Annotated in this window: 50 protein-coding genes (2 of these 50 running past the window's edge); 22 read left to right on the top strand and 28 right to left on the bottom strand. The window is 60.2% G+C overall.

What is annotated here, in order from left to right; genetic code table 11:
- The 4 genes from ACN9MX_RS20345 to ACN9MX_RS20330 all read left to right on the top strand — a co-directional run.
- Positions 1-13 carry the 3' end of an MFS transporter gene (locus ACN9MX_RS20345; protein ID WP_363828626.1) on the top strand. Its footprint begins 1,325 nt before the window's first position, so the window shows 13 of its 1,338 coding nt (coding positions 1,326-1,338); its start codon lies off the left edge, out of view; the stop codon is at positions 11-13.
- Between the two features lie 72 nt (positions 14-85).
- Positions 86-1,099, top strand: coding sequence for a zinc-dependent alcohol dehydrogenase family protein (locus tag ACN9MX_RS20340; protein WP_363828624.1), 1,014 nt, complete (start codon positions 86-88; stop codon positions 1,097-1,099).
- On the top strand, positions 1,084-2,235 hold the full coding sequence (locus ACN9MX_RS20335; RefSeq protein WP_363828621.1) for a DUF2889 domain-containing protein: 1,152 nt from the start codon (positions 1,084-1,086) through the stop codon (positions 2,233-2,235). Before ACN9MX_RS20340 ends, ACN9MX_RS20335 begins: the two co-directional genes overlap by 16 nt.
- On the top strand, positions 2,232-2,981 hold the full coding sequence (locus ACN9MX_RS20330; RefSeq protein WP_363828619.1) for an SDR family NAD(P)-dependent oxidoreductase: 750 nt from the start codon (positions 2,232-2,234) through the stop codon (positions 2,979-2,981). The genes ACN9MX_RS20335 and ACN9MX_RS20330 overlap by 4 nt, the downstream gene beginning before the upstream one ends.
- Positions 2,982-3,065: 84 nt before the next feature.
- On the opposite strand, the gene ACN9MX_RS20325 is transcribed toward ACN9MX_RS20330, so the two are convergent.
- A complete protein-coding gene (locus ACN9MX_RS20325) occupies positions 3,066-3,539 on the bottom strand; it encodes a MaoC family dehydratase (RefSeq protein ID WP_363828616.1) in 474 nt (157 codons plus the stop codon).
- A gap of 209 nt (positions 3,540-3,748) precedes the next feature.
- Positions 3,749-4,528 (bottom strand): SDR family NAD(P)-dependent oxidoreductase, encoded by a 780-nt coding sequence (locus tag ACN9MX_RS20320; protein ID WP_363828614.1) that lies wholly within the window; start codon positions 4,526-4,528, stop codon positions 3,749-3,751.
- Positions 4,529-4,933: 405 nt separating this feature from the next.
- Between ACN9MX_RS20320 and ACN9MX_RS20315 the strand changes: the two genes are divergently transcribed.
- Positions 4,934-6,349, top strand: a complete 1,416-nt coding sequence (locus ACN9MX_RS20315; RefSeq protein ID WP_426387469.1) for an ISNCY family transposase — start codon at positions 4,934-4,936, stop codon at positions 6,347-6,349.
- Between the two features lie 293 nt (positions 6,350-6,642).
- Positions 6,643-8,058 (top strand): ISNCY family transposase, encoded by a 1,416-nt coding sequence (locus ACN9MX_RS20310; protein WP_426387469.1) that lies wholly within the window; start codon positions 6,643-6,645, stop codon positions 8,056-8,058.
- Between the two features lie 682 nt (positions 8,059-8,740).
- On the opposite strand, the gene ACN9MX_RS20305 is transcribed toward ACN9MX_RS20310, so the two are convergent.
- On the bottom strand, positions 8,741-9,031 hold the full coding sequence (locus tag ACN9MX_RS20305; RefSeq protein WP_363828611.1) for a hypothetical protein: 291 nt from the start codon (positions 9,029-9,031) through the stop codon (positions 8,741-8,743).
- A 322-nt stretch (positions 9,032-9,353) separates the two neighbouring features.
- Between ACN9MX_RS20305 and ACN9MX_RS20300 the strand changes: the two genes are divergently transcribed.
- Positions 9,354-9,620: a hypothetical protein gene (locus ACN9MX_RS20300; protein ID WP_363828608.1), complete on the top strand. Its 267-nt coding sequence runs from the start codon at positions 9,354-9,356 to the stop codon at positions 9,618-9,620.
- A 91-nt stretch (positions 9,621-9,711) separates the two neighbouring features.
- Here ACN9MX_RS20300 and bktB read toward each other — a convergent pair whose 3' ends face one another.
- The 12 genes from bktB to ACN9MX_RS20240 form a co-directional block, all read right to left on the bottom strand.
- Positions 9,712-10,890, bottom strand: a complete 1,179-nt coding sequence (bktB, locus tag ACN9MX_RS20295; RefSeq protein WP_363828606.1) for a beta-ketothiolase BktB — start codon at positions 10,888-10,890, stop codon at positions 9,712-9,714.
- A 236-nt stretch (positions 10,891-11,126) separates the two neighbouring features.
- The gene (locus tag ACN9MX_RS20290) at positions 11,127-13,517 is read right to left on the bottom strand and encodes a TonB-dependent receptor (RefSeq protein ID WP_363828603.1); all 2,391 of its coding nucleotides are present in this window, start codon (positions 13,515-13,517) and stop codon (positions 11,127-11,129) included.
- 385 nt (positions 13,518-13,902) lie between these two features.
- Positions 13,903-15,024 (bottom strand): acyl-CoA dehydrogenase family protein, encoded by a 1,122-nt coding sequence (locus ACN9MX_RS20285; RefSeq protein ID WP_363828600.1) that lies wholly within the window; start codon positions 15,022-15,024, stop codon positions 13,903-13,905.
- Entirely contained in the window at positions 15,021-16,223 is a 1,203-nt protein-coding gene (locus tag ACN9MX_RS20280; protein ID WP_363828597.1) for an acyl-CoA dehydrogenase family protein, read from the bottom strand. The genes ACN9MX_RS20285 and ACN9MX_RS20280 overlap by 4 nt, the downstream gene beginning before the upstream one ends.
- A 2-nt stretch (positions 16,224-16,225) precedes the next feature.
- Positions 16,226-17,101, bottom strand: coding sequence for a MaoC/PaaZ C-terminal domain-containing protein (locus tag ACN9MX_RS20275; protein ID WP_363828594.1), 876 nt, complete (start codon positions 17,099-17,101; stop codon positions 16,226-16,228).
- 75 nt (positions 17,102-17,176) lie between these two features.
- Entirely contained in the window at positions 17,177-18,385 is a 1,209-nt protein-coding gene (locus ACN9MX_RS20270; RefSeq protein ID WP_363828591.1) for a CaiB/BaiF CoA transferase family protein, read from the bottom strand.
- 129 nt (positions 18,386-18,514) lie between these two features.
- Positions 18,515-19,657, bottom strand: coding sequence for an acetyl-CoA acetyltransferase (locus ACN9MX_RS20265; RefSeq protein WP_363828588.1), 1,143 nt, complete (start codon positions 19,655-19,657; stop codon positions 18,515-18,517).
- Positions 19,654-20,085, bottom strand: coding sequence for a Zn-ribbon domain-containing OB-fold protein (locus ACN9MX_RS20260; RefSeq protein WP_363828585.1), 432 nt, complete (start codon positions 20,083-20,085; stop codon positions 19,654-19,656). The genes ACN9MX_RS20265 and ACN9MX_RS20260 overlap by 4 nt, the downstream gene beginning before the upstream one ends.
- Complete coding sequence (locus tag ACN9MX_RS20255) at positions 20,082-20,855, bottom strand: SDR family NAD(P)-dependent oxidoreductase (protein WP_363828582.1); 774 nt, start codon at positions 20,853-20,855, stop codon at positions 20,082-20,084. The genes ACN9MX_RS20260 and ACN9MX_RS20255 overlap by 4 nt, the downstream gene beginning before the upstream one ends.
- Positions 20,856-21,105: 250 nt before the next feature.
- Positions 21,106-21,999, bottom strand: coding sequence for an IclR family transcriptional regulator (locus ACN9MX_RS20250; protein WP_363828579.1), 894 nt, complete (start codon positions 21,997-21,999; stop codon positions 21,106-21,108).
- Positions 22,000-22,365: 366 nt separating this feature from the next.
- On the bottom strand, positions 22,366-23,118 hold the full coding sequence (locus ACN9MX_RS20245; RefSeq protein WP_363828576.1) for an SDR family NAD(P)-dependent oxidoreductase: 753 nt from the start codon (positions 23,116-23,118) through the stop codon (positions 22,366-22,368).
- Positions 23,119-23,153: 35 nt separating this feature from the next.
- Positions 23,154-23,963, bottom strand: coding sequence for an enoyl-CoA hydratase/isomerase family protein (locus tag ACN9MX_RS20240; RefSeq protein WP_363828574.1), 810 nt, complete (start codon positions 23,961-23,963; stop codon positions 23,154-23,156).
- A gap of 335 nt (positions 23,964-24,298) precedes the next feature.
- On the opposite strand from ACN9MX_RS20240, the gene ACN9MX_RS20235 reads away from it, so the two are divergent.
- The 4 genes from ACN9MX_RS20235 to ACN9MX_RS20220 all read left to right on the top strand — a co-directional run bounded on the left by ACN9MX_RS20235 (position 24,299) and on the right by ACN9MX_RS20220 (position 27,965).
- Complete coding sequence (locus ACN9MX_RS20235; protein WP_363828571.1) at positions 24,299-25,276, top strand: enoyl-CoA hydratase/isomerase family protein; 978 nt, start codon at positions 24,299-24,301, stop codon at positions 25,274-25,276.
- A gap of 197 nt (positions 25,277-25,473) precedes the next feature.
- A complete protein-coding gene (locus ACN9MX_RS20230; protein WP_426387701.1) occupies positions 25,474-26,232 on the top strand; it encodes an SDR family NAD(P)-dependent oxidoreductase in 759 nt (252 codons plus the stop codon).
- A gap of 100 nt (positions 26,233-26,332) precedes the next feature.
- Entirely contained in the window at positions 26,333-27,139 is an 807-nt protein-coding gene (locus tag ACN9MX_RS20225; protein WP_363829436.1) for an SDR family NAD(P)-dependent oxidoreductase, read from the top strand.
- 76 nt (positions 27,140-27,215) lie between these two features.
- Positions 27,216-27,965 (top strand): enoyl-CoA hydratase-related protein, encoded by a 750-nt coding sequence (locus ACN9MX_RS20220; RefSeq protein WP_133654388.1) that lies wholly within the window; start codon positions 27,216-27,218, stop codon positions 27,963-27,965.
- Positions 27,966-28,006: 41 nt separating this feature from the next.
- Here ACN9MX_RS20220 and ACN9MX_RS20215 read toward each other — a convergent pair whose 3' ends face one another.
- Together ACN9MX_RS20215 and ACN9MX_RS20210 are read right to left on the bottom strand one after the other, a co-directional pair.
- Positions 28,007-29,116, bottom strand: coding sequence for an NADH:flavin oxidoreductase (locus ACN9MX_RS20215; RefSeq protein WP_133654387.1), 1,110 nt, complete (start codon positions 29,114-29,116; stop codon positions 28,007-28,009).
- A gap of 76 nt (positions 29,117-29,192) precedes the next feature.
- A complete protein-coding gene (locus ACN9MX_RS20210) occupies positions 29,193-30,320 on the bottom strand; it encodes an acyl-CoA dehydrogenase family protein (protein ID WP_363828561.1) in 1,128 nt (375 codons plus the stop codon).
- A 240-nt stretch (positions 30,321-30,560) separates the two neighbouring features.
- Here ACN9MX_RS20210 and ACN9MX_RS20205 point away from each other — a divergent pair, with 240 nt between their 5' ends.
- Positions 30,561-31,595 carry a zinc-dependent alcohol dehydrogenase gene (locus tag ACN9MX_RS20205; RefSeq protein WP_363829433.1) on the top strand — a complete coding sequence of 345 codons (1,035 nt, stop codon included), beginning with the start codon at positions 30,561-30,563 and terminating at the stop codon, positions 31,593-31,595.
- A gap of 18 nt (positions 31,596-31,613) precedes the next feature.
- Here the strand turns inward: ACN9MX_RS20205 and ACN9MX_RS20200 are convergent, their stop codons facing one another.
- Entirely contained in the window at positions 31,614-32,756 is a 1,143-nt protein-coding gene (locus ACN9MX_RS20200; protein ID WP_363828558.1) for an acyl-CoA dehydrogenase family protein, read from the bottom strand.
- A 207-nt stretch (positions 32,757-32,963) separates the two neighbouring features.
- Between ACN9MX_RS20200 and ACN9MX_RS20195 the strand changes: the two genes are divergently transcribed.
- Positions 32,964-35,012 (top strand): NADPH-dependent 2,4-dienoyl-CoA reductase, encoded by a 2,049-nt coding sequence (locus tag ACN9MX_RS20195; protein WP_363828555.1) that lies wholly within the window; start codon positions 32,964-32,966, stop codon positions 35,010-35,012.
- A 126-nt stretch (positions 35,013-35,138) separates the two neighbouring features.
- Here the strand turns inward: ACN9MX_RS20195 and ACN9MX_RS20190 are convergent, their stop codons facing one another.
- Positions 35,139-35,948 (bottom strand): enoyl-CoA hydratase/isomerase family protein, encoded by an 810-nt coding sequence (locus ACN9MX_RS20190; RefSeq protein WP_363828552.1) that lies wholly within the window; start codon positions 35,946-35,948, stop codon positions 35,139-35,141.
- A 353-nt stretch (positions 35,949-36,301) separates the two neighbouring features.
- Here ACN9MX_RS20190 and ACN9MX_RS20185 point away from each other — a divergent pair, with 353 nt between their 5' ends.
- A complete protein-coding gene (locus ACN9MX_RS20185) occupies positions 36,302-37,954 on the top strand; it encodes a class I adenylate-forming enzyme family protein (RefSeq protein WP_363828549.1) in 1,653 nt (550 codons plus the stop codon).
- Positions 37,955-38,030: 76 nt separating this feature from the next.
- On the opposite strand, the gene ACN9MX_RS20180 is transcribed toward ACN9MX_RS20185, so the two are convergent.
- Positions 38,031-39,029: a LysR substrate-binding domain-containing protein gene (locus tag ACN9MX_RS20180; protein ID WP_363828547.1), complete on the bottom strand. Its 999-nt coding sequence runs from the start codon at positions 39,027-39,029 to the stop codon at positions 38,031-38,033.
- Between the two features lie 194 nt (positions 39,030-39,223).
- On the opposite strand from ACN9MX_RS20180, the gene ACN9MX_RS20175 reads away from it, so the two are divergent.
- Genes ACN9MX_RS20175 through ACN9MX_RS20165 form a run of 3 tightly spaced genes read left to right on the top strand, consistent with a single transcriptional unit; the run spans position 39,224 to position 42,809 of the window.
- Positions 39,224-40,858 (top strand): FAD-dependent monooxygenase, encoded by a 1,635-nt coding sequence (locus tag ACN9MX_RS20175; RefSeq protein WP_363828543.1) that lies wholly within the window; start codon positions 39,224-39,226, stop codon positions 40,856-40,858.
- Positions 40,859-40,873: 15 nt separating this feature from the next.
- Entirely contained in the window at positions 40,874-42,262 is a 1,389-nt protein-coding gene (locus ACN9MX_RS20170; protein WP_363828540.1) for an FAD-dependent oxidoreductase, read from the top strand.
- A 28-nt stretch (positions 42,263-42,290) separates the two neighbouring features.
- Complete coding sequence (locus ACN9MX_RS20165) at positions 42,291-42,809, top strand: nuclear transport factor 2 family protein (protein ID WP_363828537.1); 519 nt, start codon at positions 42,291-42,293, stop codon at positions 42,807-42,809.
- A 55-nt stretch (positions 42,810-42,864) separates the two neighbouring features.
- On the opposite strand, the gene ACN9MX_RS20160 is transcribed toward ACN9MX_RS20165, so the two are convergent.
- From ACN9MX_RS20160 to ACN9MX_RS20150, 3 genes are all read right to left on the bottom strand, one after another.
- The gene (locus tag ACN9MX_RS20160; protein WP_363828534.1) at positions 42,865-44,052 is read right to left on the bottom strand and encodes a CaiB/BaiF CoA transferase family protein; all 1,188 of its coding nucleotides are present in this window, start codon (positions 44,050-44,052) and stop codon (positions 42,865-42,867) included.
- 146 nt (positions 44,053-44,198) lie between these two features.
- Positions 44,199-45,224: an amidohydrolase family protein gene (locus ACN9MX_RS20155; RefSeq protein WP_363828531.1), complete on the bottom strand. Its 1,026-nt coding sequence runs from the start codon at positions 45,222-45,224 to the stop codon at positions 44,199-44,201.
- 51 nt (positions 45,225-45,275) lie between these two features.
- Complete coding sequence (locus ACN9MX_RS20150) at positions 45,276-46,418, bottom strand: acyl-CoA dehydrogenase family protein (RefSeq protein ID WP_363828528.1); 1,143 nt, start codon at positions 46,416-46,418, stop codon at positions 45,276-45,278.
- A gap of 222 nt (positions 46,419-46,640) precedes the next feature.
- On the opposite strand from ACN9MX_RS20150, the gene ACN9MX_RS20145 reads away from it, so the two are divergent.
- The 4 genes from ACN9MX_RS20145 (at position 46,641) to ACN9MX_RS20130 (ending at position 49,793) form a co-directional block, all read left to right on the top strand.
- Positions 46,641-47,429 carry an NUDIX hydrolase gene (locus ACN9MX_RS20145; protein WP_363828525.1) on the top strand — a complete coding sequence of 263 codons (789 nt, stop codon included), beginning with the start codon at positions 46,641-46,643 and terminating at the stop codon, positions 47,427-47,429.
- Complete coding sequence (locus tag ACN9MX_RS20140) at positions 47,426-48,130, top strand: glutathione S-transferase N-terminal domain-containing protein (RefSeq protein WP_363828522.1); 705 nt, start codon at positions 47,426-47,428, stop codon at positions 48,128-48,130. The genes ACN9MX_RS20145 and ACN9MX_RS20140 overlap by 4 nt, the downstream gene beginning before the upstream one ends.
- On the top strand, positions 48,120-48,740 hold the full coding sequence (locus ACN9MX_RS20135; RefSeq protein WP_363828519.1) for a 2-hydroxychromene-2-carboxylate isomerase: 621 nt from the start codon (positions 48,120-48,122) through the stop codon (positions 48,738-48,740). The genes ACN9MX_RS20140 and ACN9MX_RS20135 overlap by 11 nt, the downstream gene beginning before the upstream one ends.
- Positions 48,741-48,929: 189 nt before the next feature.
- Positions 48,930-49,793 carry an alpha/beta fold hydrolase gene (locus tag ACN9MX_RS20130; RefSeq protein ID WP_363828516.1) on the top strand — a complete coding sequence of 288 codons (864 nt, stop codon included), beginning with the start codon at positions 48,930-48,932 and terminating at the stop codon, positions 49,791-49,793.
- Between the two features lie 139 nt (positions 49,794-49,932).
- On the opposite strand, the gene ACN9MX_RS20125 is transcribed toward ACN9MX_RS20130, so the two are convergent.
- Positions 49,933-50,799: an OmpA family protein gene (locus ACN9MX_RS20125; protein ID WP_363828513.1), complete on the bottom strand. Its 867-nt coding sequence runs from the start codon at positions 50,797-50,799 to the stop codon at positions 49,933-49,935.
- Between the two features lie 629 nt (positions 50,800-51,428).
- On the opposite strand from ACN9MX_RS20125, the gene ACN9MX_RS20120 reads away from it, so the two are divergent.
- The gene (locus tag ACN9MX_RS20120; protein WP_363828509.1) at positions 51,429-51,737 is read left to right on the top strand and encodes a hypothetical protein; all 309 of its coding nucleotides are present in this window, start codon (positions 51,429-51,431) and stop codon (positions 51,735-51,737) included.
- Positions 51,738-51,790: 53 nt separating this feature from the next.
- On the opposite strand, the gene ACN9MX_RS20115 is transcribed toward ACN9MX_RS20120, so the two are convergent.
- From ACN9MX_RS20115 to ACN9MX_RS20100, 4 genes are all read right to left on the bottom strand, one after another.
- A complete protein-coding gene (locus tag ACN9MX_RS20115; protein ID WP_363828507.1) occupies positions 51,791-52,636 on the bottom strand; it encodes a metallophosphoesterase in 846 nt (281 codons plus the stop codon).
- Positions 52,637-52,716: 80 nt separating this feature from the next.
- Positions 52,717-54,558, bottom strand: coding sequence for a cytochrome c3 family protein (locus ACN9MX_RS20110; RefSeq protein WP_363828504.1), 1,842 nt, complete (start codon positions 54,556-54,558; stop codon positions 52,717-52,719).
- Positions 54,559-54,565: 7 nt separating this feature from the next.
- On the bottom strand, positions 54,566-55,444 hold the full coding sequence (locus ACN9MX_RS20105; RefSeq protein ID WP_363828501.1) for a hypothetical protein: 879 nt from the start codon (positions 55,442-55,444) through the stop codon (positions 54,566-54,568).
- Positions 55,444-57,487, bottom strand: the 3' portion of a protein-coding gene (locus tag ACN9MX_RS20100; RefSeq protein ID WP_363828499.1) for a cyclic nucleotide-binding domain-containing protein. Its footprint extends 470 nt past the window's final position; 2,044 of the gene's 2,514 nt are visible here — the last part of the coding sequence; the start codon falls outside the window, past its right edge — the gene reads right to left on this strand; the stop codon is at positions 55,444-55,446. The genes ACN9MX_RS20105 and ACN9MX_RS20100 overlap by 1 nt, the downstream gene beginning before the upstream one ends.

The following is a 57,487-nucleotide window of genomic DNA, read 5'->3' as shown; positions in this document are numbered from 1 at the left end:
CCAGATCCAATGATCCGCGGCGCCAGCCGTTGCGCCGCACCTACGCTCGATCGGGTTCAATATGGCTAGTTCAAGGGAGACAGGCATGGCCAAGGTCGTTCGTATCCATGAGTTCGGCGGTCCCGCCGTACTGCATATCGAAGACATGGAGGTCGCGGCGCCGGGAGAGGGCGAGGTGCGAATCGCGGTGGAGGCGATTGGCATCAATCGCCTGGAAGCGACGATCAGGAGCGGGCAATCACCAATGAAGCCGCCGCTTCCCGCGATCCTCGGCACCGAAGCCGTCGGCCGCATCGCCGCCGTCGGCAAGGGTGTGACGGGCTGGCCAGTGGGAACGCGAGTAGCGACGCTTTCGGCCGCTTCAGGGACCTATGGGACCTATGCGAGTGAAATTCTCTACCCGGTGACCGGTCTGGTCAGGTTGCCCGATGTGCTGGATTCCGTTGACTGGGCGGCGAGCTGGGTTGCCTTCCTCACTGCGTGGGGCGGCCTTCGGGACAGCGGCGGGCTTAAGGCGGGGCAGACCGTCATAATCACTGCGGCATCGTCGGCAATCGGAGTTGCGGCCATGCAGATCGCGCGCAACCTGGGCGCCAATGTGATCGCAACGACGCGTACGGCGGCGAAGATCGACCAGCTAGCCAATTTTGGACCGCACCATATATTGGCCACCGAGGGCAACGACGTCGTCGGTGAGATCCGGCGGATCACGGGTGGTCGCGGCGCCGACCTGATCTTCGATCCGATCGCAGGCGCCTTCGCAGAACTGTTGATGGACAGCCTGGCGGAGGAGGGGACGCTGATATTGTACGGCGGTTTGTCGCGGGAGCCCACCACCTTTCCCCGGCCCCTCGCAATGCGTCGCTGCCTGACGATGCGCGGCTTCAACATGTATTCATTGCTGAGCGATCAGGATCGCGGGCCTGCGGCGATCGAAGCCTTGCGGGGCGGGATCGCCAGCGGCGCCTATCGCATGCCGGTCGCTTATCGCTTCCCACTGGAGAATATTGCTGACGCGCACCGCGCAGTGGAAAGGGATGCGCATGTCGGCAAGGTGGTCGTCACCGTGCAAGGCCCGGATGAATGGCCGAATGGATAAGCGCAAGCACCATGCTGCGCCGCTCGGATTCGCGTTCTTCATCTGTGAATGCCGGGCAGCGCAGGAGCAGCGATTCACCGCCGCCACCGACCGAAGGAAAGATCATCAAGGTGAATGGGAATAGTTCGGACAACGAGGCAGTTGCAAAGGCCGCCGATCCTGAGAGCGGACTACGGCCTGGCTCGGTGCGCCGCACCAGCTCACTGCAAAGTCTGTGGAGTCTGGGTAACGAGCAGATCGTGACAATTGTCGGCCGTGCGCGTGATGTCAAACAGCCGCCGGACCAGCAAGCTGCCAATGTTGCCGAAGATCATCTTGAGGCAAGGCTCGGCCTTGATGGCCGACTGGTTTCGCTTGGTGGCAGTCGCTGCCAGCTTCAACTGGGTGGCTTCGCTGGCCTGAAGCCCGGCGGAGAGATGCGAAAGGCGATGTCCAGCGTCTTGTCTGACGAGGCAATGAATGCGACCTGCCTCCATCGGCTCCTTGACGATCTTGCCGGGGCCGCGTTCATGGCTTTCGCCGCCTGGCACGGGTGGGAGGGCGGCCTGAATTCCCATGTCGAACGAACCGGCATGCCCTCTCCGGCGGACCGCGATGTGACGGATGTCTGCATCAGCTACGCTCCTGGTTCACCTTCGATCAGGGCCGACGGCCGCGGCAGAGAGGACATCGCCAGGCAGCCGGAAGGACCGCCGGCGGCTGCGTTCACAGATACACAGGCGTTTCACGCGCTGACGAAGCACGATGGTCCGGACGAATGGAGGCTCCGGCGCACCGATGTCTGGCGGGACGGCAATGCGCTCTTCGTCGATGCCTGGTTCCAGGACAGCTGCGCCATCTTCGGCAATCCAGACAAGCGGCGAATATTCCATGAATATGGTTTATTGGCCAAGGTTGATGCCGAAGCGCTCACACTGGAGTCGGTTGATGTCACGCCGCACGTCTTGCCCTATCTGACATGTGAGGCGGCTCCTGCCACGGCTGCAATGCTGCTCGGCCACCATGTTGCGGAATTGCGCAAACAGGTGCCGGCGCAGCTGCGTGGCCCATCGGGCTGCACACATCTCAATGACATGCTGAGGTCGCTGCTCGATGTCGTGTCGCTGGCGAGGCAGGTCCGAGGGAGGATTTCATGAAAATGGACTATCAGGATCAGCTTGTCGTCGTCACGGGAGGCGCTTCTGGTATCGGATTTGCGACAGTTCAGGAGTTTTCATCGCGCGGTGCAAGATGCGCGCTGATCGATCGGAACGGAGAGGCCGCAAGAGAAGCAGCCGGACGAATCTCAGCGCAGGGCGGATGTGCCAAGGCTTATATTCTGGACGTGGCCGATCGCGACGCATCGCGTGATGTCGCCGCAGCCGTCCGCCGGGAAATGGGTGACGCGTCGGCGCTTGTAAACAACGCTGGTGTGGCTGGTCTCGCGAGTTTTGGCAGTCCAGAGTCAGCGATCGAATGGGACCGATCAATTTCGGTCAACTTGACGGGATCTTACAACATGACCGTTGCATTTCTGGAAGCCCTGAAAAATACGAAGGGGGCGATCGTCAACATATCTTCGATCGCTGGCCTCGGCAGCGGTTTCAGCAATGCCGGCTACGGCAGTTCAAAAGGGGGCGTGAAAGCCTTCACCCAGGCCTTGTGCCGTGAGCTGTCGTCCTTTGGGATACGCACAAATGCCGTCGCGCCTGGTTACACCGAGACGCCTCTGGTCAGATCCGCGTCTGAGACACTTCAATCCTGGCTGGATACTCATTGCCCCATGAAGCGGCTAGGGCGACCGGAGGAAGTCGCAAAGGTTATTGCGTTTCTCTGCTCGAGCGATGCAAGCTTCGTCAATGGCGTCACTATTCCGGTCGATGGTGGCTACATGGTCGTGTAGGGTTTTGTCGGTCAACCCGGTGCTTCGTGCGTATTGAAGTGGTTGGACCTACCGCAGGAGGCAATGCGAGATCGCATCACCGCCCTATTCATCAAAGATTAGCTCAAGCATGTTGGTGACGAGCGCGGGTTTTTCTGTCCCCTCCAGTTCCACCACGCATTCCAGCGTGACGAACAGGCCGGCTTCCCGCCGTTCCGCCCCGCTTATACGGCCGCGTAGCCGGATCCTGCCACCTTCCGGCACGGGAACGGGAAACCGAAGCCGGTCATAGCCATAGGACAATGCCCGGCCCACATGCTCGAACTTGATGAGTTCATAGAGCAGGCCGGGAATGAGTGATAGGGTCAGAAGACCGTGCGCGATGGTGCGTCCGCCCGGCAATTCACGCTGAGCGCGTTCGACATCCAGATGGAACCAGGCGTCGTCGCCGGTCGTCTCCGCGAAACGATCGATCAGCGGCTGGTCGATAAGCATCCATCGGCCGGGTCCGAACCCGGTTCCGACCAGATCGGCGTAATCATGTGGCGAATGGAGGGTCAGCACGGGACTGTCCATCATGTTGTTTTCCTTCACCTTGCTTCCTTGACAGCAATCCTGACCGGCAGAGGTTCGCCGCACCGTCGTCGCAGGGGAGGGGCGGTATAGGGCCTGTTCGACGCGTTCATGGCTGTCCCGGGCGGCTCCAGGCGACGGATCATGGCGGCAAACTCGGCGGGCTCTGCCCGACCACTGGCTTACGCTGTCCGGATCGTTCAAACGGTTGTGGATCAAGCGGCCTTTCCGGCGAGGAAGCCGCCGTCGACGGCAACGATCGATCCGGTGGTAAAGCTTGATCGAGGAGATGCCAGGAAGACGACCGCATTGGCAATTTCATGTGGTTCGGCCACGCGATTCAGCGGATGCGCCGCGTTGGTGCGTGCGACAAGCTCCGGAACGCTCAGCAGATGGGCGGTCAGGTTGGTCGCCACCGTGCCGGGGGCGACGGCGTTCACCCGGATATTATGCGGCGCGAGTTCCAGCGCGAGCGTCTTGGTCAGCCCGACGACACCATGCTTTGAGGCGACATATGAACTGCGGTTGACGACCCCTGTTTCCCCCGCAACCGATGCGATGCTGACGATCGAGCCACTGACCCCTTGATCGATCATCCGACGCGCGGCTATCTGGCTGAAGAGGAACACTGACGTCAGATTCACGTCGATGACGTTCCGCCAATCATCGACCGGGATATCGACAAGCGCGCGCCGCTCGCCGATGCCTACATTGTTCACGAGCACACGGATCACGCCGAAAGCAGCTTCCGCTTCTGCCATCGCGCGGCTTACGTCGGTCTCCTGGCTGGCGTCGGCGATGATCGCGATTGCGCGTCCTCCCGCTGCATTGATCTGATCGGCAACGGCCCTGGCGGCGTCGGCATTCTTGTCGATGATGGCCACAAAGGCGCCGTTCTCGGCGAGCAGCAGCGCGGTGGCGCGGCCGATTCCGGATGCCGCGCCAGTCACCAGCGCGGGAACCCCAGCAAGCCCAAGATCGAAGCCCGCGGTCATGCGAGCGAAGCTTTCGCACAGATCGACGACAAGAAGCTACATATCGTAAAGTGGGCGCCGGTCATAGGTCACTCATCCTCTCAATCCTATTATCTAGTTCATATGTTCTAAGTTCGCCTATATTATGAGTCCACAGATTTTTGGAGCGTGTACGTAGACCAGAGCAGCGGCCGGCCTCGGCGGCTCTTTCGGAATGATCGGGCGACCCGGCGCTGGCATGGCCCTAAGCAAGCAATCTAGGCCGCTTCTACATATTGTAATTTAACATAAGATATATTATCGAGCTTTTCTAGTGTAAGCGCCGGATAGAAATGACACCCCTCTGCTAGATAGAAATGACACCCTCGGGCGTCCTTAGCAGAGTCCGGTGGCATGGTCCTCCTGGCAGTTCGGGAGGACGCGCTTATGACGGTGGTGGCGATGAGCCATGGCGAGCTTTCGCGGTTTGACACATTGTCGCGCGTGGACCGCGGCGAACTTCGGGTTGAGGATGCGGCGATGTTGCTGGGCTTGAAGCGCCGGCAGATTTTCCGGTTGCTTGAACGTCTCCGAGTTGAAGGCGCTTCAGGCCTGGTGTCGCGCAAACGTGGTCGGCCGAGCAACCGACGTCACAGCAATGCCTTTCGCGAGCGGATCCTGTCACTGGTCCGCGAGCATTATGCGGATTTTGGACCGACCCTGGCGCGTGAGTATCTGGCGGAGCGCCACGATATCGCGGTGGGCTGTGAGACATTGCGGCAGATGATGATTGAGGCTGGTCTGTGGCAGGATCGCGCAGCTCGCCGGTCTCGCCCATATCAACCGCGCCACCGCAGGGAGTGTCGTGGCGAGCTGATCCAGATCGACGGCTCGGATCATGACTGGTTTGAGGACCGCGGACCGCGATGCACGCTGCTCGTCTACATAGACGACGCGACCAGCGAGTTGATGCACCTCAAGATGGTCGAGAGCGAAAGCACCTTTTCCTACATGGAAGCGACGCGCGAATATATCGAGCGGCACGGCAAGCCGGTGGCCCTTTATTCCGACAAGCACACAGTCTTCCGCAACGCTAAAGCGACCGCCAAGGGTGACGGCATGACGCATTTCGGGCGCGCGCTCGATGCGCTGAACATCGAGATCATTTGCGCCAACTCACCCCAAGCCAAGGGCCGGGTCGAGCGGGCGAACGGCACATTGCAGGACCGCCTGATCAAAGCGATGCGCCTGGAAGGTATCTCGTCGATCGAAGAAGCGAACGTCTTTCTGCCGAGCTACATGGTTGGGCACAATGCGCGCTTCGCTCGTCCGGCCGCAGACAGTCGTGATCTACACCGCCCTCTGGCACTGCGGGATGATCTGCACTCCGTCATGGTCTGGCGCGAACAGCGGACGGTCACGGCCGCGCTGACGCTGCACTATAACAAAGTGCTGTTCCTTCTGGAGCCGAACCCGATCAGCAAGGAACTGGTGCGCAAGCGCGTGGATGTCTGTGAATATCCTGACGGCACAGTCGAGATCCGCCACGAGGGGCGCTCCCTTCCCTATAGCCTGTTCGACAAGATGCCCCGGATCAATCAACCTGCCATCGTCGATAACAAGCATCTCGACGCGGCACTGGCGCTAGCAAAAGAGATCCAAGCGATCGCGCCGCATCACCGGCAGCGGAACAACTATGCCCCTGCTCGCCGCGACCAGCCCGCGCATCTGTTCCCCGAACCGGAGGCGCCGGTGAAGATCGACGGACGCCGGTTGGGCGGGGCAAAGCTCAAACGTCGTCCCCGGCTCAGCCCGGCGGAGTTACGGGCGCGCGGCACGCTCGAGTTCGTGAAGGCGCGCTAAAGCGGTTCTGACCGAGCCCGCTGCCGTCGCAGCGGGTCCGTGCCCTTCCCCACCACTGTTACGCCATCAGCAGGGTCTGCGCTGCGCTATCCCAAGGGCTCCACGCAGCCCCTGCTGATCTCAAGAGTGTCATTTCTATCGGGGACGGAAAGTGTCTTCTCTAACCGGCAGGAACATCTAGTGTAAGCGCCGGATAGAAATGACACCCCTCTGCTAGATAGAAATGACACCCTCGGGCGTCCTTAGCAGAGTCCGGTGGCATGGTCCTCCTGGCAGTTCGGGAGGACGCGCTTATGACGGTGGTGGCGATGAGCCATGGCGAGCTTTCGCGGTTTGACACATTGTCGCGCGTGGACCGCGGCGAACTTCGGGTTGAGGATGCGGCGATGTTGCTGGGCTTGAAGCGCCGGCAGATTTTCCGGTTGCTTGAACGTCTCCGAGTTGAAGGCGCTTCAGGCCTGGTGTCGCGCAAACGTGGTCGGCCGAGCAACCGACGTCACAGCAATGCCTTTCGCGAGCGGATCCTGTCACTGGTCCGCGAGCATTATGCGGATTTTGGACCGACCCTGGCGCGTGAGTATCTGGCGGAGCGCCACGATATCGCGGTGGGCTGTGAGACATTGCGGCAGATGATGATTGAGGCTGGTCTGTGGCAGGATCGCGCAGCTCGCCGGTCTCGCCCATATCAACCGCGCCACCGCAGGGAGTGTCGTGGCGAGCTGATCCAGATCGACGGCTCGGATCATGACTGGTTTGAGGACCGCGGACCGCGATGCACGCTGCTCGTCTACATAGACGACGCGACCAGCGAGTTGATGCACCTCAAGATGGTCGAGAGCGAAAGCACCTTTTCCTACATGGAAGCGACGCGCGAATATATCGAGCGGCACGGCAAGCCGGTGGCCCTTTATTCCGACAAGCACACAGTCTTCCGCAACGCTAAAGCGACCGCCAAGGGTGACGGCATGACGCATTTCGGGCGCGCGCTCGATGCGCTGAACATCGAGATCATTTGCGCCAACTCACCCCAAGCCAAGGGCCGGGTCGAGCGGGCGAACGGCACATTGCAGGACCGCCTGATCAAAGCGATGCGCCTGGAAGGTATCTCGTCGATCGAAGAAGCGAACGTCTTTCTGCCGAGCTACATGGTTGGGCACAATGCGCGCTTCGCTCGTCCGGCCGCAGACAGTCGTGATCTACACCGCCCTCTGGCACTGCGGGATGATCTGCACTCCGTCATGGTCTGGCGCGAACAGCGGACGGTCACGGCCGCGCTGACGCTGCACTATAACAAAGTGCTGTTCCTTCTGGAGCCGAACCCGATCAGCAAGGAACTGGTGCGCAAGCGCGTGGATGTCTGTGAATATCCTGACGGCACAGTCGAGATCCGCCACGAGGGGCGCTCCCTTCCCTATAGCCTGTTCGACAAGATGCCCCGGATCAATCAACCTGCCATCGTCGATAACAAGCATCTCGACGCGGCACTGGCGCTAGCAAAAGAGATCCAAGCGATCGCGCCGCATCACCGGCAGCGGAACAACTATGCCCCTGCTCGCCGCGACCAGCCCGCGCATCTGTTCCCCGAACCGGAGGCGCCGGTGAAGATCGACGGACGCCGGTTGGGCGGGGCAAAGCTCAAACGTCGTCCCCGGCTCAGCCCGGCGGAGTTACGGGCGCGCGGCACGCTCGAGTTCGTGAAGGCGCGCTAAAGCGGTTCTGACCGAGCCCGCTGCCGTCGCAGCGGGTCCGTGCCCTTCCCCACCACTGTTACGCCATCAGCAGGGTCTGCGCTGCGCTATCCCAAGGGCTCCACGCAGCCCCTGCTGATCTCAAGAGTGTCATTTCTATCGGGGACGGAAAGTGTCTTCTCTAACCGGCAGGAACATCTAGGAATGCCGGTGAAGATCGATGGGTGTCGGTTGGTGGGGCAAAGCTCAAACGTCGCCCTGCTCAGCCCGGCGGAATTCCGGGCGCGCGGCACGCTCGAGTTCGTGAAGGCGCGCTAAAGCGGTTCTGACCGAGCCCGCTGCCTTCGCAGCGGGTCCGTGCCCTTCTCCACCACTGTCACGTCATCAGCAGGGTCTGCGCGGCGCTATCCCGAGGGTTCTACGCAGGCTCTGCTGTCATTTACGGTGTCATTTCTATCGGGGACGGAAAGTGTCTTCTCCAACCCGCAGGAACATAGCGGGCGTTCAAGCTATGAAGCCTGAATATCAGGGCCTTGGGGGCCTGCTTTCAGTTGCCGTTGCGGGCTGCCTAACTGGGGTTGTCCTGACGGCCTTGCCGGAAGGCCCTGTTCCAAAAGGAACAGGGCTGCCGTCCTGCCCGGATACCCGATCCGTTTTCAAGCCGCGAAGTTGCTTGGCCGTTTTGTGCAATTCCAAACGGTCCTTATTTCTCGCCATTGTCCTTCACACCCACTGTCGGAACGTCGATGGTTTCCTTCTTGGTACCTACGACCACCGCCTTGGAATCTACGTCGACCTTCGGAAGTTCCCCGCCCTTTACGCTGACCTCGGGCACATCGCCGCCCGACACATCTGCCTTCCAGAAGCCGGTTGCGAACAATATCCCCACGACCGCCAGAACCAGGATCAAGGCGATTGCGACGGTTCGTCCGCCCCGATGTTTATGAACGACAACCCGCTCGTCAGTGTAACGATCTGTATGAACATCAACCATCGCCATCCTCCTCCTATGAGAATGGAGAAACAATCAGCTGTTAACTCTTGTTCCACTCTGCTGAACGCATCGTCGAAGGCGGACTTCCGCGAAGCAGCCATAGTGGAGCGCCAGGCCTGACCGGGATTGATGCCCCGCCACTCGATTGTGACGATCGGCTCCCCCGCCCCCTTCAGCGATTTGGAGCCCCTCCATCTATCGCAAATCGATTGCCTTCCGCTTTGCGCCGGGCATAGAAAGCCGTCGAAAAAAATATGGGGGCGCATTCATGAAGATCGGATCCTGTGCATTGGTGCTTGCGATTGGAGCAGTTCTACTGCCGATGACAGCGCATGCGGATGATCCCAATGATCCGACCATGCGCAGCACTGCGGCCCGCGCGCGCGATCGGGCAATGATCAAACGGATGAACCAGCAGCAGTTGGCCTATGTCCGGGAGCGCGACGCGAAGATCATGCAGAATTATCGCCGAGCCCAAGGGCAGGGTGATGGCTATGCGGATGCGCGAGGCGAATATGCGCGCAAGATGACGGAGTGGCGGCGCGCCGTTGCCGCTTGCAATGCCGGGCGTTGGGAATATTGCGACTAGGACGCATAAGGAATGTCAGGTCGCGTTCCTGACGGTAACCGCCACATTTCCAGCTATCACTATCAACAGGCGACATCTGAGGGATGGGCCTTCACATCCCCTCGACAACCATCGCTATCCCCTGACCGCCACCGATGCACATCGTGATCAAGGCGTAGCGCTTCTTCGTGCGGCCAAGTTCGTAGATGGCCTTCACTGTCAAGATAGTCCCTGTCGCGCCGACCGGATGACCCAGCGAAATTCCCGACCCATTGGGGTTCACCTTCACCGGATCGAAACCAAGCATCGTCGAAACAGCGCAAGCCTGAGCCGCAAATGCTTCGTTGGATTCGATGACGTCGATCTCGTCAAGCGTCAATCCCGCGCGCGCCAGCGCGATGGGTACCGCCTCCGCCGGACCTAGTCCCATGTGGGAAGGGGCAACCCCGGCATGCCCCCAACCGAGAATTCGTGCCATCGGCCGTAGGTCGTGCTGCGCGACCGCATCGGCCGAAGCCAGGATGACGGCTGCTGCGCCATCATTGATGCCTGAGGCGTTTCCTGCGGTGACCGTGCCATCCTTTTGAAATACCGGCTTCAATGCCGCCAATGCAGCGAGGTCGTTTTCGGCCCGCACATGCTCGTCGACCGCAAATTCACGAGTTGCGCGCCCGACCTTGACCATCACCGGCAGGATCTGATCGTTGAAACGTCCTTCGGCTTGAGCGAGCGCAGCGCGGCGATGACTCTCCGCCGCCAGCACATCCTGCTGTTCACGTGTGATGTGATGATCACGCGCAACATTCTCCGCCGTCACGCCCATATGATAGCCGTCTATGGGATCGCTTAGCACGGCGACCAGCGCATCAATCATCGCGACATCGCCCATCTTTCGACCGAAACGCACATCGGTCACATGATGCGGAGCGCGGCTCATCACCTCAGCGCCTCCGGCGGCTGCTATATTGATCTCCCCCTGGGCGATTGCCCGCGCCGCGGCGATGATCGCTTCCACGCCCGAACCGCACAAGCGGTTCAATGTCAGCGCTGGCGTTCGTTCCGGAATGCCGGCACGCAATGCAGCAACACGCGCGAGATAAGCGTCTTGCGGCTGGGACTGGATAACCTGCCCCATGATGACATGTTCTACGTCATCCGGCTGGATAGCCGCTCGTCGCACAGCTTCGGCGATCGTCAGCGCGCCCAGTTGCGCAGGTTCGAAATCCTTGAGGCTGCCGCCAAAATCCCCAATGGCGGTCCGGACGGCTGATACGATATAGGCTTCCCTCATTATCAAGTCCTTGTTTCACGGCCGCCAAAGGGATCAAAGCCGATTGCCATACAGATGCTAGAACAGATGATCTAACTTATCTACATGCATCAGGAGCGGCCATGGGCTGAGCGGGCGACTGGCAATCGCCTCCCCAATGCATTGTCGTGTCTTGTCTGCGCCGCTTTGAAGGGCAACGGCCCCCGCATCTTCCAGGATGCAGGAGCCGCCTCCCCCATTTAACAGCCTATGATGTTTCAGAGTTCGCCTGGTCGCAGCGTTATCTTCAGCCAGATTTCACGACCGCGCGAGATCGGGCCTTCAAAGTCCGGCAACACTCCGACCGTGGTGCCCGTACCTCTCCCGGTGCCCGGCGACTGAAAGCCGGAATAGGCGTAATAACGATTGGTCAGGTTGCGGCCGATGAGCGCGACTTCGACGCCGCCGGACTGCGAGCCGACCGATATCGACCCGTCGAGCAGAAAGCGCTGCGGATTGAAGCCGATCGGGTTGAGTTCCTGAGACAGGAAATATCGCGACGTGTAGACGCCGTTCAGGTTGAACTTGGCCTTCAGATTGTCGCCGACCGCGGTTTCATAAGAGGCGCCGACGCTCCCACTGAACTTGGGTGCACGGGGCAGCGGACGTCCCAGCATCTGCTGTTGATCCGGCACAGTGCCCGCGTCCGGACCGTCCGTGGTGCAACCGCCCGCGATCGTCTGCCCGACATAGCAAGCCGACAGGAAGGGTGAATCATATTTCGCCGAGTTCAAGGCTGCCGAAGTCGTAAGCGTCAGACCCGGTATGGCGTGGGGCGAAAATGTAAGATCCCCTTCCAGACCTTTGACGCGCGCCGAAGAGGCGTTGAGGATCAACAGCACGATGGTGGCGGGGTCAAGGCGGCTGAGTTGCAGATCCTTGTAACGATAGGTGTAGGCGGCAAGGTTGAGGCGTAGCTGGCGGTCGAACATCAACGCCTTGAAGCCTGCCTCGAAACCTTTCACTGTTTCAGGACGATAGAAGGCCGGGATGTCGGTAATCGCCGGGTTCGCCAGGGCGGCGCTGTAGGTATTGAAGCCGATCTGATAGGCGCCGGACTTGTATCCCTGCTTGTAGGAAACGAACAGGTTGGTATTTTCCGACGGCTTATAGGACAGGGTCGTTTCAGGTGACCAGTTTGAAAATTGGACCTCGGGCGTGGTGAACTTGTTGGGCAGTCCAGCCGGCGGAACGATGTCCTGATATTTGCGATCGCGGGAATAGCGAACGCCCGCGGAAAGGCTCCATTTATCGGTCATGTTCCAGTCCATCTGACCAAAAGCGGAGATGGACTGCGAGCGGAGAGGAAAATTCCAGTAAGGAGAAAGCGGCGCTATGGCGGTCGTGTTGATCACCCCCTGCTCCAGAACGCGCAAATTGTCCTTCTGATAGAAAGCGCCCATCATCAGGTCGATCGGCGAATCCGGGCTCGCGTATGAGAGCCTGACCTCCTGGCTGAAGGCATTCTTCCTGACCGATGACAGCCCCCCGATAAAGAAGCGGGCGCCCGATGTCTGGGCGTCGATGACCCTCTGGCGGATGCCATACCACCCCGTAACCGAGTTCAGCGTGATATCATCCGTCAATTTGTAGGAGATATCGGAACTTATCAAATACTGCCGGACCTTCAGAAAATTACTGTCGGAATTCCACGCCGGATTGCCCGTGACCGCTTGGATGGCGGCGGATGGAATGGCGGCGAAGACGACCGTGTCGTTGGGTTTGCAATCATCCGTGCCAGCAATGGCGCCGGGCCCCTGCGCTGCCCCTAGCGGGCATGCGATCTTCTGACTGGTCGTGTAACTGCCATTTTCGCGAACGTGATCATAGGTTGCGCGCAGCTTTACGGTGAGCCGATCTGTCGGCATCCAGTTGGCACTGAGGCGAACGCCCTCCTCGTCCGTGCCAGGCGCATAATCGATCGACCGTGCGGGGGCGACGTTGCGGAAGAAGCCGCGTTGGCGGGAGAAGCGCCCAGCCAGACGCATGTCCAACGTGTCGGTCACCGGACCCGACACATAGCCGTCCAGATCGACTTGGTGAGCATTGAATTCATAACCGGCGCTGAGCTGCGATTGGAAAGTGCTCGTCGGTTCCGCCGATCTCATGGAGACGATGCCGCCGGTCGAATTCTTGCCGAAGAAGAGCGCCTGCGGCCCTTTCAGCACTTCGACCTGACCGATGTCGATGTTCCCCATGCGCACGACGCCGCCATAGCTGAGGGGAACACCATCGATATTGATGGTCACCGCGGGCTCGGACGATGCATTGGAGGTCGGGCTGGCGACGCCGCGCAGCGTCAGGTTGCCGCCATAGGGGCCCGTTGCTGGCGAAATGATGAGCATCGGCGTCAGCTTGGCGACGTCGGTGATGTTCGTAACGTTGAGGTCCGCCAGCTTTTCCGCGGAAAATGCCGTGAGCACGACCGGCGTCTGCAGCGTCGTCTCGTTACGCCGACGGGCGGTAACGATGATATCCATATTTTGACGTGCCTCTGCGGAGACGGCCGCGTCATTCTGCGCTGGCACCTCCTGCGCGGACACGACGGGAACCGCCATGCTGGCCACCGCCAGCACGGCAAGGCTCGCCATGCGATAACTGCTTTTCATGATGCTCCCTCCCATGTTTTATAACCCGAACGGGGCACAGCCGCATTTCATCCGCACGTCTTTCGGCTTGGTGCGATTTGAAATGCGTCGGACAGACCGTTGAACATCTGCCTCTTCTTTGTCATGCAAATGGCGGATTTGAGCAAGTGTTCTAACCCAGGCACCGCCCGAACGGATATATTAACATATGCTCGTTAATGGCCGTTATCCTTTGCCTCCAGTGCCATCGACGTCTCTTCTGCCCGGGCCGTCATGTGATTGTTTCAGAACGCGTTGATGATGAAAGGCACCCCCCCTGCCGACATATGGTCAGGGAAGAATGACGCGGAAATGCGGTGGAATTTCGCCGCCGCCGTCGGGCACCTTCATCCTTTGTGGCTTGCTTTCACGTCCGTGACATCAGTTCCGCGCTGAAACGATCCTCGTGGTAGATCGCGTCGCCCCATGTCTTTTCGATTTCCAGCATCCGGCGCAGGTAACGGCTGAGCTCATATTCGTCGGTGATACCGATGGCGCCATGCAGTTGGATCGCGGCCTCCAGCACCGCGCGGCCATGGCGGCACACGAGCGATTTCGCCGCCGAGACATCCTGCCTGCGCGTCGGCGCATCCTCTTCCGTCAGTGCCGCCGCTGCCATGTACGTTGCCGAGCGTGACTGTTCGGCCGCCACGACCATGTCGGCAAAACGATGCTGAAGGGCCTGGAAGCTGCCTATGGCCTTGCCAAATTGGTGGCGGGTCTTGAGGTAGCCGGCTGTAAGCGCCAGCATGCGGTTCATGAGGCCCAGCGCTTCGCCGCAGAACGCGACTATGCCATGATCGATCGCCCGGCCGACCTTGACCGGAGCATCGTTGCCCTCGAACAGGGCCACTGCTTCAACGGCATCGAACGACAGGCGCGCAATCAAGCCTCCATCCAATCCGCGCAGCGGCGTGATGGAAATGCCAGGCTGACCTGCAGCGACGAGAAACGCATTTGGCCCCGTCTCGGCCAATTGCGCCGTCACGATGAAATGCGTCGCGGTGACGCCATCGATCACAAGTTCCTTGGTGCCCGAAAGCCGCAAGGTTCCGCCATCGTCTTCAACCCGCGAATTCAACTGCGACTGGTCGAAATCCAGGATGGACTCATCCCTTGCCATTGCGATGCGAATGCTGCCCCCCGCAATCCCTTGCAAACAGGCGGTGCGAACATCGGTTGCGCTGGACGTTTCGATCAGCTTGGGCGCGATCACCGCATAGGATATGAAAGGCGGCTGCACGAGCGACTGTCCCAATGCCTCACAGATCAGGAGCGTTTCGGCCATCGTCATGGCGAGGCCGCTGTCGTCCTCTGCGATCATGAGACCCGCAAGACCCAGTTCCGCCATTTCCTGCCATCGATCGATCGTGCCTGTGACCATTGCTTCAGTGGAGCTGGGGTCGGTTCGCCTGGCGATGACGCTGGCGGCAAATTTCTCGACAGTATCGACCAGCGCGCGCTGATCTTCGGTAAGGTCGAAGTTCATCCCGCCCCCCACAGGTGCACGGTTTCCCGATAGATCAGATTTTTCTGAATTTCGGTGGTCCCGCCGACCAGGCCGGATTTGCGGAACTCCAGATATGTCGCCGCCGTGCCGTTCAGGACATGGCCATAGGGCGGAGCCGCATCGGACTCCCCTCCCCTGGCCAGCGGATCGTAGGCAAGACCCGCTGGCCCGCCCATGTCCATCAGCAGCGCCGAAAGCCGTTCCAGAAGATCGGTGCCGCACAGTTTGAGAATGGAGGCGGACGGCGCGCGCGGATCGCCAGGCTGGGCCGCGATCACGCGCATCAACGTCCATTCATGCGCCTTGAGATCGATACGGATGCGGTCCAGCCGCACGCGCAAAGCGCGAAGACGGTCAGGCGAAACACCTTGTTCAGTCATGCGGTCGAGCATTCGGACGGCAAATTGCAACAACCGTTTTGACTGGCCCAATCCAGCGATTTCCGTCCGTTCCGCGTTCAGCAGAAACTTGGCGACCGTCCAGCCCTGATTTTCCCCTAACACGATATTTTCGCAGGGTACTTCTACATCCTCAAGGAAGACCTCGTTCACGTCATGCGCTCCGTCCAGCGACCTTATGGGTCTGACGGTGATCCCGGGCAAGTCCATTTCCATGAGAAGGAAAGTGATCCCTTCCTGTGGCCGGCCGTGATCCGACGTTCGCACGAGACAGAACATGTAATTCGCCCAATGCGCCCATGTCGTCCAGATTTTTTGCCCGTTTACGATATAGCGATCGCCCTTGCGCACGGCCTTGGTCCGGAGTGAGGCCAGGTCCGAACCTGAAGAAGGTTCGGAATATCCCTGACACCACCAGTCACGCAGCGTCGGGATGCCGGGAAGATAGCGCTGCTTCTGCTCGGCCGTGCCAAAATGCTGGAGGACTGGGCCGATCATGTTGATGTGGGGAATTTGTCGGGGGGCGCCGGCCAGAAAACATGCTTCCTCGAAATGAACGCGCTGCATTGGCGACCAGCCGGGGCCACCATATTCGGCGGGCCATGCAGGCGTTGCCCATCCACGTTGATCGAGAATTGCCTGCCAGCGCAGATAGTCGTCCTTCGTGAGATGCTGAAGATTGTTGACGCGCGTCCTGATATCTTCGGGCACCATGGCGGCGATCTCGTCGCGCATCATGTCGCGAAAGTCGCGGTCGGCGGCGTCGAATGTCAGATCCATTGTCAACGGCTCCTGTCGATCGCAATACGGCCTTGGGTGAAGACGACCTTGTCGCGGGCGGGCACCCGTGCCTCCAGCCGCGCGCCGGCTTCATCCCGCCAAAGCGCGAGCTCCAGCGTCTCGCCAGGAAAGACTGGCGCGCTGAACCTGCCCGAGAACGAGCCGAGGCGTCCGCTGGCCACGGCGCCATCTTCATTGCACAGCGCCTTCTCGACAAAAGCTGCGCACAGTCCATAAGTCGCCACGCCCTGCAGAATGGGACGCGGGAAGCCGGCCTTGGCGGCCACCTCGGGGATCAGGTGAAGCGGATTCTGGTCTCCGGTGAGCGCGAAGAGCTGCGCCGCCTGCGTGGATGTGGGCACTTCCCAGACCCGGTCCGGGGCGCGGTCGTTCATCACATCCGAAGGGGCGACTTCGAAGGGAGGCGCTCCGGCTACCTGATCGGAGCGACACAGGAAAGACATGAACAAAGAGGTATAATGTATACCGGACTGGCTATCCCGAAGATCTCGCACCATATTGATCACGCAGCCGCGCCCCTCACCGCGATCGAAGACTCCATCCATGCGGGTTTCGCTGGTCACCTGTCCTTCAACGGGCAATTCCGCGTGTGAAATCATAGCCTGGCTACCATGCAGGACTGCCGGCATTGTGAGCCCCAGCCCCATCGCATGAAGGCGTGGTGCAGCAAGTACGGTAGCCATTGCCGGCAATGCGCGAGACGGAGGCACCGGGCCCAGATGTTGACGCGCCCAATCGTCGCCGGGATCGACTCCGCAACCGACGCTCAGCGCGTAAATACAGCTATCCTTGCCGGAATAGCTTTGCTCCATGACCACGGGCGTCATATCCATCAAAGCGTCATAATCCTGGATCATGCTTCTACCGGCTCCCCAAGGAAGGCGCGCGCTTTTTGGAACATGGCCGCCGGCGCGAGGGGCTTGTCGTCGCGCTCATATCACACCCTTGGCCGACAACTCGGCCATCGCCCGTTCGTCGAGGCCCAGCATTTCCCGCAGAACCTCTGCAGTGTGTTCGCCGATGACGGGCGGCCCCAGGCGGTATTCGGGTGCCGATACCGAACATCGGATCGGGCTCGCGGCGACCGTGATTTCACCTGACAGAGCGTGAGGAAGTTTGACTTTCATGTCGCGCGCACAAAAATGAGGATCGGATTCAAGGTCGGACATGCGGTTGATCGGACCGCATGACACGCCCGCGGCATTGAGAAGCTTGATCCAATGTTCGCGAGGATGCTGAACAAGGATCTTGGTCAGGGCGGCGGCGACATCGTGACGGTTCGCGACCCGCGCACCCATCGAATTGAACGCAGGGTCATCGAGCCATTCCGGACAGCCGACCGCCACCGCCAACCTGGCGAACTCCCGATTATTGAATGTCGCAACGAGCAGATAGCCGTCGGAGGTTCGATAGACGCCATAGGGGGACGCGCTCGGATGATCATTGCCCGTGCGTGGCATCTCAAATCCACCATTGAACCACGCTGTGAAGGTATTCGCCATAGCGGACACCTGAGAATCGAACAGTGAAATGTCGATCGACTGCCCCTGCCCTGTCTTGTCGCGTTCCCGCAGCGCCAACAATATGCCAATGACGGCGTCCTTCCCGGCAAGGATATCTGCAATCGGCACTCCCACCCGCATTGGAGGACCGTCAGGATCGCCGGTTACACTCATCAAACCGGACATGGCCTGCATCAGGAAATCATAACCGCTGCGATACGCATATGGTCCAGCCTGTCCGAAACCGCTGACCGAGCAATAGATCAGGCCAGGATTTTGTCGCCTGAGAGATTCATAGTCGAGACCATATTTCTCAAGCGTCCTCGGCCTGAAGTTCTCGATGAAAATATCAACCCTGGAAGCCAGGGTACGGAGCAGTTGTGCGCCTTCATCACTCTGGAAGTTGACCGAAATAGAGCGCTTGTTGCGATTGGCGGCCTGAAAATACGTGGATTCCCTGGTTTCATTTCCATCCGTATCGATCAGCCATGGGGGACCGACATGACGCACATCGTCGCCTTCACCAGGCCGCTCGACCTTGATGATGTCGGCGCCAAAATCTCCCAGGCACTGCGTTGCTGTTGGTCCTGCAACAACCCTTGTCATGTCGAGAACTTTGACACCGGACATTACAGACATCGGAAAACTCCCCGGCCCTTTCCTCGCGAAAGAAACCCCATTTCCTTGGTTTAGGAGCGGCGGGCGGCGCATGAAACGTCAATTGCATGTCGGCAACCAGTTACTGGAAATCCGTTAATGCCCCCGCGATCACAGCGTGGCTGCGCTGCCGAGCACGGCGGTCACTTGACTGGACAGAAAACCTCCATTTGCATGTGCAACAGCCAAATCCGCGGCAACCTGCCTGTCTCCGGCAGTGCCGGTCAGCTGCCGATAGGCTTCGACGATGGTGAAGAGACCGTACATGCCGGGGTGAACGCAGGCCAGGCCGCCACCATTCGTATTGACCGGCAATTGGCCGCCCGGTCCGATAGCGCCCGAAGCGACGAAATCGCCGCCTTCCCCTTTCTTGCAGAAGCCGAGATCTTCGAGGAACAAGATCGTGTTGATCGTGAAGGCATCATATAACTGCACGACATCGATGTCAGAGACCGTAATGCGAGCCTGCGCATAGGCGCGCGCGCTGCTCGCCTTTGCCGCTGAAGTGGTGAGGTCAGGCATCTGCGCAATCTGATAATGGTCGGTCGCCTCGCCCACTCCAAGCAGATAGGCTGCCGTGCGTCCGCCCACCCAATCCTTGCGCGCCATGACCACCGCCGCCGCACCATCCGTCACCAGGCAACAATCCAGTACCGAAAGCGGATCGGAAACCATCCGCGCATTATCATACTCCTCGCGGCTCAAAGGCTTTCGCAAAAAGGCTTCGGGATTGAGCATGGCCCATTCACGCGCGGTCCTCGCGACCGCATAGAAATGATCGCGGGTGGTGCCGAACTCATGCATGTGACGGCTCGCCGCCAAGGCATAGCCGCTGACCGGTAGCCGGGGACTATATGGCTTTTCGTAGAGATTTGGCCCCGCAGCACTGACCAGGCCACCGACGCCGGTACGCTGGTTGCTGCCATAGGCCACAAGCGCAACATCGATTTCCCCGGCGGCCAGCGCATGGGCCGCCACGTTCATCTGGGTGAGAAACGCAGATCCGCCGGTGCGATTGTTGTTGGTGAGCTTTGGCTGAATGCCAAGATATTCGGCAAAAGACAGTCCGCTTAGAAAATCGTTCGGAAGCGCGATGAACAGGCCGTCGACCTGCGAGAGCGAGAGACCGGACTCTTCCAGCGCCGCAAGGGCGGCACGACTGGCCAGATCCATCGATGTGAACCCTGGCGCCTCGCCAATCCCGAATGTAGCCGCACCGATGAGCGCAGTCGGCGTGCGACGATCCCCGATCATGGCCGCAACTCCTCTTTAGGCGTTTCGCCATCAAGAGGCACGAATATGACTGCGTGGTGGTCTTCGAACGGCACGATGCGCGCGCGTACCCGCATACCGATGCGGACATCCGCGGCGGCCACCCCTTCAATTCGGCTCATCATGCGTGGGCCCTCGTCGAGTTCCACGATCGCCACATTATAGTCTGCCTGCGGCGGCCGCACCCGGACGACCGTCGTCGCATGGACGGTGCCAAATCCTGATGCCTCGATCCATTCCAGATCGGTGCTGCCGGTGCCCGGTTCGGCCACCCGCGGATAGAAAAAGGGCGTCGCATCAGGTCGTCGGCGTTGCAGCATGAACCTGCCCTGGGCCAGAAACTCGAGATACTCCTTGTCCGGCCGCGTTGCCTGCATCGTCGTCACCTGCACGAATTCACCTGTCTTCACGAACTGATGTGGTAGCCGCCATTCACCGAAATGACCTGGCCCGTGATGTAGGAGGCTGCCTGCGACAGCAGGAAGCAGACGGGCGTTGCGACTTCCTCGGGAGTACCCCAGCGACCCATGGGTATCTGGGCCAGATAGGTGTCCCGAAACTTTTCGCCACGTACGGTTTCCGTCATCGGCGTTTCCACGACCCCGAATGCGACGGCATTGACGCGGATGCCCCTGGCCGCCCATTCCCGTGCCGCCGACATGGTAAGGCCATTGATTCCTGCTTTGGCCGCGCCATAGTTGATCTGGCCGACCGTGCCGCGACGGCCTGCGTCGGATGAGATGTTGACGATCGCCCCTGGAGCCTTCTCATCGGCCGCCGCACGCTCCAGCATCTTTCGGCCAACCGCCTGCATCAGGCGGAAGGGCGCCGTCAAGTTGACGTCAATAACCGCGTCCCAGGTTTCGATATCCATCCTGTGGATCATGGCTGCACGAGAGATTCCGGCATTGTTCACCAACCCGTCAATTCCCCCGGCCCATTTATCGGCCCCCTCCACGGTCGCCGTCACAAAGGCGCCGTCGGTGACATCGCCGTCGGCGATCATCAGCCGATCACCACCCACCTCATTTTGAAACTCCCGCAATGCGTTGGCGTTTCGATCCATCGCCACCACCCTGCCCCCGAGCGCCAGGATTCCATTCGCGATCGCGCGACCTATTCCCTGGCCCGCGCCGGTCACGATCACGGACCTGTTCTCCAGCGACATGGGATTGATCATTTATTGGCTCCGTGATTGAAAGCGTTGGGCATATCTATTGTCTGATCGCGGCAATCCACACCGCCGGCGATCAGCACTAGAAATTTCATTCAGCGCCTGACCCTGACAGGAGGGGGCCGGTGGATAGCAACGTCCCCCATTGCATCTGGTGCGTGGGCCAGACTAGCGGGTGTGATGCCGGCAGACAGCCCCCAAGCCGAACGACTTTCCGATTACCACATATGTGTCAAAGCGCCGCGCTGCCTGGCTTTCAGGCTGCCTGCGATCCACTGTCCCGACACAGAAGATGCGTTTCGACGAGTTCGCGCAGGCGCTGCACGAGCAGTTCCTTCTGGGGAGCGATCACTTCGGCGGCTCCCCCAATGCCTATCACTGTCGGGACCGGGAATACATTTTCGGGCAAACTCATCGCGATTACGGCGGCTCCAGGGCTGATCTCGCTTCTTTCGATATACAGGTAACCGTTTTCGCGAATGAAATTGACGTCCGCCAGCAGTGCGTCGAGGCAGATAATGCTCTCTTCCGGAAGTCTTTCCGCGTTGATGCGGCGGACAAGCTTGCTGATCTCGGCATCCGACAGGTTTTTCAGAAGAGCTCGCCCGCTTGCCGAGCGGAGCAATGGCCGCTTCTGTCCAGGCGTCAGGTGAAGGCGTAAGGACGTCGTGGATTGCGCAACCTGTATATATTGTGACGCCAGCTTGTTGCGTATGGCCAGATAGGCAGTCTGGCCCGATATCTGGTTCGCCTTGCGCAACAAGGATGAAAGGCGGTCTTCCCCATGCAATTGATCGAGTGCCCAAGACCCGAGCAGACGCACTCTGCTGGTAGGCATGAAGGTGCGATCGCCATTATTATAGGCAAGATATCCAAGGACATTCAGACTGCGCATTATCTCCGAGGTGCTGGACTGGGGATAGTCCAGCGCGCGCGCCACTTGTGCGATATTGGCCGGTCCTTGATGATGATCGAAATACTCCAGGATCTGCATGGTTCTCCCGGTGGATTTCACGACATTGAGGGGCAGCGCTTCCCATTTGGCTGGTCTGCCAGGGCTTTCCTGCATGTTGTCCTGCGGCTGATTAAGCCCGTCACCCGAAGAAGCCGCTTCTTCCCTATCGCGCTCGATTCCGGCCATGAGTTCCATGTCAACTCCTCTCCTCGCTATCGCGCCTGCACCATCCGTTCCTCGCCGCTTTGGTGCGCCATTAGGACGTATGTTCTAAATCGGTAACATATATGTGATGGCCGGTCAAAATGGATTTGCATCGGGCTTCATTGGCCGTTCCCGAGAAGTAGCCTTGTGAATGGGCGCCTAGAGTAATGGCCAGTCAGAGGGTAGCGCCTGACGGCCGAGAAATCGGAACAGGCAAAGGTATGAAGCGGTCGATCTGATGAGACCAACCGCTTCACGCGCTGCCTGCATTCACCCCGTCCTGATCCCGGGGCACGGCGATGCTCGAGCCCGGCTTCAACCCGGATCGAGCATCCTTGCGGTCGATCTGCGGAACGATCAGTTCACCATCGACATGCCGCCGCTGACGCTGAGCGTCTGGCCAGTGATATAGTCGGATTCCGCGCTGGCGAAAAACAGAACGGCGTGAGCGATTTCCTCCGGCTCTGCGACGCGGCGAAACGGAATGACGCTTTTCAGCCCTTCCTTGAGCTTGTCGGACTGGACATGATAAAGCGGAGTGTTGGTGGGTCCGGGTGCGACGCAATTGACGTTCACCTTGCCGCGCGCGGCCTCTCGGGCAAGCGTTTTGGTGAAGGAGATAATGCCTCCCTTCGCGCCCGAATAGACCGCTTCACCGGGACTGCCAATCCGGCCTGCGTCGCTGGAAATGTTGACGACCTTGCCGCCACCCTGCTCCATCATGCCGGGGACGAAATGATGGCAAAGATGGACCGGCCCCAGATAGTTGATGGCCACGATCAAGTCCCAGGTTTCCGGTTTGCTTTTGAGGAACGGTTCAACAAGGTCCCAACCCGCCGCGTTGACGAGGATATCGAGCGTTCCGACTTTGCCGAGCACCGCCGCTGCAAAGGCATCAATGCTCGGCCGGTTGGTCAGGTCTAGCTTCTCGAACTCGGCCTGGCCGCCAGCGGCGCGGATTTCCTCGGCGGCTGCCTTCCCCCCTTCCTCATTGATATCGGCGACAAAGACCCGCGCGCCTTGCTCCGCCGCCATGCGGGCAATCGTCTTGCCTATGCCAGAGGCGGCGCCGGTCACCACCATGGATTTGCCTTTAAATCTGTCCGTCATGTTGGACACCCTCTCGTGAAAATGATTGCTGCCGATCAGATCTTGCAGGTCGGATCGAATTTCGGTGCCCGCTTCTCGCGATGCGAAGCGACGCCCTCGCGCACTTCCGGCCCGGTCAGGCCCAGCATCTCATATGCGACGGATGCATCGAACGACGGACCTGCCATGCGGAACCAGTTGTTGAGCGAGGTCTTGGTCCAGCGGATCGCGCTTTGCGCGCCGTTCGACAGCCGCACGGCGACTTCGAGAGCCTTGTCGTCAAGTTCCTCATCCTCGCAGGTGAGCGAAATGAGCCCCATGCGCTCCGCCTCTTCGCCGGAAACCGAGTCACAGGTCAGCAGATAATATTTGGCCTTCGCCATGCCGCACAGCAGTGGCCAGATGATGACCGAATGGTCGCCCGCGGCGACGCCGAGGCGGGTATGGCCGTCGATCAGGCGCGCATTCTTGGACGCGATCGATATATCCGCCAGCAACCCGCAGACCAGACCAGCACCGACCGCCGGACCCCGCATGGCGCTGATGATGGGCTTGTTGCAGTTGATGATGTTGTAGACGAGATTCCGCGTCTCCTTCCAGATCTGGTTTCGGAAATGATAGTCGGTCATCGAGCGTTCCACGATTGCGAAATCACCGCCAGCGGAGAACGCCTTTTTGCCGCCCGTCAGGATGACCGAGGAAATGCTTTCGTCGTCGTCTATGTCCCGCCAAATCGTAACGAGCTCCGCATGCATCTGACCACAAACGGGAGTCAGCTTCTCGGGATCGCCCATGGTGATGCGCAGTACGCGATCGGCAGGAAAATCGAACAGCAACTTCTCATAATTCTTCAAATAGGCAGACATGAGACCTCCAGAGAAGATAAATATGGTTGTTTTAAATCGAACGGATGCGGATCGTTGCCGCATCATCATCCACCGTCCGGACCAGATAGCAACCAAGCGCCGGCCATCTCCATGCAGAATCTTTGTTCGCAACCATATACCGTGTACGTGGAAGATGATGTCCTCTCGTAAAGCGGCATTGAAGTGCCCATGCGATCCCCGCAAAAAGTTTCGGATGCTAGTTCCCCTTCTGAGGCCGGCAGGCGCCGTCAGCACCGGGGATCCGGCTCCAATCCGCCTGCCGGGATCGGCTGTCACCCACCCAAAAGGCCATCAATCTGAAAGGAAATAGTCAAATGTCAGACGGCACCGTCAAGAGCATGCGCGCAAGCGCGCGCCCTATGGCAGCCAATGACAGCGCCTCTTTGTGGGACTTTGGCGGAGGCGTCGCCTGTTTCGAAGTCCATAGGAAGATGAATACGCTCGATGTTCAGGCCCTTGAAGTGCTGGAGTTCGCGATATCGGCAGCGGGCAATGCGTTTGGCGGGCTGGTCATCGGCAACGACGATCCGCGCGCCTTTTCGGCGGGGGCGGACCTTGCATATAACCACGGCATGGTATCGGCAGGGGATTGGCCAGCCCTGGCCACCTACTTCAAGAAAGGCCAAGGTCTGTGTCAGACGCTGTCAGCCATATCCGTGCCGGTCGTGGCAGCAGTCCACGGCTTCGCGCTTGGAGGTGGATGCGAGATCATGCTCCATTCCCACGCAGTGGTCGCGCATGCGGGCTTGCGGGCAGGCCTTCCCGAGATCAAGGTGGGGCTCATCCCGGCTTGGGGAGGCTGCACCCAGCTGCTTTTGCGATGCGTCGAGCGACATGGGCCGGAAAAGGGGCTTGCGCATGCCCTGGCCGCGCTGCAGGCAGGGGTGATCGCAACGTCAGCCCAGGAGTGCGAAGAGATGGGGCTGTTGCGGCCCGGCACGCAGATAGTCGCTGAGCGGGCAGATCTCCTGCCTGCCGCCGTCGCGAAGGTGGCAGCGATGATGGCGGAAGGCTTTACGCCGCCGGCCCAGCCACAACTGACCTATTGCGGCGAGGCAGGCTATTCGGAGCATATTCAACGAGTGGACGCCGCGGAAGCCGAAGGTGCACTTGATACCGGCAGCGCCGTCGTCATGCGGGAGATTGTGAGCGTGCTGACCGGCTATCCCGCCGTGGTTGAAAAGGCGACGCTGCCTATCACGGTTTCGCTGGAGGGCGAATTGGCAAGCGCCAATCGGCTGATCAGGACAGAGGCCGCGCTGACCGCAATCGCCAGGTTGATTGGCGGATGAAATCGCATGGCCAACGCTGAACCCAGGAAAATCCTATGCGCGACAAGGTTCGAGGGTAGATTTGTTCATTGTCGGGAGTTTGTCCGATGAAAGTCGAACCAGATCTGGGAGCGATCGCCGCCAGACCGGATGTTGCCATCATGGCCACACGCCAGATCGCGCTGAACGAAATCCTGTTTCGTGACAAGGTGGTTCTGGTGTCGGGCGGTGCGACTGGCATTGGACGGGCACTGGTGTGGATGTTGGCGCGCATGGGCGCGAAAGTGGTGACGTGCGGACGTTCGGCGGAAAAGCTGGATATTCTGCGCGATGAACTGGCCAGCCAAGATTATGAAATTTTGGCCGTCCCGACCGATATACGTAAGTCTGAGGACGTCGCTTCGCTCTTTGCCCAGATACGGGCACACCATGGCCGGCTCGACCTGCTCATCAACAATGCTGGTGGCCAATTTCCGCAATCCGCAATCGACATGAGTGCCAACGGCTTTCGCGCAGTCATCGACAATAATCTTTTGGGCACCTGGTCGATGATGCAATCTGCTGCGCGCTATTGGCGCGACACGAATATGCCCGGTTCGATCGTCAACGTGGTCGCGGTGGTAGATCGCGGTATATTGGGCGCCGCGCATACGGCGGCGGCTCGCGCCGGGGTGATCTATCTTTCCAAAACCGTCGCGGTGGAGTGGATTCCGTTGAAGATCCGCGTCAACTGCGTAGCCCCCGGCACCATCTTCACCGAAGGCATGGCCGGGTACCCTGAAGAGGCCAAGAAGACGTTCGCGCGCAGCAATCCGATGCTGAGGCTTGGCGATCCATGGGAAGTTGCGGAAGCTTGCCTCTTCATTGGTTCCGACGCGAGTTCCTTCACCACGGGTGAACTCCTTCGTGTCGATGGCGGCGGCCAGCTTTGGGGTGAGCAATGGACGCAGGGCAAGCCCGAATATTTCCGCGAGTAACGAATTGCCTCGCCATCACCGGTTCTCGTCAACTCGCTGGAACCATGAGATTATGTATAACCAATGCTAAAGCAAGTCGATAAAATGAGGAGAGAGGTTGATGACGAACCGCAGGCTCGAGGGCAAGGTCGCTATCGTCACAGGTGCCGCGGGAGGCATGGGGCGCGGCTACGCACTTCATCTCGCAAAGCTTGGGGCAGATGTCGCCATATTCGACAAGGATCTCGATGCTGGCAAGCGTGCCGGAGAGTATGAAGCCGAGAGTGTCGAGCAGGAAATTCGTGACCTCGGCCAACGCGTCGTAGCGGTGCAGGCCGACCTTTCGCGGCGAGAGGAAGCCCAGGCCGCCGTCGAACAGGCCGCGCGTGAGCTTGGATCGATCGACATCCTCGTTAACAACGCCGGCGGGGCCATCACTCCTGCCGAGCGGAGCTATGCGACCACCTCGCCCGACGACGACATGGCATTGCTGATCAACGTCAATTTCCTGAGCGCGGTCTATTGCTGCCAGGCCGCCGTCCCGTTGATGAACAGGCCCGGCGGGGCCATCATAAACATCGTCACCTTCGGCGCGTTCGCGGGCGACAGCAAGGGAAAATACGCCGTATATTCCGGCGCAAAAGCCGCCCTGCTGACCTATACAAGGCATCTCGCGGTCGAGTTGGGGCCGATCGGCATTCGGGCCAACTGCGTTGCTCCGGGACTCATTCACACCCCGCGGGTCGCGGCCGCAGCCGCAGCGCGCGGCATGGGCACGAGCGATCAGGCAGGGGCGATCCCGCTGCGCCGCTTCGGCAAGGTCGAGGATATGGTCGGTGCCATCGAGTTTCTCGGCAGCGACATGTCGAATTACATCACCGGCGAATGCATCAGGGTCACTGGAGGGCTTGGTCTCATCTCCCTCTGATTGTCACAGATGTGGCGTTCAAAAAGCGCTGCGCTGCGACGAAGATTTCTCCACACGCCATTCAATGGAAAGAATTATGGAAGAAAATGACAGGCTGATCGAGGTTGAACGGGACAATGGCTTTGCCACGATCTGGTTGAACCGTCCGGACCGCTTGAACGCGCTTGTTCCCGAAATGCTCGCGGCCTTTGACCGCATCATGCAGGATCTCAACGATGATCCTGACATCTCGGCCGTCATACTGACGGGCAAGGGCAAGGCCTTTTGTGTTGGTCTTGACGTCGCGGTTTTGCAGGAATCCGGTCCGGAGCCTTTCCTGCCCTTCAATCCGGCGCGGACGATCAGCCAATGGAAAGGTCCGGTGATCGCGGCGATCAACGGACTCTCGGTAACGGGCGGGCTGGAGATTACGGTAGCCTGCGATATCATACTCGCTTCGGAGGATGCTGTTTTCGTTGACACCCATTCACGGGTCGGGCTGTTGCCCGGCTGGGGGCTGTCAGTTCGCCTGCACAGGGCCGTCGGCATCTATCGCGCAAAGGAACTGGAACTGACCGGCAGGCGGCTTCCTGCCCGCGAAGCCGCTGACTGGGGTTTGGTCAATCGCGTGGTGCCTGCGTCGGATCTTCTGGATACAGCCCGCGAAATGGCGCGTGCCATTGTCGGCGGCGCGCCCGGCCTACCAGCGGAAACCAAGGCCCTCATCGACAAGGTGAGCCTGGTATCGATGGAACAGGGTATAGAGCTCGAAGCGCAAATCGGCTTCGAACGCCAGGCAAGGAGCGGTAGATCGCTGTCCTTCGCCCATGTCGGACAATCGAAATGACAAGGGCGGCACCGACAAGGATCCATGTCGCCTCACCGCGATCAGGATAGTTGCCGCAGCATGTCCTTGCTGAACGGCTTCAGGGCTTGCAGATCGCCGTCACGTATACGCTCTGCCCAGTCCGGATTCGCGATGATGGCGCGGCCCACTGCCACGAGATCGAATTCGTGCGCAGTCAACCGCTCCAGCAGATTGTCGAGTGAACCGGTCTGTGCGTTCTGGAACGTGACGCGACTGTCCTTCCCCGACACGAAATCGCTGTCCAGGCCGACATTCCCCACGGTTATGGTCGGCTTGCCGGAAATTTTCTTCACCCATCCAGCGAGATTGAGGTCACTGCCGGGAAATTCCGGCTGGTAATAGCGTCTTGTGCTGCAATCGAACATGTCCACGCCAGCATCCACCAGTGGGTCCAGAAATGCTTCGAGCGATGCCGGATCTGTGACCAGGCGCGCGTCATAGTCCTGCTGCTTCCATTGGGACCATCGAAGGATGATCGGAAAGTGCGGTCCCACCCGCCCTCTTATGGCTGCTGTGATCTCCGCAGCGAACCGGACGCGATTGGCTATATTGCCGCCATATCGATCCGTACGCCGATTGCTTTTCTCCCAGAAGAATTCGTCGATCAGATATCCGTGCGCGCCGTGGATTTCCACGCCGTCAAACCCCAACAGCTTCGCGTCGGAGGCGGCCGTTGCGAAAGCCTCGATTACCGCCTCTATGTCCTCCTGGCTCATCTCGTGACACAATGGCTCGAGCGATTGGGTCAGCCCCGAGGGAGTAAAGGCGGGTATTGACGGGTCGGGAGAAGCTCCCGGATGTCGTGCCGAGCCTGTGTGCCAGAGCTGCGGGACGATGCTTCCGCCCTGGTCATGCACTGCATCGACCACGCGCTTCCATCCCGCCAGCGCATCAGTGCCGTGGAAAAATGGTATCTTTTCATAGGCGTTGGCGGCAGGATGATTGATGCAGGTTCCTTCAGTGACGATCAGGCCGACGGACTTTGCGCGGCGGGCATAATAGTCGCGCACATCGTCACCGGGAACATTGCCTGGTGAACGATGCCTTGTCATCGCCGGCATGACGATCCGGTTGCGCAGTTTGAGATTGCCCAACTGGAAGGGCTGAAACAGTGCATCGACCCCGTTCACCTGATGACTCCAGATCTTTCGGCAGGAGTGCCGCGGGCGTCGGGCAATCCCATGGCCGATGGAGCAGCCGAAGGCATCAAGCCGCCGAACTTTGCTCTAGCACGTGGCGGGCAACCACCAGTTGCTGGATCTCGGCAGTGCCTTCCTCGAACCAGAATCCCCGCGCATCACGATAAATGCGTTCGATCGCGGCAGCCTTTGTATAGCCCCAACCGCCATGCACGCGCAGCGACAGGTCGGTCACCCGGCCCACCATGTTGAGGTTGAAGAGCTTTGCCGTCGCAGCTTGCGCCGTGAAATCCTTGCCATCTTCGCACAGCCTGGCGGCGTACCGAACAAGATGTCGGGCCGCTTCGATGTCCGCATGCATCATCGCGATGTGGGTTTGGATCTGCGCTCGTGTGGCGATCGGTTTGCCGAAGGTCACGCGTCGTTTCGCGAAGGCCACGGCCTCATCCAACGCCCTCTGCGCCAGGCCGACCATCGTCGTCGAAAGCGACACACGGCTGTAATCGAGGAAAAACAGGGCGACCTCCAGCCCTTGGCCTACCGCGCCCAGGCGATATTTGTCGGCAACCGCCATATTCTTGTAGCGCAGGAAGGCATGCCCCGTGCCATGCAGCCCCATTGTATGCTGCGTAGCGTCAATCTCGAAACCATCGGTGTCCCGCGGGATAAGAAATGCAGTCAGCGAGTCCTTCTGACCGCCTTCATCCGTCGCTGCCACGAGGAGGAACCAGTCGGCGCGATCCGCCCAGGTGATGAGGTGCTTTTCGCCGCTGACATACCAGAGGTCGCCGTCGCGTCGTGCGACCGATTTCAGATCCCGTCCGGTCCCGCCCGTCATTTCCGTGAGGGCGAAAGCCACGACAGCATCGCCCGCGGCCATCTTGGGAAGGATGGCGCGCTGCTCCTCGCTCCCGAAATTATGGATCGGGCGCCATATCCCGTTCGTCGTGTGCACCAGCATGCGCCCCACCCCCGGTCCTTCAGCCGCTGCTTCGAGATAAGGCAGATATTCGGTCACGCTCATGCCATAGCCGCCATATTCGACGGGAAGCGTCAGTCGATAGCAGCCGATTTCGGCGGCACGTCGATGGACATGATCGGGCAGCGAATCGGTGCGTTCCACTTCTGCATATGCCTCCTCGACCTCCGTCAGGAAAAATTCCCGGAATTTGTCGAGGGCGATTATCTGGCTCATTCTCATCCTGCTCCGTGATCGCATGTCTTGATTTTTCAGTGGCCTTGACCAGAGCGGAGCTCTGAAGGCCGGACAACATGCGTGGCTATGTCGAGAAAACGCTAGTTTTAGTTCGTGCGTGGAGTCAACGCGGCCATCGCCAAACCGAGCCTTTGTAGCATTATTACCGCCACCTCGTTATCTTCCTGGATGACGGAGAGGTGTGATGGCCAATAGTTCGCTTTGGGATAGGTTGCCGTGATGGACACAGCTCCCGCCAATCTTCGCCTCGTTGTTTCACCAGGTCAGTTGTTGCTGGAAAATGCACCGAAGGAAGCGCGCCCGGCCGGCTGGGCGCGCCTGAAGGTGCTGGCATGCGGCATCTGCGGCACCGACCTGCATTTGTTGCATGGCATGAAGCTGCCCATGGGCGCCGCCTATCCGATATTTCCAGGGCATGAAGTTGCGGCCGAAGTGATTGAGGCTGATCCTGGATGTGGCCCTCAGCCCGGCTCCAAGGTCGTTCTTCATCCGCTGCTGACGTGCGGGCGATGCCAGGAATGCATCTCTGGTCGGGAAAATCACTGCGCATCCGGCGAAATGCTGGGGGTTCATCGTGCGGGTGGCCTTGCTCAGGAGATGATCTGGCGATCAGACCGGCTTGTGCCGGCGGACGACCTGGACCCCCAGCAGGCGGCTCTGTTGCCCGATGCGGTCGCCACCGCCTTCCATGCACTGCGCCGGTCGAACCTTCCGCAAGGCGGCAAACTCGCGGTGATCGGGTCGGGAGGCGTGGGCACCAACATATTGCAGATAAGCCGCGCGCTTGATCCGGCCGTCACTCTGGTCGCGGTGGTGAACAGCGAGGGAACAGCCAGGCGGATCAGCGAGTTGGGCATTCCCGTGATCCACGGCCTGGAGGGCGCAGGCCGGGCGTGCAAGGCGGATTTTGGCGAAATGGACGCGGTCATTGATTTCAGCGGTGCGGAAGCAGCGCCGAACGAGGCGATCCGCATGCTGCGCAAGGGCGGGCGGCTGGTACTTGGTTCGGTGCGTGACGAAAGGGTTTCGCTGGCCACTAGCTACACTGGCCTCATGACCCGGGAAATCGAGATCGTTGGCAGCTATTCGTCGACGTTGAGCGATTTATGGGCCGTCACGGAACTGGTGCGGAGCGGCCAATTGTCTCTGGCCGGCCTTGTCACCCACAGCTTCGCTTTGGAAGACGCGGAACAGGCGTTCGCTGTTTTGGAACAGCGTCCGGCCGGAATGGTGCGGGTCGTCGTCGCGGCCTGAACAGCTCCTGCCGTGGCGTCAGGAATCCTGACTCTCAAACGGCGAGAAAGCGTGCTTTGCGATCAGAAGTTGCTGAATCTGGTTGGTCCCCTCCCATATCTGAGTGACCTTGGCGTCGCGCATCATTCGTTCCACCGGATAATCCGCGATATACCCGTAACCGCCGTGAAGCTGCACGGCATTGGTCGTGATGGACATCGCCGCGTTGGTGCATAGCAGCTTCGCCATGCTGGCGAACGCGCGGGCACGCTCGTCATTCTTTCCGGCAATGGCGACGCAGCGATAGAGCAGGCTGCGCGCCGCCTCCACCTCCGCCATCATGTCCGCAACCATGCCGCGGATCATCTGGAAACGGGACAAGGGCTGCCCAAACTGCGTCCTCTGGCTGGTATAGGCAATCGTCTCGTCCAGCGCTCCCTGAGCGATGCCCAGCCCATGCGCCGCAATCAGCGGCCGGCTATATGTCAATATGTCCATCATGGTTGCATATCCTGCGGTCGGATCACCCACCACGCGGCCCTCCGGCACGAAGCAATCAACAAAGAGCACATCGGCAAGCGGCGATCCCCGCATACCCATTTTTCGTTCCGCTCGGCCAAAGGAGACGCCGGGATCGTCGCGATGGACCATGAAGATGCCGAAGCCACCGGTCGCATTCCGCGCGAGCACCGCATACCAGTCGGCAACTCCGGCGTTGGAGATGAATCTTTTCGCGCCATTCAGCCGCCAGCCTCCGGCGGTTGGTTCGCCCACCGTCCGGATACCCGCCACGTCGGAACCTCCGCCGGGTTCCGTCAGGCAGAAGCTGGCTTGCGCGCGCCCCGCCGCCACTTGCGGTACAATATGCTCCTTCAACTCAGCGCTGCCTGCGACGATCAACGGCATGATCGCGACCCAACTGGTGAGCATCAGATGAGCGGTGCAGGCGCAAACCCGTGCGATTTCCTCGACCGCGAGCACCTGCGCCATCAGGTCACCGTCGCCGCCGCCAAACGCGGCGGGGAAGGCCAGCCCAGGCAGATCAAGCTTACGGATTGCTGCGATAGACTCCGTTGGAAATCGTGCCTCTTCATCGACGATGGCGGAAAATGGCTTGATTTCAGCCTCCGCAAAGCGCCGCAGATAAGCGCGGTGCGCATCGTAGATGTCCTGGGCCTCCATCCTGCCTCTCCATCAAAGCTGTGAAATCTGGGCGTCAGTGCTGATCCCGAACGGCATCGGGATGATAGTCCATCGTCACTGATGTAAAAGACAGGCAGCGCGCCCAGCCCTGCTTTGCGGCTGCTTTTCGCATCCTCGTTAATTGGAAGCGCGCGACTGGTCTTGCCTGGCATGTCCGCGTACCAGCCGAGTCAGGAGCGTAACCCGATGACGCAAATGCAGACAGAAGATCCAGCCTATCCCCGGTTGTTCGCCGCATGGCGGCGCAGAGGCGTTTCGCTGTCCAATCGCCTTGTCATGGGTGCGATGCATACCGGGCTTGAGCGGCTGGACCGCGCTGATGAGCGAATTGGCGCATTTTATCGCGAGCGCGCCGAAGGCGGTGTTGGATTGATCATTACTGGCGGCGTGTCCCCCAATGCCGTTGGTCGACTGGATGAGGAAGCGCCCTGGCTGGAATGCGGGCGCGATGAAGCATGGCATAGCGCCATCGTCGGATCTGTGCGCGGCACGGAGACGAAGATATGCATGCAGCTGCTTCATGCAGGGCGCTACGCAAAACTTCCTGAATGCGTTGGTGCATCCGCTTTAAAAGCCCGGATCAGCCGATACGCGCCGACGGCCTTGTCAACCGACGCAGTCTGGCAGACGATCGATGATTTCGCCAAGGCGGCGCGTTTGGCCCATGAACTGGGCTATCACGGTGTCGAGATCATGGGATCGGAAGGTTATCTGATCAATCAGTTCACGGCCAAAGCGACCAACGACCGAATAGACGCATTTGGCGGTTCCTTCGAAAACCGGGTGCGGCTGCCGCAGGAAATCGTCCGGGCCGTGCGGCAGCAGGTGCCTGACGATTTCCTTGTCATCTACCGCATTTCCGCGGTCGATCTCGTTCCGGACGGGATGACGCTGGAAGAGACGCAGGCTCTGGCCATGCTTGTCGAGAAGGCTGGGGCATCGATGTTGAATAGCGGCATCGGCTGGCATGAATCCTTCATACCCACGATTGCGGCAATGGTCCCCCGTGCGGCCTGGTCCTACGCCGTAAGGCAGGTGAAGGAGGCAGTATCCATCCCCGTCATAGCGTCCAACCGCATCAACGATCCACAAGTGGCGGAAGACCTGCTGTCTACAGGTGTCGCAGATTTCGTCTCATTGGCGCGCCCTCTCCTCGCGGACCCGTTGTTCGCGGCCAAGGCCAAGGCTAATCGGCCGGAAAGCATCGCAACCTGTATTGCGTGCAATCAGGCCTGCCTAGACCGCGCGCTGCGGAGCCTGCGTGTTTCGTGCATGGTCAATCCCCGGGCAGGGCATGAGATTGATCTGGTCGTCACGCCTGCTCCCCTGCCCAAAAGGATCGCAGTCGCAGGCGGCGGCGCGGCAGGCATGAATTTCGCATTCAACGCAGCCGCGCGAGGGCATGATGTGACCTTGTTCGAAGCGGGCGAGCGGCTGGGCGGCCAACTTCTCATGGCGCGCGAAGTACCTGAGAAATTCGAGTTCAACGAGGCGCTGCGCTATTTCGAACAGCGTCTGGCCGAAGAGAATGTCTCCATCCGCCTCAATCATCCATGTTCCGCGGACGAACTGGTGCAGGGCGGCTATGATGAGGTGGTCATCGCGACCGGCGTCGTCCCGCGAAAACTCGACATTCCCGGTGCCGACGACCCGCGCGTTCTAAGCTACGTCGACATACTCCGCAACCACAAACCTGTCGGCACGAACGTCGCCATCATAGGCGCTGGGGGCATCGGCTTTGATGTCGCAGAATTCCTGCTCGGCGATCCGGATGATGTTCCAACGCTGAGCGAATTCGCGGAGGAATATGGACTGGACATGAGCCTGCGGGCCCCTGGCGGGATCGTACAACGCGCGGAAGCCCGTCCTCGCCGGCATATCACGCTGATGCAGCGCAAGAATGCGCGGCCCGCCGGCATTGCGCAATCGGTGTCCACCAGTTGGATTCACAGGGACAAGCTTCAAAGAGCCGGGGTCGAGATGCTCGGCGGGGTGGAATATCGCCGTGTCGAGCCGGCCGGATTGGTGATTGCGGTCGATGGAGAAGAGCGCCGGATCGCGGCGGACACCATCATCGTCTGTGCCGGCCAGGTATCGCAACGTTCCCTTTATGAGGAACTGCTTGCCCGGATGCCGGTCGAAAGGGTGCATATCATCGGCGGCGCCGATGTCGCGGGCGAACTCGATGCCGTACGCGCGATCGACCAGGCCACCAGACTCGCCTTGAGCATCTGAGGCATCGTTCTGGCGCCGGACATAGTCGTCGCGCTGCTGAACGCATCAACCGGCCCCCTATCCTCTCGTAATCCTGGGTGACAATGCTTCACGCACCTTCATCCTCTCTCTGATGAAAGAGTACGGTCAGCTATCCGTGTAGCTTGGGGGCCGCTTTTCCTTGAAGGCGGCGATCGCCTCACGATGATCGGCTGTTTCCATCAGCATGATCTGCTGCCTGTCTTCAAGCGCGAGGGCGGCTTCAATGCTGCCGAGTTGCGCTTGCGCATTGATCGACTCCTTGGTCATGCGCAGCCCCATCGGGGACGCCTTCAGCATGTCCCGCGCAAGCTCCAGCCCGCAATCAAGCAATTCTTCCGCTTCGACCACCGCGCTCACCAGACCGGTCGCCAGCGCCCTGTCCGGAAAGATGAAACGCCCGGACAGCAGGAATTCGGACGCGACAGAGAGGCCGACGAGCTTCGGGAGGAAATAGCCCGATCCCATGTCCGTGCCGCCGACGCCTATCCTGACATAGGCTGCGTGAAACTTCGCCTGGGGGGTGCAATATCGCACGTCGCAGGCCAGGGTGAGGGAAAATCCGGCACCTGCCGCCGGACCCTGGACCAGGCAGATAATGGGTTGCGGACAGGACCGCATGGCGCGAATTACGTTCGAATAACGGATCTGGATGTCGTACTGGCGCTGCACCCGTCCTGGACCAGGCGCTGCAAAGGCCGGGGAATTCAGGTCTCCACCCGCGCAAAAGACGCGTCCTTCCGCGCGCAACAGCACAACGCGCACGTCGCGGCGCGCATGCAGATCCTGAAAATAGGCGGCTAGTTCGTCCGCCAGCTCAGGGCTCATTGCATTCAGGGCTTCCGGGCGGTTGAGCGTGAGGATCTCGATCGGCCCGCGCCTTTCAACGATGGTAAGCGACGTTTCGGCGCTGGTCATATTCGTCTCTCCATTCTTCCTGTGCTCTGCCGGTCAGACAAGCCCTGCGCGCCGTCGGATTCTCGTGCCCGGGATTGGACAGCGCTGACATTCCGCACTTCATTTCGGGTAGTTGGATAGCAGCACTTTGAGCGACGAACGAGGTGAAGCGGAAACTGCCATATATCTGGTAGTTACAGGATACGAATTGACAGCCGGCATGCAGTCATCAGAACATCGATCATCAGGGTTTCTTCGAAAAGCCTGGCTGGCAAGGCTATTCAGCCAGCCAGACACTGTGGATCGACAAGGCCGATAGACGTCAGGATAAATAGTCGCGACGGGTCATTCGGATCAAGCCGCCAGGGAGAGTGATGGTGTCGAACGAGGTTGCCGATCAGCCCAACGGATCAGGCTTGCAACACTCAAATGCCGTTGGAGACTCCTCCTTCGATGCCAAGTCGTTCGACATGACATTGGGAGGCCTGATCCGGCGGGCCGCTGAGGACGCAGGAAACCGTATTGCAATGGTCGATGGCGTTGCCGACGCCGCGCGGAGGCGGCGCTGGACCTACGCCCAGTTGCTGCAGCAAGCCGAGCAGACCGCGCGCGCGCTTCTTGCCCGTTTCCAGCCAGGCGACCGCATCGCCGTGTGCTCGCCCAATTGCCCGGAGTGGGTGATCCTCGAATTCGGCACCGCGCTGGCGGGCATGGTGCTTGTTCCCGCCAATCCGATGTATCGCGAAGCTGAATTAGCGGGCATTCTGCAGGATTGCGAGGCGACTGCGCTGTTCCATGCAGATTCCTGGCGGGCGAACGATATTGCCGATGTCGCGATGGCAGTCCGCGACAATACGCTCCCTGAACTTGCCCTCATTTCCTTTTCCGATTGGGATGCATTCCTGGCGAACGGAGACGCTGCGCGCGAACTGCCGCACGTAAATCCGCGTGATCCGGTGATCATTCAGTTTACATCGGGGACGACCGGACGGCCAAAGGGCGCGATCCTGCATCATGGCCTGATCAACCCGCCCCGCAATGTCGCCAATTGTTGCGGCTTGCCCGAATATGGCGTCTGGCTCAACGCCATGCCCATGTACCATATCGGGGGAGCGGTCGTTTCATTGCTGGCGACGATCTCCAAACATGGCACCTTCGTACAGATGCGTGAATGGGACCCTGATCTGGCCCTCGAGCTGATCGAAACCGAGCGTTGCAACGGGATGCTGTTGGTCCCCACCATGGTGGTCACGATGCTGGATCGGCCGGATTTCGCGAAATATGATCTTTCCAGCATCGATTTTATCGTGGCTGGCGCGGCGCCCGTGCCGCCCGCCTTGCTGGAACGGGTGACCGATCGCATCGGTTGCCGCATGATGATATGTTTCGGCCAGACCGAGGCTGGCGGGCCGGTCACGAACACCGCAATCGGCGACGGCGCGCACGAATTGTCAAATACCCTGGGCCGCGCCTTGCCCGGCATGCAGATCGAAATTCGTGATCCGCAGACGGGTGCCACTCTTCCACCCGGAGAGAAGGGGGAAATGTGCTTCAAGAGTGCACAGGTCATGCTGGGCTATTATGGGCGGGAGGAAGAAACCCGCGCGGCGTTCACGCCCGACGGGTGGTTGCGGTCGGGAGACCTCGGCATGCTCGACGAGCGCGGCTACATGTCGATCACCGGCCGGTTGAAGGACATGATCATCCGCGGCGGCATCAATATTTACCCCCGCGAAGTGGAAGATGTCCTGTTCGAACATCCGAACGTCGCGCAAGCCGCAGTGATCGGCGTTCCTGACGATAAATGGGGTGAGATCATCGTCGCCATCGTGCAGGCTGCCGATGGGCACCAGCTCGATTTCGAGGAACTGCATCAGCACTGCCGCGATCGGCTGGCGTCGTTCAAGGTTCCTGCCCTGTGGGTCCCGACAGACACCTTTCCGCTCAATCCAACTGGCAAGGTCCAGAAGTTCGTCCTGATCGACCAGGTGAGAAATGGTGAGCTAACGACAATTTCGGTTCGGTGACGAGCCTGCAAGCGATATCAGGAACGTCCCATCCAGCAATGTTATCGCACCTTCCAGCCGATGGAAGGCCGGTGTCCTAATCCAGGGCGGCGCGGCACGCTGGCGGCGTGCCGGAACCCAGCGTCTTCGGATCAATCGGCAGGTCGCGGCGCACATATCCCTGAAACAGCGCATCAAGCTGCACCTCGGCATCGCGCGTGACTTGCAACAGCCATGTCCGGAACGCCGTCAGCGCAGGCCCATCGGGGCGGCCCCGTCGGGTTACGATATAGTGCGGCAGATGGGCGTCAAAAATCTGATTGACGGGCATGATCAGGCGACGGGCGCGCAGGTCATCAGCAATCAGGAAGAGATTGCCAAGCGCGATGCCCGCGCCCTGCCGGGCAGCCTGGTACGTCATGCTGAGGGAGTCGAATCCGATATGATGCTGCTGAGGGAACTGGCGCACATCCAACGCCGACAAAAGCGGCAACCACAGCTCCGACTCCCGGGGTGAGGTGAGAAAGGTTTCCCGCTCCAAATCCAGAGGCTCGATCCATTGCCGTCCCTTCAGCAAGGCAGGAGAGCATATGAGTGCGAGGTACGTGTCAAACAGCCTGTCGCAGCGGAAATCATCGCCCTGCGGCGGCCTGCCGGTCAATGCCATATCGAAATCGTCGTCCCGCCACTCGGCGTCCTTGATCGAAAGGCTGAGATCGAGGTGAATATCGGGGTACAGCGCCCTGAAATCCGAAAGCCGGCCTGCCAACCATTCGGTCGTGAAGGTCGAGTAGAAGCGGAGCCTCAATCTATTGTCGCGCTGCCGATCGGTCGCGAGGCGGTGGCTCGCACTGTCGATCTCGCCGAACGCGCGCGCAAGTGACGCAAGATAGGCGACACAATCGGGCGTCGGCTCCACGCCGGAGGTCTGACGGCGCAGGAGGGTGCGGCCGAAAAAGCCCTCGAGCAAGCTTATGTGCCGGCTGACAGCACCCACAGAGACGCCAAGTTCCTTGGCCGCTGCGGAGAGGCTGCCGCGCCTTCCGGCTGCCTCCAGCGCACGTAGGGCGTTAAGGGACGGGAGACGATAGCGCACATTGGCTCCCCATGGCATCACTCCTTATCATATCGTTTTAAATCGATGGAGAAAGCCTACGCCTTGACGTGCTTGGCGGTCAAGGAAGCGGCCTTCAGATCGCATACCCGGTTTGACAAAATTGTCACTGCCGCCCCCGACATGCAAACGGCATCAATCCGGCAAGAACAATACGTCGGAGAGGAGACATCGCGGTGAGCGAAGAGGCATTCGATTTCGATGTAATCATCGCCGGCGCCGGCCCGGTCGGTTTGACGATGACCATCGACCTGGGCCGCCGGGGCATCCGTACCATGATCATGGAACGCGATCCAAGCACCGCTCCCTGGCCTAAAATGGACCGGTCGAACGCCCGTACCATGGAAATCTACCGCCGGATGGGCATAGTCGATCGGATTCGCGCGCTGGGCTATCCGGGCGATAATCCGATGGATGTGTTGCTGGTCCGGACGATGAACGAGCCGCCCCTGGCTCAGATCGCCTTCCCTTGCGTCGATGAAAAGCGCGCCCTGGTGGCCGCCACGAACGACGGCACGATCCCGCTAGAACCCTATCAGCTTGTCTCCCAGAATGCGATCGAACCGCTGTTGCGGGAAGTCGCAGAAAGCGAGACGCCAAACACGACCGTTCGCTACGGTCTGGAATTGTCGAGCATCGAACAGGATGAAACTGGCGTCACGGTTAAGGCGCAACGCACCGACGGCAGCGGAGAGGTGGAGACATTCCGCGCCCGTTACCTGGTGGGCTGCGACGGCGGACGCAGCACGGTGCGCAAGCAGTTGGGCATCAGGCTTACGGGTGTTTCCGCGCCCACCGATATGCGCCAGGTCATCTTCAAATCGAAGGATCTTTACGATCGGATGGCTGTGCCGAAGGGCCGCCACTACAGCTTCCTCTCCGGCGGATCGCTGGTGGCCCAGGGGTCTCGCCAGGAATTCACCTTTCACACGCCGCTGCCCGAAGACACGGATTTCAGGAAGGTCCTGCGCGAGCATATCGGTTTCGACTGCGAAATCGACATCGAACATGTGCTGACCTGGCGGCCGCATCTCCGCCTCGCGGAGCGCTACCGCGAAGGCCGTGTGCTGCTGGCCGGCGATTCTGTCCATCTTGTGATCCCTACGGGCGGCCTTGGCATGAATACCGGCATCGGCGACGCGATCGATCTTTCGTGGAAACTCGCCGGAACGATCCATGGATGGGGCGGACCGGAACTGCTCAACTCCTACGAGTTAGAAAGACGCCCGGTCGCGCAGCGAAACATCGAGGCGTCGGGCTGGGCCGCCGACGGTGCGGCCTACTGGCCCGCCACCATCACGCGGGAGGTATATGAATTCGGTCCCGTGGGCGAAGCCGCGCGCGAGCGGCTGGGCGCCACCTTCGTGCGCCAGCACGGGCGCATGCACGGCATGGTCGGTGCAGAAACCTGCTATTCCTACGCAGGCTCCACGCTCGTGGCGCATGAACCCGGCAATATGCCCCATTGGGAATTCAGCCGCATCGTTCCCCACGGTCGGCCCGGCATTCGTATTCCGCATATGTGGTTGAAGGACGGACGCGCTTTGCAGGATGTGCTTGGCGACGATTACACTCTGCTCGATCTGACCGGCACATATGACAGCGCCGAGATGGAGTCCGCCTTTGCCGAAATCGGCGCGCCACTTGATGTCATCAGGCTGGACGAGCCTCATGTTCGTGATACGTTGAAGGGCTCGGTTTTCCTGTTGCGCCCCGATCTTCACATCGCCTGGCGCGGCAGGGGCTATCCCGAAGGGGCATGGGGCATCGCCCGCCTCGCGACGGGACACGGCGCCGGCTATGACGCCTGATCGGGAGAAGAGCCGATGATACGCGAAACGGGTCAAATTCCCCATTCTGCCGATGTGGTCGTGCTTGGCGGCGGCATTGCCGGACATTGCGCCGCGCTGGAGGCTGCCGAACTCGGCGCCCAGGTCCTTTTCCTCGAAAAAGCGTCTCAGGCGGGCGGCAGTTCAGCCATGGCCGGGGGGGGCTTCATCTTTGCGGGCACTGACCTGATGCAGGAAGCAGGCTTTGATGACGGTCCAGAAGTGCTGCGCCAGCGTCTTTTCGCGTCCGGAAAGAACCGGAACAGCCCGGTGCTGGTCGACGCATTCGTCAAGCATCAATTGGAAGCCTATCACTTCCTCAAGGATCATGGCGCAAAGTTCAAACTCAATTCGATGGACCGATGCCTCCACGAAACCGGTACGGGTCGGGTGGTCACCAACATGCACATGGCGGCCCTTGCCCATCCCAACATCGTCTACGCATCGAAATGCGCCGGTATGAAGCTGATGCGCGATGGGGAAACGGGCCGCGTGCGCGAAATCATGGTCGCTTATGGCGACGAAGTCATGTCAATCGAGGCGAAACGCGGCATCGTCCTTGCCACCGGCGGATTTTCGCGTTCGCGCGAACTGATCGGTGTGTTCGCGCCGGAACTGCTGAGCGCCGTCAAGCATGGAGGAGTCGCGAACACTGGCGATGGTCTCATGCTGGCATGCGATCTCGGGGCGGGGCTTGCGGATCTGGGCTACGTCTCCGGCTCCTTCGGTGGCGCCATTCGCAACTATCCCCATGGCGTGCAGGGTGCGGATGAGGTTCCGCCATTGCTCTTCAGCTTCCTGTCGGGCGGCATCATGGTCAACGCCGAGGGCCAGCGCTTTGTCAACGAAGGGCAGCCTTACAAGGCGCTGGGCGGCGCGGGCATGGCGCAAACGGGGGGCATCGCCTTCCAGCTGTTCGACAGCAAGCTGCTTGAAACGGCGTTTGACGACAGCTCGGTCAACAATTATCCCGAAGGCATCGCTGCCGGTTATATCCGGACGGCCGATACGATCGCCGATCTGGCGCGGGCGATGGCGATCGATCCGGATGCTCTGGAAGCGACGGTAAAACGCTACAACGCCAATGTTCGCAATGGCAGCGATCCGGATTTTGGACGGACCAGCAACCTCATGACGGTCGATGCGCCGCCCTATTGCATTGCAGCCACCGCCAATGCGCTGACCTCCACTTATGGTGGGATCACCACAAACGGGGACATGGCGGTCACCGATTGGATGGGTGAGCCGATCCAGGGATTGTACGCGGCGGGCGAGGTCGTTGGCGGTTTCCATGGAGCCGGCTATCTCAGCGGCACGTCGCTTTCCTCATCGGCGACGTTCGGAATGCTGGCGGGACGCGCCGCGGCGGGTCAGCCGGGCGCCTGAATCAATTTCCGGAGGCATGATGAGTGGCATGCGGGACCGATCGACACATCTCGACGCCTTGATTGAAGGCTATGACAGTCCGCCGGATGACGCTGAAGAACGGGTGCGCTCCTTGTCGGTTTTGCGGGCCTGGCAGCTCGCGCTTGAAACCAAGGATCTCGCAGGTCTTGAGGCGCTGATGCACGAGGATATCGTCATCGACCTGCCGTTCAGCGAAAGCGGACGAACTGAATCCGGCTTTTTTCGCGTCTATCAGGGAATTCCGGAATGCCTCGACTTCTGGCGAGCCGCTTTCCAGTTCGAAAAGCAGTTGCACCCCTTCACGGAGATGGAGCTTTTCGTCAGTTCGGATGGATCCCGCATCTTCTTCGAAGGGCAAGGGCATGTCACGATGACAACGGGCGCCGAATATCGCAATCGCTATGTCCTGCGCATCGATCTGGATGATGGCAGGGTCCGGCATTATCGCGAATATTATAATCCGATCATCTCCGCATTCGCCTTTGGACGACCGATCGCCGGCCAATTAAAGCTCGACAGATTATAACGCTTGGTTCTGATGTGTCGGCCATGCGCTCACATCTTCGATATATCCCCGACGGTCAGCAGATGACGCCGGATGCCCGCATTGCATTGATCTGCTCTTCGTCGATCCCGATTTCGCGCAAGATCTGATCGCTATGCTGCCCGATCCTGGGCGCTACACCGCCCACCGTAGCGGGCGAATGGGAATAGTCGACAGGATGAGCGGCGACACGCACCGGCCCATAGTCCTCTGTGTCATACTCCCTGACACATTCCAGGTGACGCGCCTGCGGATCGGCAAGAAACTCCTCGACCGTATTGACCTTGCCTACTGGAAGGCCCTCGCGCACGGCGATCTCCTCCAGTTCCATCGATGTGAATTTCAGCGCACCCTTTTCCAGTTCGTGCCACAAGGCTTCGTAATTCTGGACACGTCTGATCGGGTTGGAAAATCGATCATCCTCTAGAAGATGTTCTACATCCAGTACCCTGCTGATCGCCGCGAATTGTTCGTCCGTCTGAATATGTCCCATGAACATTCCGTCGGCTGTTCGAAACGGGCGGGTGATATTGATGACCGGCGTGCGTTCGTCCCCTTCGATAAAACAAAGGTTATGCAGATTGTCGACCAGCGAGAAGAAGGCGAAGGATTTCATCAGCGGAACAGAGATCAACTGCCCCTCGCCGCCGTTACGCTCCCTGTGGAAGAGCGCCGCGTTGACCGCGCTGACTGCGGTGCTGGCTGCGTATTTGTCCACGAACATGGACCGCAGCGGCATCGGCGGCCCTTCAGGTCCCTGCAACGCCATGGCCCCGGTGAGAGGCTGAATCACCTGGTCGAAAGCCGGCCTGTCGGCATAAGGCCCATCGGGTCCGAAGCCGGTTATCATCACATAGATAAGGCGAGGATTGCTGAGCTTGAGCTGTTCATAATTGAGCCCCAACCGCTGCAGTGCCGCCGGCCGCGCGTTCACCAGCATGACGTCGCATTCCGCCGCGAGCGATTGCGCGACGGCGCGCCCTTCTTCGCTCTTCAGGTCCAGCGCTATGCTGCGCTTATGCCGATTGACCGCAAAGAAATGTGAGCACATGCCCTTATGCTGCGGCTTGACGTTCCGGAAGGGATCTCCCTTCAGCCCCTCAACCTTGACCACCGATGCCCCAAGGTCCGCCAGCATCGTCCCGGCCAGCGGACCAGCCACCATTTGGGTGATCTCCAGCACCTTGATGCCGGCAAGGGGACCTCTGCTCGCTTCATTCGCCATGAATTCCATCTCCGTCCAGCCTGTGCATGGCACTGCTGCATCAATTTATACAGATGTTTTATCTATGCTGAATTACATCTGCAACCAAGACCCATCATCAAGATCGAGACGTCCCCATGATATCATGGGCCGTTCGGAAGGGGGCGTCAGCGCGAAGTTGTCATCGCCGTCCAAGAAGTTTCGGCGAGGAATCGGGCGGCTGCCCCCGAACAGATGCTGTGCTCTGCTTCGGTGGGTAAGCCGATTGAGCGTATCCAGCGAGCCGGGTCCGTCTGCATGATCATATAGGGATAATCCGTGCCGGCGAACACCTGCCCAGGTGCCATTTGCGTTGCCAGATAGGTGAGATAGTCCGGATCATAGACATTTGTATCGTAAAAGAATTGGCGCGCCTGATCGATCGGACCGATAGTGCTTTTCCCTTCAAATCCATTGGTGCCCAGCCAGCCGAGCTGCAACCGCCCCAACATCGCGCCGAGCGTGCCTCCTCCATGGCTGAAGGCTACACGCAGGCGAGGAAAACGGGTCAACACGCCCGCCATGATGATTGCGGCCGCTGTCATGCCGGTGTCCACCGGGAAAAGGGCAAATCCTGTGAAGCCAACATCAGCCGGGAGCGTCTTTGCCGCAATAGGATGAAGCGCATGAATGAAAACCGCCATGCCTTCCGCTTCGGCGGCTTCCCAGAAGGGATCAAATTCTGAGCCGCCGAGCAGCTTTCCATTGATATTGCTGCCGATTTCAATTCCCACCAGGCCGAATTCCGCCTTCAGTCGTGAAACCATGCGAGCCGCGACATGCGGGTCCTGCAAGGGAACCGACCCCAGCCCTCTAAAACGCGATGGAGCAGCAGAGACCATGCTGGCGATCAAGTGATTGGTTGCGTCGCACACTATATGCGCGTCATCGACGTCGAGCCAATAGGACAGCAGTTCCGGCATGGGCGAAAGGACCTGCACGTCCACGCCATCCCGGTCCATGTCCTCGATCCGGCGTGCTACATCCCAGGAACGCGCATCCAGCTTCCTGAAAGGCGTCTCGCCAATCATCAACGTGCCTTCAATAGAAGACTGGCACTGCATGCACGGCCAACGCGATGCGACCTTGTCATTTGGGGCCGCAGGAAAAGAAAGCGGCGAGACATGCGAATGGACATCAATGAAGCTGGACAACCCATTATTCCTTTCGATTTCCGGGCCGGTCGTAGGCCCAGATTACACCGCCTAACGAATTTTCCGGCTGATCACTTCCTTCATGATTTCCGAAGTTCCGCCATGGATGCGGTGAATGCGCGCGTCACGCCAAAGCCGGGCTATCGGATATTCGTTCATGTACCCGGCGCCGCCATGAAGTTGCAGCGCCGCGTCAACGATGTGCCAAAGATTCTCCGAATGCCACAATTTGGCCGCGGCCGCCTCTTCCGAGCGAAGCAGACCCTGCAAATGCCGCGTCCGCGCCCAGTCGAGATGCGCCCATCCCACCTGCAACCGCGTCGCCATGTCGGCCAGGGTGAACCGCGTGTTCTGGAATTCGAATATCGGCTGACCGAACGCCGTTCGTTCCTTGACGAAGCGGACGGCTTCGTCGAAGGCCCGCTGCGCCTGGGCTTGCGCGCTGGTCGAGATGGCGAGTCTTTCCTGCCCCAACTCCGACATCATGTAGCGGAAGCCCTGCCCTTCCTCGCCCAGAAGGTTGGAGACAGGTACCCGCATGTCGTTGAAGAACAATTCGGACGTATCAGCGCCATGCAGGCCGATCTTGTCCAGATTGCGTCCCCGCTCAAAGCCGGGTGTATCGGCCTCCACCAGGATCAGCGAAACGCCCTTGGCGCCCTCTTCTCCCGTCCGCACCGCCAGAAATACGAGATCAGACAAAAGGCCGTTGGAAATGTACAGCTTGCTGCCGTTGATGACATAATGATCACCATCGCGACGTGCGGTAGTGCGCAAATTCTTGACGTCTGATCCACCGCCTGGCTCCGTCATTCCCAAAGCCGTGACGATTTCGCCGCTGATCATGCCCGGCAAATAGCGGGCTTTGAGTTCTTCCGAACCGTAGTTCAAAAGATAGGGTGCGGTGATCAGGGATTGGAGACTGACACCCACCGGCGCGTTGATATAAAAAAGCTCTTCGAGAAATACGAGATCATAGGAGATATCGAGACCAACGCCGCCATAGGCCTCCGGCATGCTCGAACAGAGCAATCCCGCCTCGCCAGCTGCCCTCCAAAAGGCTCTGCTGGTGATGCCCTCAGCCTCCCACTGATCGAGGTAGGGCTCGGCTTCCCTGGCGAGAAATCTGCGCACGGAATCTCGGAATTGCGCGTGACTATCCTCAAATCCCATGCGCCCGCTGACGTCGAGCATCTCAGACTCTCCTATGCAACCGGACAGATATTGAAGCCCGTACCGGGCGCCGCATCATCCTCATTGGCTCACTGAAGATAAAGCATCGTTTTATATTCGATGCAACCAACGGAAATATGGAATCGTCATATTTCGCTGGGGCTATAGGCAATTTTATCGCCATATATAGTTCGATTGCACTATTTATGACAAGAAATGGTCGAACGGCGCGGGGAGCACAGGATGAGCGAGAGCGAAAAAGCCGTAGAGGCGAATTGCGGTACCGCCGCGGCGACATTGATCTTGTTCTCAGACCGCCCGGACCGAGCTGCGGAACATCTCATGATCCAGCGCAGCGCTAAACTTCGGTTCGCACCCAACGCGCTGGTATTTCCGGGCGGGCAGGTGGACGAGGACGATGGCGTGATCGCGACCGATGCCAGGTTCGTCGATGTTCAGGTTGAGGACCGGGTCGAACGCTCTCATCGCGTGGCTGCCATTCGCGAGACGCTGGAAGAAACCGGCCTGGCCGTGGGCTTCGCGCAGCGAGGCGCGGTCGATGTGCCGGCCATGCAACGCGCGCTGAAAGAGGGGGCATTGTTCAGCAGCCTGCTCGCGACAGCGGGGATCAGCCTCGATATGTTGGCGCTGCGCCCTTGGGCACAGTGGCATCCTCGCCTGTCGCATCGTCGTTTCGACACGCGCTTCTATATTGCGCGGCACGACGGTGATCGCACTGTTCGGGTCGACCCGGACGAGGTGGGCCGGGCGCTCTGGATCACCGCAACTGATGCGATCGCCGAAGCGGAAGCAGGGCTTGCAAAAGTCATTTTCCCGACTTTGTGCAATCTGGAACGCCTGGCGGAGCATCCCAACTTTACGGCGGCGGAAGCACATCTGGCGACAATCGAATGTCGGCCGATTTCGCCGCAATTGCATGATGATGACAGCGGGAAGAGTTGGATCTCCATACCGGACGACAGCGGCTATCCCCTCACTCGTCGCCTGCTGTCCACGCTACAAGTGCCATGACCGAAACCGGCCCCGATCTCGCGCTTTATTACGCGCCTACGCCGAACGGATGGAAGATCACCATCTGCCTGGAGGAAATGAGACTGCCTTATCGAATCTGCCCCGTGACATCGGCCGGGACATTGCCGGAGGGGTTCCTTGCCGCCAGCCCGAATGGCAAGATCCCTGCGCTGGTCGACCGCCATGGGATGAACGGGCAGCCACAGGCCATCTTCGAGAGTGCAGCGATCCTGCTCTATCTGGCGGAAAAGACGGGAAGGTTTCTCGATCCCGCGCCGGATGATCGCTACGCCGTGATCCAATGGCTTGTCTGGCAGGCCGCGGGCCTGGGTCCGGCAGCGGGACAGAACGGGCATTTCCTATTCTATGCACCGGAAAAGCTGCCCTACGCCATCACCCGATTTGGCGGCGAAGTCCGGCGGCTATATGCCGTGCTGGATGCCCAACTCGCGCGAACCGGGGCCTTTGTGGCTGGCGACAACTACTCCATTGCGGACATGGCATGCTTTCCCTGGATCATGACGCACAAGGCACAGGGCTTGAGCCTGAACGACTATCCAGCGCTCCAGGCCTGGTTCGCGCTCTTGCGCGCGCGTCCGGCCGTACAGCGCGGCATTGCCGCGGGCGGCGGCATCGATGCCATGCGCTCCCACGCCTTCCAACGACCCCAAGGTCTTGAGGAGCAGAAAAATGAAGCTTGAAATGTTTTTCGATTGTTCCAGCCCGTGGAGCTATCTCGCCTTCGAACGCGTCATTCCGTTGGCAGAAAGCTTTGGCATCAGCGTGGATTGGCGCCCTGTGCTGGCTGGCGGGATCTTCAATGCGGTGAACCCTGGCATCGAATATTTCAAGTCAAAGGACAAAATGCCGAAGCGCAAGGTCGATTATCACCTGAAAGTCATGCAGGATTGGGCGGACGTGACCGACGTGAAGATCGCCTTTCCGCCGGCCGGACACCCTGTGAACAGCGTCCGGGCGATGCGCGCATGCCTCGTCCTTCGGCCGGTGGGTAAACTTGTTCCTTTCGCGCGCGCCTGCTTCCAGGCGATCTTCCGCGACGAGCGGCCGCTTGGCGAAGATGCGGTCCTGCTCGATATATGCGATCGGGTCGGGGTGGATGGACCATGGCTGTTGGACCGCATAGCCATGCAGGAGGTCAAGGACGCCCTGCGCGCTGAAGTCGACGAGGCCATTGCGCGCGGTGCCTTTGGCGTGCCTACATTCTTCCTCGATGACACCGACATGTATTTCGGCGTGGATTCGCTACCGCTTGTGAATGCCCGGATGAGCCGGGCGCGCGTCGTCGGCTGAGGGGCGTACGCCGCCGCCGTCCTGCATTTCGCGACCCTCTGTCGAGCTTGTGGACGGCTGATACATCCTCGACCTCGATCGGATCCAGTCCTTCGCGCAGTGGTTCGACCGTATAGCACGTCACGCGAAAGACCGTCCGATCTGCGGCCAGCGGTTTACCTGGTCTCATGCCGTTGCTAGACCGCCCGGATGATTGATTTGTCGCTGAGGCACTATCGCAATTCGGATGGGCTGACACTTGTTGGCGATATTGGTGGGTCGCTCGAAGCGCCCGCCGTGGTTCTGCTGCATGGTGGCGGGCAAACCCGCCATTCCTGGTCCGGCGCAATGACGAAGCTGATCGAGCAAGGGTACCTGGTGATCAATTATGACGCCCGCGGCCATGGCGATAGCGACTGGTCGCCGACTGGCGATTATTCCCTTCCTGCCTTGGCGTCGGATTTGCGTGTGATCCTTTCAACCCTCAGTGGACCCGTCGCGCTTGTCGGTGCTTCCATGGGCGGTATAACGAGCTTTTTCGCAATCGGCAGTGGCGCTGCTCCATCGGTCAGCGCACTGGTGATGGTGGACATCGCTCTCCGCCCGGCGGCGGCCGGCGTTGATAAAATACATCGTTTCATGACAAGCCATCCAAATGGCTTTGCCACGCTGGAGGAGGCTGCGGCCGCAATTGCCGCCTATAATCCCGATCGCCCCCGGCCCCGCAATCTATCAGGTTTGATGAAGAATTTGCGTCTGCGAGACGATGGACGTCTTCACTGGCATTGGGATCCGCGTCTCATGGCGCAGCGGCCGACATCGGAGCCGCCCTCAAGATTGCGCCAACTGGAAGAGGTGAGCAGCGCGGTGACGGTGCCCACTCTTTTGGTGAGGGGCGGAAACAGCGATATCGTCGATGATGAAAGCGTCTCCGACATGTTACAGCGGGTGCCGCAGACGGAGGTTTTCAATGTGCCCGGAGCCGGACACATGGTCGCGGGCGATCGCAACGATGCGTTCAACGAGGGCGTTTTTGCCTTCCTGGCCAAACATCACCCGCTCGTAGACCGTTGATCCTGAATAATGTGGCTGTCGAAGGCCGTCACATGGATAGTGCCGAATTTGTGTCGGCAGTTCCAGCATCTGTTCAGCCCAGCGCTGAACAGATGCTGGAAAAGCATGGTGGGGTAGACTGCTGTCCACCCCACGCATCTTAAAGGCCGTCGAGCCCCTTGCTGACAAGAATGTTCACCGCCACACGGCGATTCTGCGCCTTGCCTTCCACGGTGTCATTGCTCGCCAGGGGATCAGCCTCGGCCATGCCGGTGGGCGTCAACATGCGATAAGGTTTCCAGCCGCAGGCCTGCTGCAGATAATTCACCACACGGCCGGCGCGCTTCTCGCTCAGTACCTGGTTGAATTCATCGCCTCCGGTCGAATCGGTATAGCCGACTACCAGCAGGAGGGCATTGCTCATCCCCTCGGCCGTTGCCGCAGTCGCGCAAAGGTCGTTCTTGGCCTGTGCGGACAGCACGGCCTTGCCCGTGTCGAAATTGACGTTCGTCGTGCTTTTCACATTATACTGGTCGATCTCGCCCATCCGGCCGCGCAGTGCGGCAGTGGCCGCCGTCTGTTCCTCAAAACCCTGGGCGGTGCCGTTCTGAATCATCGACGCTGTCTTCAGATCCTTGTTCTGAAGATTGATCTGGCTCGCCACCAGGCCTCCGCCCGACTGCAATGTCTTGACCGTGACCGGCAGGCCATTCAGCAGGGAGGCTGCAGCCAGCCTGCTGCGGTTGAGGCCAAAAAAGCCCTTGCTGGCGCTGATCTTCGTGGCGTCGTCGATGACGATGACCGACTTGGTGCCGTCGGCCGCAGTCACCTGCATCTTGTCGCCGCTGCGCGCAGAAATAATGCCCTTGATTTCCGGCCCTTCGGTCTTCTCTGCCGGGAGATAAGCGGTCGCAGATACATCGGCTGACGGCGGATCCTGCGTCTGTGCTGCCAGGCTGCCCGACGAAGCGCCGGCCAGCAGGGCAAGAACGAACAGATATTTCGGGCTGTTGGATATGACACTCATCACGCTGCTCCTCCAAATTCGATCAGTCGGGCCTGCGTTACCGCAGCTTTTCGTCCGACTGCCGTTCGCATGATGGCGTGTTCGGCTGTCAGAAACCCCTCCATTGTCTTCCCACAAATCCTTCATGACGCCACGAGCGAGCGCCATGGGTGCTCTGCCTGTTAACCTTGACCTTTCTGCTGCATGAACAGTCTGGCGCAGTCCAGTAGTTGTTTAGGCAGTTGGAGCGCATCTTGCGACGAACCGAAGGAAGCGCCTTGGGCGATCTTGCCGTCATACTCGTCCCTACGGGCCAATAGATGCCCGCTATATTCAGCCGATATGGCGATTTTTGCCTGGGCGGGAGAAGTGCTGAAATAACAACGGAATTTGAACAGTCCGCTATTTGTCCTTTTGAAACATCCTCTTGGCATTGGTCGAACGACTATTCTCCTTCACCTGACCGCCGCGGGATCGGTATATCTGTAATGCATATCCGACACGACTCAGCCGCCCCTGTTCCGCGGGGACGCCCTATTTGATTGATCTGCGTAAAGAAGGGAAATTTTGAGGAACATTGCGCAGGGCTGGGAGTATTGGTCCTGAGTGGGACCACTATGAAGCCCGCCTCAAGAAAAGCAGGCCGGACAATGGACAGCAATTTTCTTCCCTGGGTGGCGGCCCACAGCGAAAATATCCAGTTGCGTTTCAATGCGCATCATGAAAGCCACACAACGGTCGCTCGTCATCTTCTCCACCGGGAACGGATTGGGGAAACGTTGCTATTCTCCGGTCATGATGCCCGTGCCGCCTGCATCGATGGCGAAACTCTGTGGGAGTTGAGTATTCGGCATTGGGATGGACATGACACGCATCTGGTGGGGCCGTCACTGGAAGAATGCCTCGCTCTGGCTGAAAAGCTTTTGCTCCCCTCGACGCAGGGTACGCTCGCAGCTTGACTTCGCCTGATTACTTCAATCGGTTCGTGCCCCTCAACGCCTTTCGCCAGAGGTCAGGGCCGCTCATCCATCAACGTGCGAACCAGCGACTGCATGCCCGCGTCGAATTTCGCCAGCATCACATGATCGTTCGCCGTCTCGAAATGCGTGATCAATCCGTTTCCGGTCCACCGATGAATCGCGAAGGCCGGCGGGTCCGCAACGATCATCGGACGGTTGTCGGGAGCCTCCGGGTCCATCGGCCGCATGTCGAGGGCAAGCTGCGGCGCGGTTGATGAGCAGATCGCGATCGTCGTGCCGTTCCAGGGCGCGACGACGGAACGATGGATGTGACCGCAGAGGATCGCCTGCAGATTGGCGCGGCCAGCGATCGTCGCGGCAAAGCGCAACACCCACGCTTCGTCGGGATGGGTGTTCATCCAGTCAATGCCCACTTCGACGGGGGGATGGTGCATGACGATCAATGTCGGGGTAACGTCATCTTCGTCCAGTCGGGCGGCAAGCCATTGCGCGCGCCGTTCGCAGAAAGCGCCGCCATGACGCCCCGGTTCCAGAGTGTCGAGCATGATGATCCGCCGTCCGTCCTGATGGATCACATATTGGACAAAGCCGTCCTGGACGGGAATGTGCGGGAAATGCATGGCGAAATGCGCCCGGTCGTCATGATTTCCCATGCAGGGCCAGACCGGAAAATCGCACTGGCTGAAAGCGTTCGCCAGACGGCGGTAGCTGTCCGCATCGCCCCGGTCGGTAAGGTCGCCGGTCGCCAACAGCAGATCGGGGCGGTTGGGGCCGTCATTCAACGCCCTCAATACCTGATCCAGCCGCTTGCGGTTGAATTCGGCGGGGTTGTCCGGGTCGAAGCCCAGATGGATGTCCGTGACCTGCGCGATCAGCATTGGTCTGCTCCCCCTCTTATTGCCCTTGTCTGACCTTATGTGCATCGGTTGCTGCAGAGGCAGTTGTTCGATCCTGCGGTTCAGCCCGGCTTCGGCATGCGCGGAAGCGCGGGGTTGGCCGAGTTGGTCAATTTTTTCCGGTCTTGCATATCCTTGTCCAGCGACGGGGTGGCGGGCGCCCATGGGGCACCATCGCCGATATGATAGCTGTGACACATGGCGCAGCCCGAAGGCACGTCCGCCTTCGCCTTTTCCCCGCCGTGACAGGTGCGACAACTGTCGATTTTCGGCAGCAGCAATTGCCGGGCGTCATGCGACCTTGGCGCTGCATGGCAGCTTTCGCATTTCTCGGTCCTGTGGGCGGCGTGATCGAACCAGCCGTTCATCATGTAGCGCATCGGCTGGTGTACCGGCAGCACCTGCCAATTCGCATTGCCATTGGTGCCGGGTGGCGTGACGGTGTGGCAATCATAGCAAGCGCCGCCCTTCGAGAATACCGCACGTATCGCGTCGTCGGCGCGGGAGGGGCGAGTGGCCGCCGCACCGAAATAAGCGTGGTAGATCCGTCCCTGAGCATAATCGCCGGGCCGACGACGCGCCACGCCGCCGAGGGCCGGAGGCTCGACCGGCCCGGTCGAACGGAAATAAGCGCGCAGGTCAGCAATCACCTGATCGGGCTGGCCGTGGCGGAGCGTGCGGACTGTGCCGCCGATCGTCTCAAAGGCAAGACTGTGGCACATCTGGCAGTCGCGCTCCATGTCCACCGGCAGGAAGCGTACGCCATCGGCGGTCGGCTTGTGGCAATCCTTGCAGGCAAGTGCGTCGCCAAATCCATATTGCACCTTCATCGTCCGCGCCATTTTCGCGACACCGCCCGTCGCGGACAAATGGATGTCATGCGGGAATTTGAGACCGCTGTCGTCTGCCAGCCGGCTATCGAGGGATCTGCGCGAGAAGCTGGGGCGTTTGCCCGGCCGCGTTTGAACCAGCACGGAAAATTGCGGATGGCTGGTGCCGAAATCGGCGGCATTGCCGATCTTGCTGTCCTTGAGCCGGTCCTTCAATGTGCCATGACAATCCGTGCAGAAGGCCTGCGGCGCGGGCTGCATCGGACCCGCCCCTTCATGTTCGCGATGGCAATCGACGCAGGCGCCCTCAGGCGGTTTGCCAAAGGCGGCAGCTACCCCTGCCAGCAACTTGCCCCCCAGCCCCGCTTCTGCCCGCGCCATGGCGATGCGGGCGGCGGGTGCATGGTCGTGCACGTCCTTGTGACAGGTCTGGCAGGCGCTGTCGCGGACAGAAACGAACGCCTTTTGATGGCAGGTTTCACAACGTCCTTCGAGCGCGTGATGCGCCTGGCTGAGCGGGCCGGAGGACCAGCTCTTGTCGCCCACGACCGTGTAGATGTTGCGCATGTCGTTTGCCGGCCGGCTGGCATAGCTCCAGATGGGCACGGCCAGGAATCCGATCAGGATCGCCAGCGCCAGTCCCCACGCCGTCAGCCGCTTGCCCGGCAACAGGCCGCGCAGCGAGAAGACCCTCGCTTCCTCTTTTTCCTCCGAAGCTTCCGACACGGCGTCGATGCGGCGGATGGAAAGGACGGTTGCTCCATCCTCACCCCGCGACAGGGTGATGCGGTGCCCCCCGAAGCGTAGTTCCGCACCCTGGGCAGGATCGATCTCGGCACGCAGGACCGTGCGGCCCTCCAGCTCGAAACCCAGCGTGCCGGTGGCGCGCAGGCGGACGGTGCGCTCGTCGACCTGCTCGATCCGGGCATGATCGGGCTCCAGCGCCAGGTCAGGCAAGTGAATGTCGTTTTCCGCCGCTCGACCCAGCGAAAGTTGCGATTTGGCGATTGACGTGGCGCGAACGATCTCGCGGCCATCGGCGGTGAGGCTGATCTGACGGACTAGGAAGCTCATCTCACGCTCACCAGTAGAAGAAGACGCTGACGATATGCGCGGTCAGCGCGGCCAGCAGGGCAAAGGTGGCGGGCACATGGATGTAAAGCCAGATTTCCAGCAGCGCCTTCAGCTTCAGGTGTCGGCGCAGGCGGGCCAGCATAGCCTGCTTGCGTTCCAGCAGCGCATCGACCCTTTCCAGCGGATCATTGCCGGTATCCGGCGTGTCGCCCGTCCAGCGGCGCAACGCCGCCTGCGCCCGGGCCGTGGCGCAACGGGGATAGCGGCCGGAAAGGCGCGCCACCAGGCCGCCGCCAAAGGGATCATCTTCCAGCGACTGGCGCACCAGCGCGGCCTGCTCATGAGTCAGGGGCTGCGCGGCATCATGCAGTTGCCGGTCGATGGCGCGCACCGCGTCGAGCATCTGCACCTGCGTCATTTCGGCGCGGTTGTTGCTGAGGGCTGTAGGCAAGGACGCATAGACGGTGATGCCGAACAGGCCCGAAAGGATCACCAGCATCATCAGCGCATAGGCGAGCGTATGGACGTTCCAGCCAAGCTGGAAGCCGGTGTGCAGCGTGGCGATGACGATCAGGCTGAGGCCAAGATAGACATGGGCGGATGTCCATGCCTTGAGCGACCAGCGTCCCCGCGTCATCGCCCGCTTGCGCAGGCCGAGCAAGGTCAACCACAGGATCAGCAGCGCGCCGATCGTGCCCATGGTATAGCCGTACCAGCTACCGCCATTATGGTGCGGCGTGACGTCGACCAGCATATAGCTGGCGATCGACAGTATGCAGATCATCGTCGCGATCTTCAGCCAGCGAAAACCGGCGTGGCGAAGGAAGCCGTCATGCAGCACCTCGCCCCTGGCGCGGCGAATGGGGCTGGCGGCAGGCGTCGCCATCAGCGCGCCTCCCCGCCAAGCCGGGCTACCGTCAGGAAATCCTCCGGTGCCACGCGTATGGCCGCTCCAGTGGGACAGGCGCGCACACAGGCCGGGCCGCCCTCAATGCCCGAGCACATGTCGCATTTGATGGCTTTTTTCGGCTTTTCAACGCCGGGTTCCGCATTCTTGTAGCGCCATTTCTTCGACGGTTCGCCCGGGCCGGGGCCAGCACCGAAGAACATCCAGCTGAGCAGACCCGGCTTTTTGGGCGGCACGCTGTCCATGCGGATCACTCCATAGGGGCAGTTGCGCTGGCAATTGCCGCAACCAATGCAACTGTCGTCGATGAAGACCTCTCCATCAGGGCCGCGATGGATGGCGTTGGGCGGGCAGTCGGCCATGCAGTGCGGATGCTCGCAATGGCGGCAACTCGTTGGCACATGCAGGTGGGCGTAGGTGCGGCCCGCTTCCCGGTCGAGGCGGGAGAGGCCGTCGTGACTGTCCGCGCAGGCCTTTTCGCAATTATCGCAGCCGACGCAGAGATGTTCGTCGATGAGGAGAACGTCAGTCGCTTCGCCTATGCCATTGTCGACCAGGAATTTCGCCGTTTCCGAATACATGTCGACGACGGTCGAGAAGCTGTCCTTGCGGCTTTCGACAAATGCGTTGACGTCCTGCCGAGCCGCCATGTCGCGCCGGGCGCGTTCCAGCAGGGCAGGCTTGGCGGCCATCAGCCTGGCGAAGGCATCGCCGTTCAGCCTGATGACCTCGGACTTGACCGTCGCCTTGACCGTGGCCGTGCGCGGGCCGCCTGCGATCAACGCCATTTCGCCCACATAGCTGCCGGCGGGAAGATAGGACAGGAAGACGTTTTTCCCGCCGATCTTCTTTTCCACGATCATCGACCCGACCCGGATCACATAGATGTCATTGCCGATATCGCCTTCGGTGAGGATCGCCTCCCCCGCCTTCACCGTTCGGATTTCCGCCGTGTCGAGAATGTCGGCAATATCCGCCGGGGTCAGGCCTGCGCCGAACATCTGGAGCAATTGCCGCTCGGTCGAGATGCGGGTGATGGCGCGCTTGGCGGGAGGGTTGGAGGACATGAGCTTGAGCGCCGCCGTGCGCGACACCTCCACCATGATCGAGTCAGTGCCGGCCCGTACGGTCGCGCCGCGGCGGCGGCCGGAAATCAGGCCGACCTCTCCGAAGATCGAACCCTGCTCAATGGGCACATCGACGCCGGGCGCGATTTCCACCAGCGCCTGCCCGCGCGCAATGCCGAAGAGCGAGGAACCGGGGTCGAACTTCTCGAAGATCAGGTCGCCGCTGCGATAGGCGCGCACTTCGCTGTCCAACATGAATTCCCGCATCTGGAGCGGAGACAGCCCCTCCAGGATCGAAACGTTGGCGCGGAGATACTCCAGCCATTCCGCGACGCTCTTCTTCTCCGGCAATCCCGCGAACTTGGCGGCCAGGATCGGTTCGTCCGCAGGCTTCAGGTCGCGATTGCCATTGATATATTCGACGACGTCATAGCCCTGGTTCATGCAATGCTTGATCAGCGGATAACCGGCCAGCGCGCCAATCACGAAAATGCCGGGCGCGGTGCTTTCGAACACCGGCGACAATTTCGGGAAGGCCAGCCGGTCCCCACTGGTGAATTCGATGCCGCAGCTCTCCACAAAGGCGCGCGGCGGAGCGGAGCCCATGCGCGCGATGATGCGATCGCATTTCAGCTTCACCTCGCCGTCACGGCTGTCGAGCGTGATGAAACCGGGCTCCACCTTTGCCGTGGTGCTTTCGGTCATGATGGCAAGGCGCCCCGCTTCAGCGGCGGCCATCAGCGCCTTGACGTTCGCAGCCTTGGCGCTGGCGAACTCGGTCGATCGGTTGAGGATGGTGACGACATTGCCCTGCGCCTCATCGGCAGCGAGACCGAGGGCATTTTCTATGCCTGCATCGCCCGTCCCGACGACAAAGATGTGCTCGTCATTATATTCCGCTGGATCGTCCAGCTGATATTGCACATGGGGCAGGTCGGCGCCCGGCACGCGCATC

This window comes from Sphingobium sp. R-21 (assembly GCF_049913335.1).
Taxonomy (GTDB): Bacteria; Pseudomonadota; Alphaproteobacteria; order Sphingomonadales; family Sphingomonadaceae; genus Sphingobium.
Note: the sequence above shows the minus strand (reverse complement) of the source record. Positions and strands in the feature narration are given on the sequence as shown.

Excerpts from the sequence above, each read along its gene's own strand:
- ACN9MX_RS20135 (WP_363828519.1), top strand. The coding sequence starts at position 48,120 with ATGAAGCTTGAAATGTTTTTCGATTGTTCCAGCCCGTGGAGCTATCTC.
- ACN9MX_RS20145 (WP_363828525.1), top strand. The coding sequence starts at position 46,641 with ATGAGCGAGAGCGAAAAAGCCGTAGAGGCGAATTGCGGTACCGCCGCG.
- ACN9MX_RS20220 (WP_133654388.1), top strand. The coding sequence starts at position 27,216 with ATGGAAGAAAATGACAGGCTGATCGAGGTTGAACGGGACAATGGCTTT.
- ACN9MX_RS20250 (WP_363828579.1), bottom strand. The coding sequence starts at position 21,999 with ATGGAACTCATGGCCGGAATCGAGCGCGATAGGGAAGAAGCGGCTTCT.
- ACN9MX_RS20280 (WP_363828597.1), bottom strand. The coding sequence starts at position 16,223 with ATGGATCTGACATTCGACGCCGCCGACCGCGACTTTCGCGACATGATG.
- ACN9MX_RS20150 (WP_363828528.1), bottom strand. The coding sequence starts at position 46,418 with ATGCTCGACGTCAGCGGGCGCATGGGATTTGAGGATAGTCACGCGCAA.
- ACN9MX_RS20275 (WP_363828594.1), bottom strand. The coding sequence starts at position 17,101 with ATGATCCAGGATTATGACGCTTTGATGGATATGACGCCCGTGGTCATG.
- ACN9MX_RS20165 (WP_363828537.1), top strand. The coding sequence starts at position 42,291 with ATGCGGGACCGATCGACACATCTCGACGCCTTGATTGAAGGCTATGAC.
- ACN9MX_RS20210 (WP_363828561.1), bottom strand. The coding sequence starts at position 30,320 with ATGAGCCAGATAATCGCCCTCGACAAATTCCGGGAATTTTTCCTGACG.
- ACN9MX_RS20205 (WP_363829433.1), top strand. The coding sequence starts at position 30,561 with ATGGACACAGCTCCCGCCAATCTTCGCCTCGTTGTTTCACCAGGTCAG.
- ACN9MX_RS20325 (WP_363828616.1), bottom strand. The coding sequence starts at position 3,539 with ATGATGGACAGTCCCGTGCTGACCCTCCATTCGCCACATGATTACGCC.
- ACN9MX_RS20310 (WP_426387469.1), top strand. The coding sequence starts at position 6,643 with ATGACGGTGGTGGCGATGAGCCATGGCGAGCTTTCGCGGTTTGACACA.
- ACN9MX_RS20190 (WP_363828552.1), bottom strand. The coding sequence starts at position 35,948 with ATGACCAGCGCCGAAACGTCGCTTACCATCGTTGAAAGGCGCGGGCCG.
- ACN9MX_RS20245 (WP_363828576.1), bottom strand. The coding sequence starts at position 23,118 with ATGACGGACAGATTTAAAGGCAAATCCATGGTGGTGACCGGCGCCGCC.
- ACN9MX_RS20160 (WP_363828534.1), bottom strand. The coding sequence starts at position 44,052 with ATGGCGAATGAAGCGAGCAGAGGTCCCCTTGCCGGCATCAAGGTGCTG.
- ACN9MX_RS20270 (WP_363828591.1), bottom strand. The coding sequence starts at position 18,385 with ATGTCTGTAATGTCCGGTGTCAAAGTTCTCGACATGACAAGGGTTGTT.
- ACN9MX_RS20110 (WP_363828504.1), bottom strand. The coding sequence starts at position 54,558 with ATGAGCTTCCTAGTCCGTCAGATCAGCCTCACCGCCGATGGCCGCGAG.
- ACN9MX_RS20315 (WP_426387469.1), top strand. The coding sequence starts at position 4,934 with ATGACGGTGGTGGCGATGAGCCATGGCGAGCTTTCGCGGTTTGACACA.
- ACN9MX_RS20235 (WP_363828571.1), top strand. The coding sequence starts at position 24,299 with ATGTCAGACGGCACCGTCAAGAGCATGCGCGCAAGCGCGCGCCCTATG.
- ACN9MX_RS20335 (WP_363828621.1), top strand. The coding sequence starts at position 1,084 with ATGGCCGAATGGATAAGCGCAAGCACCATGCTGCGCCGCTCGGATTCG.
- ACN9MX_RS20265 (WP_363828588.1), bottom strand. The coding sequence starts at position 19,657 with ATGATCGGGGATCGTCGCACGCCGACTGCGCTCATCGGTGCGGCTACA.
- ACN9MX_RS20115 (WP_363828507.1), bottom strand. The coding sequence starts at position 52,636 with ATGCTGATCGCGCAGGTCACGGACATCCATCTGGGCTTCGACCCGGAC.
- ACN9MX_RS20140 (WP_363828522.1), top strand. The coding sequence starts at position 47,426 with ATGACCGAAACCGGCCCCGATCTCGCGCTTTATTACGCGCCTACGCCG.
- ACN9MX_RS20290 (WP_363828603.1), bottom strand. The coding sequence starts at position 13,517 with ATGAAAAGCAGTTATCGCATGGCGAGCCTTGCCGTGCTGGCGGTGGCC.
- ACN9MX_RS20340 (WP_363828624.1), top strand. The coding sequence starts at position 86 with ATGGCCAAGGTCGTTCGTATCCATGAGTTCGGCGGTCCCGCCGTACTG.
- ACN9MX_RS20225 (WP_363829436.1), top strand. The coding sequence starts at position 26,333 with ATGACGAACCGCAGGCTCGAGGGCAAGGTCGCTATCGTCACAGGTGCC.
- ACN9MX_RS20300 (WP_363828608.1), top strand. The coding sequence starts at position 9,354 with ATGACAGCGCATGCGGATGATCCCAATGATCCGACCATGCGCAGCACT.
- ACN9MX_RS20305 (WP_363828611.1), bottom strand. The coding sequence starts at position 9,031 with ATGGTTGATGTTCATACAGATCGTTACACTGACGAGCGGGTTGTCGTT.
- ACN9MX_RS20255 (WP_363828582.1), bottom strand. The coding sequence starts at position 20,855 with ATGATCAATCCCATGTCGCTGGAGAACAGGTCCGTGATCGTGACCGGC.
- ACN9MX_RS20320 (WP_363828614.1), bottom strand. The coding sequence starts at position 4,528 with ATGACCGCGGGCTTCGATCTTGGGCTTGCTGGGGTTCCCGCGCTGGTG.
- ACN9MX_RS20330 (WP_363828619.1), top strand. The coding sequence starts at position 2,232 with ATGAAAATGGACTATCAGGATCAGCTTGTCGTCGTCACGGGAGGCGCT.
- ACN9MX_RS20240 (WP_363828574.1), bottom strand. The coding sequence starts at position 23,963 with ATGTCTGCCTATTTGAAGAATTATGAGAAGTTGCTGTTCGATTTTCCT.
- ACN9MX_RS20125 (WP_363828513.1), bottom strand. The coding sequence starts at position 50,799 with ATGAGTGTCATATCCAACAGCCCGAAATATCTGTTCGTTCTTGCCCTG.
- ACN9MX_RS20170 (WP_363828540.1), top strand. The coding sequence starts at position 40,874 with ATGATACGCGAAACGGGTCAAATTCCCCATTCTGCCGATGTGGTCGTG.
- ACN9MX_RS20120 (WP_363828509.1), top strand. The coding sequence starts at position 51,429 with ATGGACAGCAATTTTCTTCCCTGGGTGGCGGCCCACAGCGAAAATATC.
- ACN9MX_RS20185 (WP_363828549.1), top strand. The coding sequence starts at position 36,302 with ATGGTGTCGAACGAGGTTGCCGATCAGCCCAACGGATCAGGCTTGCAA.
- ACN9MX_RS20200 (WP_363828558.1), bottom strand. The coding sequence starts at position 32,756 with ATGGAGGCCCAGGACATCTACGATGCGCACCGCGCTTATCTGCGGCGC.
- ACN9MX_RS20130 (WP_363828516.1), top strand. The coding sequence starts at position 48,930 with ATGATTGATTTGTCGCTGAGGCACTATCGCAATTCGGATGGGCTGACA.
- bktB (WP_363828606.1), bottom strand. The coding sequence starts at position 10,890 with ATGAGGGAAGCCTATATCGTATCAGCCGTCCGGACCGCCATTGGGGAT.
- ACN9MX_RS20105 (WP_363828501.1), bottom strand. The coding sequence starts at position 55,444 with ATGGCGACGCCTGCCGCCAGCCCCATTCGCCGCGCCAGGGGCGAGGTG.
- ACN9MX_RS20195 (WP_363828555.1), top strand. The coding sequence starts at position 32,964 with ATGACGCAAATGCAGACAGAAGATCCAGCCTATCCCCGGTTGTTCGCC.
- ACN9MX_RS20285 (WP_363828600.1), bottom strand. The coding sequence starts at position 15,024 with ATGAACTTCGACCTTACCGAAGATCAGCGCGCGCTGGTCGATACTGTC.